This window comes from Alcaligenes sp., assembly GCF_050255915.1.
In the GTDB taxonomy this organism is placed as follows: Bacteria; Pseudomonadota; Gammaproteobacteria; order Burkholderiales; family Burkholderiaceae_B; genus Alcaligenes; species Alcaligenes aquatilis.
The window spans coordinates 1-42770 of the sequence record NZ_JBFWIQ010000020.1 but is presented as its reverse complement, the minus strand read 5'-3'; the positions used below and the strand labels follow the sequence as shown (position 1 = coordinate 42770).

Here is a 42770-nt window from a genome sequence, read left to right as displayed (position 1 = left end):
CAGCATCACCACCCCCCCCTCCACCGGTCAGGCCACCGACCAGATTTGTGACGGGAGCCAGCAAACCGCCGTTGGCAGCATCACCACCACCCAGTCCTCCGGTCAGGCCACCGACCAGATTCGTGACGGGAGCCAGCAAACCGCCGTTGGCAGCGTCACCACCGCCCAAGCCTCCTGTCAGGCCGCCGAGCAAGCCGGTAACTGGTGAGAGCAAGCCACCTTCGCCGTTACCTGTCAGGCCACCAGTCAGGGAGGCGACGGCTTGTGTGGCGTGGTTCAAGGTATTGCCCAGCGGGTTTGTATTGCTGTCAGTTTGGTGAACCAGTCCACCGACCGAGGCAACGGCCTGGCCCAAGTGTCCAACGACACCGCCCAGACCCAGCGGGGCGGCGCCATCGATCTGAGTACCCACATTGCCCAGGGCACTACCTACGCCGCCCAATAGGGCGTTGATGGGCTGGCCAACACCTAGGCCATCGCCCACTTGTTGAGTGATATTGGTCACCGTGGCACCTACAGGAGCGACCACGGTATCCAGGGTTTCACCGACATTGCCCAGGATGGGGTTCAAGCCAACAGGCAAGATGTTGTCGACAGTCTGGCCTACGTTGGCAAGGGAAGGTTCAAGAATGGGGGCGGCATCGGTACCGTCCAGCAAACCGCCCAAACCGAGTTGGCCGGTGATGGGATGCAACAAGCTGCCTTCGCCCAAGAGGGAGTCGGTCAGTGCCGCCACGCCACCTGTGGCGTGGCCCAGCACGGCGGTCAATGGATTAGGGTTGTTGGCGTCAGCATGCAGCAAACCGCCTGCACTGCCCACCGCGTTGCCCAATCCCGTTAAGAGACCGCCTACGCCTTGGCCTAGATTCAGGGGCAGGCCACTATTGCCCAGTTGCTCGCCCAGATTGGTCACAACACCACCTACTTGCTGTGTTAGACCATTGATGGGCTGGCCCAAGCCGGTTGCGCCGCCAATTTGTTGAGTCAGACCCGTGGCTGTGTCCACGACAGGAGCAACCACGGTGTCCAGTGTTTTGCCCAGTTTGCCACCGGTATCTTGTAGACCGACTGGCAGGACATTGTCGACGGCTTCGCCGACATTATTCAGCGTAGTTTCAAGGGGGCCTGGAGTGTGAGGGTTTCCGCCGTTATCACCACCGCCGTTGTCGCCGCCGCCGTTATCACCGCCGCCGTTATCGCCACCGCCGTTATCGCCACCGCCGTTATCGCCTCCGCCGTTATCGCCTCCGACGTTTTCGCCCCCGCCGTTGTCGCCGCCGACGTTTTCACCACCGCCGTTGTCGCCGCCGCCGTTGTCGCCGCCGCCGTTTTCGCCGCCGCCGTTGTCGCCGCCGCCGTTGTCGCCGCCGCCGTTATCGCCACCGCCGTTATCACCACCGCCGTTGTCGCCGCCGCCGTTGTCGCCGCCGCCGTTATCGCCACCGCCGTTATCACCACCGCCGTTGTCGCCGCCGCCGTTGTCGCCGCCGCCGTTGTCGCCGCCGCCGTTATCACCGCCGCCGTTATCGCCACCGCCGTTATCGCCGCCGTTACCTGGTCCGCCCGTGCCTGGGCCAGGGTTGGTGGGGGTTTCTCCACCACCACCACCACTGCCGCCTCCCAATAAGCTGCCGCAGGCGGTCAAGGTCAATGTGCTGGCCATTAAGGTGGCCAGGAGTGTCAGGCGTAGGCCTGGTTTCTTGCTGTCTGTATTTTTATGCATTGCTTGCTCCAATAAATGATCGGGGTACTTGCTTGCTTCCTGATTCTTGTATAAGCAATTTGCATGCCAATTAATTGGGTTTGCGATAGGCCGCATGTGCTCTTGGTTTGGCGCAAAGTAAGCAAAAAAAAGAGGGCTATTTGTTACGGGTTTTGGGCTTTGGGCGGAACGTGTTACGTAACAAAAAAAGAACCGCTGACAAGCAGCGGTTCGGTAGAGGGAGGGCAGGGTGCTCAGGAGGTTCGTGGCACCAGGGCCTTGGCATCCAGCCAGGCTTTGGTGTTCTGCCTGAAGGTGCTCATGCTATCGACCAGAAAGTCGTACATGGCAATTAGCTGGGCCGGGTTTTGATTCGCTGCGGTGTTGATGGCCTGATTAATGGCACGCTCTTTCACAGCCAGAACCTCGCGACACTTTTCCATCACCGGGTGCAAGGCAATTACGCGCTTGTCCAAGGGGTGACGGCCCCGTGTGATGTAACCCCGATGTTCAAGGCGGTTGATAAGGGCGCTGACACCGCTGGCACTCAAGTCCATCAGGTGTGCTAACTGACCAGTGGGCAAGGCATCGAATTCCATGATGTATTCCAAGGCCTTGAAATCGTTCAGAGGCATGTTTGCCTCTTCGGCCAAGCTGGCTTTCAGAGCTTCTGCGTAGATGGTGAACTGACGACCCAGCATCTTGCCCAGATCCATCAGCATCTTTTCTGAAAGCATGCTGTGTTCATCGTTGTGCGAGGACCAGTTGGAGCGGGCCCCGGCACTTTGTGCGCCAGGGTGACGGCTCACCGGCAAACTGACCGGGTTCATGACTTTATTCATCATTGACGGCCACCTCCCAGCAGGCCACCGAGCAAGCCGGTTACGGGCGCCAGCAAGCCGCCATTGGCTTGCCCACCGCCGCTTGTGTCTGCATTTGCCTGCACGTTGACGCCGCCGGTCAATCCACCCACCAGGCCGCCGACCAAACCGGTAACCGGTGCCAGTAAGCCGCCACCTGCCTGGCCTTCTACGGCGGCGCCACCACCAATCGAAACACTGCCTGTGATACCGCCCAGAAGGCCGGTTACAGGGGCTAGCAAGCCACCGTTGGATGCGTCACCACCAGTCAAGCCACCCGTTAAACCGCCAACCAGGTTAGTGACGGGGGCCAATAGTCCGCCGTTGGCGACCTCACCACCGCCCAAGCCTCCGGTCAAGCCACCGACCAGGTTGGTAACTGGGGCCAGTAGCCCACCGTTCGCGCCGTCGCCGCCGCCCAAGCCGCCAGTGAGTCCACTGACCAAACCAGTAACCGGGGCCAGCAGTCCACCGTTGGCAGCATCACCGCCGCCCAAACCGCCGGTCAAACCACCGACCAGGTTAGTGACGGGAGCCAGCAAACCGCCGTTCGCTCCATCTCCGCCACCAAGGCCACCTAGCAGCCCGGTTACAGGTGCCAGCAGGCCACCCCCTTCACCGCCTGTGATGCCGCCTAAGCCACCTGTCAGGGAAGCGACGGCTTGGGTGGCGTGATTCAAGGTGTTGCCCAAGGGATTGCTGTTTGCATCTGTCGCGTGCAACAACCCGCCTGCCGAGGCGACAGCCTGTCCCAGATGTCCTACGACACCGCCCAGTCCAAGAGGCGCTGCATTGTCCAACTGGCTACCCACGTTCCCCAAGGCACTACCGACACCCCCGAGCAACGCATTGATGGGTTGGCCTACTCCTAGGCCATCACCCACTTGCTGAGTCACATTGGTGACGGTGGCAACGACCGGTGCCACCGTGTTATCCAAGGCGCCACCCACATCACCCAGAATCGGGTTCAGGCCCAGCGGCAGAATGTTGTCCACGGTTTGCCCGACATTGCCCAGTGCAGGTTGCAGGATGGGTTCGCCGCTGCCCGCCAACAAGATTCCGTCCAGGCCCAGTTGTGAGGTCAATGGGTGCAGCAGGCTGCCTTCACCCAGCAAGGAGCCGGTCAGCACTTCTACGCCTTTGGTGGCGTGGTGCAGGGTGTTGCCCAGCGGGTTGGGGTTGTTGGGATCGTTAACCAGCAAGCCGCCGACCGAACCGACGGCTTGACCCAGATGGGATAGCAGGCCGCCAGCGCCTTCACCCAGATTCAAGGGCAGGCCTGTCTGACCTAATTGCTCGCCCAGATTGGTCACAACGCCACCGACTTGATTTGTCAGACCGTTGACCGGTTGGCCCAGTCCAGTCACGCCGCCGACGGTGCGTGTGGTGTCGGTCACGATGTCGGTGACGGGTTTGAGTGCGCTATCGAGCGTTTTGCCCAGTTGATTGCCCGTTTTGCTCAGGTTCAAGGGCACTACGTTGTCCACTGCCTGGCCCAGATTGCCCAGCGCATTTTGTGTCAGGCTAGTGTCCTTGCCGCCGTTATCGCCGCCACCATTGTCCCCACCGCCGTTATCTCCACCGCCGTTATCTCCACCGCCGTTGTCTCCGCCGCCATGGTCGCCATCGCCGGGGTTGGGCAGGTTGGGATCAACAACAGGTGGGCGAACCGATACATCCAGACCATCGCGTACCCCACCGCGCGAGGAGCAACCGGCCAGAACGGCGGCGCTGATGACTAAGGTAGCGACAACGGCGCGTTGCAGCTTGCGTTGGGTCGAGGCGTTTCTTGCTGAATTCCTTGCTTTCATGTCTGACTCCGATCTGAAGTGTGAGCACGCCCTCAAGGGGCTCTTGATAGACATTAAGCAAGTATCGTGCCAGATTTTCTTGGTAATGCTTTGTTTTAATTTTGTTGTTTTTAATCAAATGGTTGGGTTGGTTTTTTGTTTTCTTTTGAAATCATGCTGCCAGGTTTCAAGGCTCACTTAAGCTTGTTGAAGGCTGTTTTTGTGGAGTGTTCCGTTCCTGTTACGTAACGTTTTTCGTAACACCTGAGCTTGAAATTCGTTGGAATGCAAAACAAAAAAGGCCATCTTGTGATGGCCTTGGGGGAACTGTGCAACAGGTGCCGTGTTTAAAACCCGTCGTAAAAGAACAGGAAGTTAGTGTTTAAACGTAGCTTGCGTTCATCGGAGTTAACCGGCAAATCTCCCAGTGGTTTGGCGACATTGATGTCAAACAAATAATGCTTGTTGTTCGATAGCCGGACCCCAATCGCAGCAGATCGCAGGTTGCGGTTGTTGTAGCTGTTGAGTCGGTCCAGGTTGTACCAGGCACGCGCCCAGTCATAGGCGATATACGGCTGAATGTTGTTGAGCCAGGTGGAAGAGTTTGTGAAGCGTCGGTTGATCTCCAGCGTAGCGCCCACGCCTTTGTCGCCCGCCAGTTCGCCTTGTGGGTAACCATAGCCATGCCGCCAGGCGCCAAAAGAAATCTGTTCGGAGTTCGGTAAGACGTTCGAGCTGTACTGGCCGCTGGCTGAAAAACTCATGCCGAACTGGCCTGGCAAAGCCAGGTTCTGTTTGAAAGAGGCTGTCCAGCGGGTGAAGTCCAAATCCAGATCCGATTCGGCATCACGCTGCAAATAGGTGTTCAGGGATTTGCGGGCGCCCATGGCATCCAGGCCTTTATATACCCCGAAATTGACCTCGCGAGATTGGCGTGGCGAGGCATCGGTATAGCGCAATTCGGCCTTCAGAGCGCGTACGTCCGTGGTGTTTTCAATCCAGACATTATCCAGCGTTTTGTGGGTGTAATCGTCCAGGGAGCGGCTGGCATAAAAGCCCGCTGTGCCTTTAAGGCTGCGCTGATTGTTCAAAATAAAGGGATAACTGATCGCCGCCCCGATGCGTTCGTTGATGACCTTACGGTTCCAGCCCTGGCTTTCCAGCACTTCGTCGCGCGGCTCGGAGCGGTAGTGATAACCGTCAATTTCCAGGTTCAAGCCGTTGCCGGTCAGGGGAATGGCCAGGTTACCGCTGACATATTTGACGTCTTCGGAGTGGGTAGGAATGGCGGCGGTCAGTTTTAGCTCTTCGCCCAAGGGAGTCAGGCTATTGGTGCTCAGTTGTACCAGAGCCTGCTTGCTGGAGCCCATTTCCGCGACACTGGCATTGGCTCTGAAGGATTTGTGCTGGGCATTGATGAGCAGTTCAGAGGCGCCATCGGTGCGTACGGGCATGTCCAGCTTGGGATCGATTTTCAGGCCAGGGACGGTACGCAGCAGATTCATGGTGCGCTCCAGCGTGCGCTGGGTCAGCGGCTTTTCATCCACCATGGCCTGGGCAATGCGTTCGATGCGTGCCTGGCTGCGTCCTGGATCGCCCTCAATACGAATACTGCCCACATGGCCCTCCACCACCGTGACCTTGATATGTCCTTGCGAGAAGTCCTGCTGCTGCAAGATGGCAAAGGACAGCGGGTAGCCTTGTTGTTGATACAGGGCGGTGATCTTGTTCACCTCATTGATCAACTGGGCAATGCTGAGTGTTTTGCCGGCCAGGGGTTCCAAAATAGTGGTGATCTGCTCAAAAGGAATGCTGCGACTGCCGCTGACATCAAAGCTTCGCACCACCACTTGCAGTTGCAGTTGTTGTTGCAACTGACTTTGGGCTGCTGCGGGCGGGATATGTAAAGAGGGCGCGCGGGTGCTGGGTGTAGGCGCATTAATAGGCGGCAAAGAGTCAACCGGGTTCCCCCGCAAGGGGGCGTTTGCCCAGCTTTCTGAACCTGTTGTGGCCAGACCCATGCATAAACCCAAGCTGATGATGATACCGGGGTTTTTTTTTCTGGGCAGGGCCAGCGACAAGTGGTGCTTGAGATTCATGTTCATTAATGAGTATTCGCTAGAAATCGGGCGCTTTTTTCTACTGTGCCGTAGTTTATCTTCGCTGTCACTTTTTGGTGTTTGAAAGCGGGGAATTCCTTCTTGACGCTTTAAAAAGCGTTAACTATTACATTTTGAAACGTAAAAAAAATAGGCATGATTTAGCTTGTTAGCGAACAGTCCTTTATCACTGTATTCATGCTTACTTAAGGGGGTTCTGGTTTTCCCTTGTGGGTAGCGACGAATCGAAAAAAAACCGCTTTCTTTCAAGTAATTAAAGCTGTATTCCTGGTGTTCTACAACAATGGGTTTCCGTTTGTTCTGTTTCATTTTGAAATGATAAAAACGGTAACATTAACAAGATTCGACACAAAACAGGTAAGTAAAAGTTTCAAATTAGCTGTTTTTTAGCCTTTTTTCATGGGAATTTGGCTGTTGTAAATACACAATCATGCGTTTTTCGTATCTTTAGGCTAGAATTCGTTTGTGTATTTAACGGTTGTTACACGTAAACCCTAGTAAAAACATAGACATACCTGGGCTTAAGATGATTTCATCTGAAAAATACAAAAATTGATAACAGTTAGCGGTGAAAGTTGCCAAATTTGGCAAAGTGTTGTGCCCCGAGGGGCCTCTAGCCCTCGCCATTGAGGGTGGTTTTTTCTTTTTAAATGGGGACGGTCATGAAGACTCAACTTCAGCAATTCTGGAACGATGAAGACGGTGCAACGGCTATTGAATATGGCCTGATCGCGGGGCTGGTTGCAGTAGCGATCATTGGGGTTTTGGGGCTCCTGGGTGATGGTTTGAAGGGGTTGTTTACCAGGGTAACTAATGAATTGAAGACTGCTTCTGAGGTAAGCGAGTAGGTTCTTTGTTTGAGCATCAGCCAATTAAATTCTGGCTGTGCCTTTTAGCTTGAATGGCTGATGCTTATGTCCGTTTTAATTAATCTTTCTTTTATTTTTATTCTGTTTTTCTTTTCCGTTCAGATTATTTATAACGATCTGAGATTACGGAAAATCCCTAATGCCTTATTAGTTTTTTATGGTTTAGCGGTTCTGCTGCATAAGCTTGTTGTCAGCCTGTCTTATGGCCTTCCTTTGGGATGGGTGGCGGGCTGGGGGGACTCCTTGATCGGTTTTGCAGCCGCCCTGATCGTGTTTTATCCAGTCTGGTTATTACGTTTGATGGGGGCAGCCGATGTAAAGCTGATGGCGGTGCTGGGCCTGGCCTTGGGGTGGAAAGAAGCCGGCATGGTGGTGTTGTTTGGCACGGTATTGGCCGGTTTGCATGCCTTGGTACTGGTGCTGATTCCATCGTTGGAACGTAAGTACGGATTTGCTTTGCCGGGCGTCCGGGTCAAGGCACGTAGTGTGCCCTTGGGGGCCTGGTTATGCCTTGCAACAATGGGGTGGGTATGGATTCACAATCAATAAAGCCCCCACGAGAGGGCCAATTCGCAAAACGGCGTGGTGTCGATAAAAAGTATCAACAAGGAGCCTACGCGCTGGAGTTTGCATTGGTTTTTCCCCTGCTGTTTCTCTTTATGTATGGCTTGCTGACGTTCGGTTTGATCATGACCGCCCAGCAGTCTTTGAATTTTGCGGCTGAATCCGGCGCCCGTGCTGCCCTGATTGAGCCAGGGGCTGGACCGGGTGGCCCTGTGCTTAGCCCGGATCGTTTGCAGGCACGCGCGGATCGCGCCAAGGCAGTGGCTGCCGATCAGGTGCAGTGGTTAAGCAGTTGGGTGGGCAGTGAGCATGTACGCATCACCACGGATTTGCATAGTGAAGAGCTGCGTGTTGGCATTGTGTACGACTATCTTCAAGCCCCGCTGATTCCCCGTTTCGCTCCCGATACCTTGTTTGCCTTGGTGGTGCCCGAACAATTAAAGGGCAATGCGCAAATTAATTTGCTGGTCGCTGGCGAAGTGGGCGCAATGGGGGGCACGCCATGACTCGGTTAGCCCAGTCCTTGCCTGCCACGCAGCGCCAGCAAGGCATTGCAGCTATCGAATTTGCCTTGATGGTGGGGGTTCTATTGCTGATCTTCAGCGGCATCATCACGTTTAGCTCTTTGTTTTTGGCCAAGCAGAAAATGAGCCATCTGGTCGGTGACCTTTCCCGGCAAGTGACGATGCACGTCAAAACCGTGGATGAAATCGCCCCTTTTGTGAATCAGGAGCTGGCTGAAAACTATGGTAAGGGCCAAGCCAAGAGCGATGCGTTTTTGCATTGGTTTGGCGATCTTAGTGCGGATGTTCAGTCCCAGGCCTGCACCTCGGAGCCGCAGTACGACTGCGCCCAGCTCTCCTTGAAGCTGGATATTGAACCTGGAATCCTTTCTCAAACCCTGGATCTGCTCAGACCTGAAGAAGATCAGGCAGATCCATTGCGCAGCTTAAGCGCCAAGACATTACTCGTACTACGGAGACCACATTAATGAGCGGCATTATGAAGGGGGCAGCAGTCCTTTTATTGCTGATCGCAGCCGTGCTGGTTGCGTTTGCCTTGTACCTGGGTATGAAGCCCAAACCCGAGGTCATCCAGCCAGTAGTCAGCACGCAAAACACAGAGCCTGCGGCCAGCTTGCAGGCGGTGGTTCTGGTCAAACGAGATGTGAAAGCCGGGGAAACCTTGCAGGCCGATGCCCTGGAGCTGGCGCAGTGGCCTGCCGCTCCCGCTCAGTCTTTCAATAACTTGGAGGCCTTGACCGGCAAAACCTTGCGTTTTGATTTGGGCCAGGGCCAGCCGGTGCTCAGTAGCTTCATCGCCAAAAGCCTGGCCAGTTATCTGGAGGATGGCGAGCGTGCCGTTACCATCCCCATTGATGTCATTACCGGCGCCAGCCATAGGGTGGAGCCGGGCGATCTGGTTGATATTTTCATCACCTTCAATAGTGGTAACGAGGTCAACGACACGCAAGCCCGTTTGTTGATGCCGCGTGTGCGCGTGCTGGCCTACGGCGGTGTCTCGCTGTCCGGGCCGGATCCGGTGCAAGCCAATACCAACAATCGTGCCGAGACTCAAGCCCGCCATGCCATGTTGGCGGTCCCTGTGGAGTCGGTCAATGAGCTTTTGCTGGCCAGCCGCAGCGGTGGCCTGCAACTGGTCTTGCGTGCGCCCCAGGACGAAAACCTGCCTGATGCTTCTTTATTCCCCGAATTTGCGGGCTTGATTCCAGCGCGTGCGGGGCTGGACGCGGATCAACGCGACGCCTTGAAATTGCCGGAAAACCGTGCGATGGCCGGTTTGGGCTTGCGCGAGTTTGCCATCAGCCAGACTGAAAAAGAGCAGGTGCAGGCACGAGCCCAAGCCAATGGTGAACCGTATGCGGCGCCGCCGCGCCGCACGGAAGTCATCCGCGGGGGCCGTTTAGAGGTCATTCAGTATTAAGCAATACACATCTTGTTGTGGGGACGGGTCAGCCAAGCTGTGGGGGCTGACGGGAAGCGACGCAAGGCAGCATGGATTAAACACATGAGACAGAAAATCAAAAAAGCGGGTCTGGGTTTGGGGTGCTGGTACGCGCTCTGCTTGTTGGGTCTGGCACCGATTCCAGCCATGGCACAAACGACGCAGACCAGCGCCAGCCAGAAGGTGATTCGCCTGGTCGCTAACGATCAGGATGTTTTGCGCTTGTCGCAAGTGCCGCAGCGTGTGGCGATCAGCGATGAAAGTGTGGCGGATGTGCAGATCCTGTCTGCGTCGGCCGGACAGCGGGGCGAGGTTCTGCTGATTGGCAAGCGTGCAGGCACAGCGGATTTGCGTGTCTGGATGCCGGGTCGCACCAACCCGGATCGCTGGACCATTGAAGTGACCAGCCAGGTGCAGCAGCAACTGGCGCAATCGGGCAGCCCTCTGTCGGCACAGATCTCCAGTGCCGGTCAGCAGTCCTTGATTACGGGGAGTAGTCCGTCTTTGCTGGATCATCAAAATGCCATGGCCGCAGCACGTTCTGGCTCCGGCCCGGATGCGGATGTGCTGGACCTGTCCGAGGTCAGCACCAGTGGCATGGTGCAGGTAGAAGTCAAAGTGGTGGAGGTTTCCCGTGAAGTGATGAAGGACATCGGCCTGAGTGCCAATGCCATTGGCGGTAAACCCTGGTCGGGCGGAGTGAACTTGCTGCCTCAGGCTTTAAGCGGCGGTTTGAGTCTGGCGTATAACTCGCGCAACTTTAGTGCGGCCTTGAATCTGCTGGAGCAAAATGGCTTGGCCCGTGTGCTGGCCGAGCCGACTTTGGTCGCCATGTCCGGCCATAGCGCCAGCTTTCTGTCCGGTGGCGAAATCCCTATCCCCAGCTCGGGCGGTTTGGGAACGACCACGGTGGAATACAAGCCTTTCGGGATTGGTTTGACGGTGACGCCAACCGTGCTGTCTGCCGAACGTATTGCCTTGAAGGTTGCCCCGGAAGCCAGTGATCTGGATTACTCACGTGTGGTGGAAATGCCCGGTGGCGGCGTGATGCCTTCACTGCGCACCCGCCGTGCCGATACCACGATCGAGCTGGGTGATGGCCAGAGCTACATCATCAGTGGCCTGGTGTCGCGCCAAACCGCAGCCGCCGTCAAAAAGATCCCCTTCCTGGGTGATCTGCCGATTCTGGGCAGTTTTTTCCGCAACGTGCAGTACAGCCAGAAAGAGCTGGAACTGGTCATTGTCGTCACTCCTCGCCTGATCAAACCTATCCAGAAAGGCGCCACGATTGCCTTGCCGGGGGGACGTCAGGAAAAGCTGGATGACGCACCCAATGCCTGGGGCTACTTCTTGCTGGGCCGTCATGGTTACGAGCAGATGCCGGGGTTTTCGCGCTAAGCGCGTGGAGTGGTGACGTGCAACGATACCGGGAATATCTCTTGTGTACAGAGCACCCCGAGCTGGCTGTGATGATCAACACGGCAGCCGCCGGGCTGCTGACGGTAAGGGCGATTGAGCCTACGCCCGAGAGTTTGCGCCGGGAGCTGGCCAAGCAAGCGGAACCCTTGGTGTTTTTTGACTTTGTTCATGGACAGCATGGGGAAGAGAACGGACAGATAGTGACCTTGGTGCGCAGTTTGGCTCGGCTCGATGCCAGTGTGCAGCGTGTGGCGGTGGGACGGGCCTCGGTGCCGCAGGGGCCTGTGAATGCCTTGCGTGCGGGTGCCAATGAGTTCCTGAACCTGGATACGACTGAAGACCTGCATCATCAGTTGCAGGTGCTGATAGAAAAACTGGGGCAGGCCCAGCATAGCCCTTTGCTGGACAAGCCTTTTCGCAGTGTCTTGTTGATGGGCGCGCGTATTGGCGTCGGTTGCAGCACCGCCGCCAGCAGTCTGGCCTGGCTCTTGCAGCAAGAGATGAATCGCGTGGGCAAGGAAGTTCGCGGTGTGTCTTCGGCCAAGCCTTTACCGATTGAGCTGGTGCCGCTGACCGAGCGGGTGGGTTTGCTGGATCTGGGAGCGCCTACCGGAGACTGTGCGTTGTACATGGGCTTGGGGTCGGATTTTGACTTTATTCAGGCCGCCTCGCAGCGTCATCGCATGGACGACACCATGCTGCACTCGGCGCTGGCGCAGCACAGTAGCGGTTTGAACCTGCTGTCTTTGCCCGCCGATGTGAACACCTTGAATCAGATCAGTCTGGAGGATTCGCTGGGCCTGTGCAGTTATTTGCGTGAACGCATGGGCTGTCTGGTCATTGATGCCGGTGGCTTTCCTAATCCGCGTTTTCTGGTGGAACTGGAGTCGCTGGTGGACGAGGTGCTGGTGGTAACCGACCAAAGTATGGGAGCGCTGGTATCCCTGGCGGAATTCATGGCTGTGCGTGCGCAGTTCGATGCGCTGGCCAATGTGCGTCTGGTGGTGAATCAGTTTGATCCGGCTTACGGCTTTTCGGGGCAAGCCATTGCAGAGCGCTTTGGCCTGGAACTGGCAGCCGTTCTACCGGATCGGCGTCTTGGGCATATGCGCAGCGCCGGGTTGGGCAAGATTTTGGTGCAAGTGGATGAGAAGGACCCGTATACCCGTGCCTTGCAAAGTCTGGCATCGGGGCTGACGGGACGCAGGCAGGGGCTGTCACAAAACAAGGTCAGTTCGGTTTTGGGACGGTTGAAATTCAGGTTCGGGGGCTGAACAGGCCCAAGCATGGAAAAGTAAAGCATGAACAATACTTCATTGCTCGGTGGTCGTCCCGACCTGATTCAGGTTCGGGAACAGGCCCATGAACATTTGCTGGCTCGCATCGAGGAGTTGGGAGCCGAGTTTGGCCGCTGGACACGGCAGGCCATTCAGGATTTTGTGGGTATCGAATTAGCCAGCTTTGTGCGTTTGAAGCGGGTGCCTGTCAACGAACAGGAAGTGCGCGAGATCGTGCAGGCGCTGACTCGTGAACTGGCGGGTTTGGGGCCTTTGGAGGATCTGCTGGAAGATCCTGGGGTCGAAGATATTCTGATCAACGGCTACGACAAGCTGTTTGTGTCGCGTGGTGGCGTTCTGGGGCGTGAACCCAGCGGCTTTACCGACGATCAGCATGTGCTGCGCATTGTGCGTCGTATTTTGGCTCCGCTGGGACGCAGGTTGGACGAGTCGGTTCCGATGGTCGATGCCCGTTTGCCCGATGGTGGTCGCCTGAACGTGGTCATTCACCCCTTGGCGGTGGATGGCCCCATGGTCTCCATCCGCAAGTTCCGCAAGGACCCCTTAAAACCCGAAGACCTGATGCGTTTGGGTGCATTTGACGAGCCGGTGGACCGCCTGCTGCAAGCCGCGGTGAGATCGCGTTGCAATATTCTGATCTCTGGCGGGACCAGCTCGGGCAAGACGTCCTTGCTCAATGCTTTGGCTTTTTACATCCCCAAAACCGAGCGCGTCGTAACGGTAGAAGATACCGCCGAACTGGCTTTGAACCACCCCCACGTGGTGCGTCTGGAAGCGCGTCAGGCCGGGTATGACGGCAGTGGTGAAATCTCGATCCGCGAACTCTTGCGCAACAGCTTGCGTATGCGCCCAGACCGCGTGGTCGTGGGTGAGGTGCGGGGTGCCGAGGTCATCGACATGCTGCAAGCCATGAATACCGGCCACGAAGGCTCCATGGCCACTATCCACGCCAACTCGCCACGCGAATGTGTGTATCGCGTGGAAATGCTGGCCGGTTTTGCGGGTTTTCAGGGTAGTGAAGACAGCTTGCGCAGGCAGATTGCCAGTGCGCTGGACTTCATTATTCAGATTGGTCGTTTGCCCAATGGCAAGCGCCGGGTGCTGTCCATTACCGAAATCACCGGCATGGGCGATGGCGTGATTGCCATGCAGGAGCTGTATCGCCACGAATCCTATGTGCTGGACGACGGCACCGAACAGGATCGCTGGGCCAGCCTGGGCATTCATCCGCATACCCGCAAGTTGATGCAGTACCGCGATCAACTGGCTAACGAACAGGTTCAGGCCCAGGAAAACACGCCTAAAGAGGGTGGTGGTTTCTGGGATTGGAGACGCTAAATGATGGCTTTGTATATCGCACTGGCGGCTGTGATTCTGATGCTGGGCGCTGTGCTGCTCTGGGCCAAAGGCGCGCAGCGTCAGCAGGCCCAGCGTTCAGCGCAGGTGCTGGAACAGCAGTTGGCCTTGCGTCCGGCGGTACAGAGCAGCGTAAGAGCCCAGCCCAGTCCCCAGGACGCCTGGCTGGGGGCACCCAAGGGGTGGCGGGAGTTCATGCTGCGTACCGGCATTCAGCCATCGCAGCGTTTTTATCTGACTCTTTTGCTGGGCATTGTGGTGCCGCCTGCCGTATTGCTGGCCTTGGTCGGCCCCGTGGCGGGGGTCGCCATGCTCATCGCGACGGTGTTGGGAGCCTATACCTTTTTGTGGTTCCGCAGCGATAAGCGTCACCGCAAAATCGTGTCGCAAATTCCTGACTTTCTGGATCTGATGGTGCGACTGATCACCATTGGCAACAGCATGGGCGCTGCCTTTTTGAATGCTGCGGACAACACGCCGCAACCGTTGGGACAGGTGTTGCAGGACGCGAACTCCCTGCATCGTTCGGGGCAGGATCTGGATGTGGCCTTGCGTGCAGTGTCGCGTCAGCATGGATTGCACGAGCTGTTTCTGGTGGCTGCCGTGATCAGCGTGGCCATGCGTTTTGGTGGCCGCAGTGATCAGACCATGGAACGTATGGCGGGCTTCATGCGTGACCGGGAAAACGCGCGCAGCGAGCTGGTGGCTTTGTCGGCGGAAGTGCGTCTGTCCGCCTGGATTCTGGCTTTATTGCCGATCCTGATCGGTGTCTACATTCTGATTTTCAATAACGAGCTGTTTCTGACCATGTGGAACGATCCGGTGGGTTTCCGCATGCTGCTGTTCGCAGCAGTCCTGCAGTGTGTGGGTTGTTATTGGCTGTATTGGATGGCACGCAATGTCTAGGAGCAAGACATGATGGCCTTGGAAGCACAAACCGTTCTGGTCTGGGGAGCCGTGGCTTGCGCTCTGGCTGGCCTGATTCTGTTTGCCTTGTGGTTTCACAACCATTGGCAGCAGCGTCAGCAAGCCATGCGCTTGAGCCAGGTTGTTGATGAACGCCTGAAGGGTGCACCACATACGTCGCAAGCGCCCAGCCAGTCTCGTCAGACGGTGGAACAGATCAAGATCCAGGCAGGCAGTCTGGGGGAGCGCTGGCTGAAAGGGCGCTTCGGGTCCAGTCTGCTTAGCGAAGAAGATCGCGTGCTCATCATGAATGCCGGCTTCAAGCATATTGATGTGGCGCGGCAGTATTTCGTCTTGAGTCGAGTGGGGCTGAGCCTTCTCCTGATTGTTGTGTTCAGCTTGCTGCCCATGACTCGCAGGCTGAATGAATATGTGCCGTTTGTGTCCGTATTCATTGGCTTTGCCCTGGGCTGGATGCTGCCCAAATGGTGGCTGGCACGCCGAGTCTCGCAGCGTCGTCTGCGTATCGCTGCCGAGCTGCCCCTGTTTGTGGACCTGCTGCGTTTGCTGCAAGGCGTGGGTCTGTCCATGGACCAGACCTTGCACACTATTGAGCGCGAGTTTCACGACGTGATTCCCGTCATGGGTTCCGAGCTGACGATTGCAGTCGAGCAATATGCCCGTGGCCGTACTCGTGAACAGTCCCTGGAGCGCATTGCCAGCGGCTTTACCAACGAGGATCTGGCCGTGATTTGCCGTCTGATTGTGCAAGTGGATCAGCACGGGGGCGCCATGCAAGAACCCTTGCACCGCTTCGGTGTGCGTCTGCGAGAGCAGCGCCGTCTGGAACTGAAAGCCAAGGTGGGCAAATTGACTGTGAAGATGACGGGCGTCATGGTGCTGACCTTGTTGCCTGCCTTGTTGATCATTACTGCAGGGTCAGGTTTTCTGGCCTTGTTCCGTGGCTTGAGCCAAGTGGCCGGAGGATGACTTTGATGAAAACGTCGAGATGGATTCGTCCCGTGATGCGCTGGGCCGCACTGGGTTTGAGCAGCACCTTGCTGGTGGCGTGTTCCACCACGGATTCGGCTTACGAGCTGGTGCGTCAGCAACAGGAGCAGGAAGCCTTTTTGCAGAGTAAGGAAATCGAGCATTGGGAAAAACGCAAACCCACTGACAAGCAGATGGCGGTACGCATGCTGCAAGAGACGCAAAAGCAGGGACGTTACTTTGCGTCCCTGGCCTATGCCGAGGCCATGGAAAAAGAGTACGGAGCGGATCCCGAAGTCATGGTGTTGCGGGCTGAAGCGCAGCGTCAAACCGGGCAGCTGGAACAAGCTGCCCAGACCTTCAAGGCTTTGCTGAATACGCCAGTCGCCGGCCAGGCCTATCAGGGCTTGGGCTTGATTGCAGGGTCGCAACAGCACTTTGATCAGGCCGCTCATTTTCTGAAGCAGGCGGCGCAGCAAGATCCGACCAATGCAATTGTGCAAAGTGATCTGGCCTATGCCTACTTGCGCTCGGGTCGCCCTCAGGAGGCACGTCTGGCCTTGGGCAAGGCGGCAGAACTGGCTCCGGACAACCCCAAGATCTTGAGCAATATGGCCTTGTATTTGCTGGTCAGCCAGGAAACGCAACGGGCTGGCTTTGTGATGCAGCAAGCGGGTATGGACGCCGCAACCCAGCAAGCCATTGTGCAGATGGCAGAACAAATTGGACAGGATCTGGAGCAATTGCACGCCCGTCAGCAAATGCAGAAACAACAAGAGCTGCGCATGGCAGCGGCTGCAAAGGATGAGCAGGCCAGAGCTCAGGCGGTGGCATTGAGTCCGGCAAGCCCGGCGCCAATGGGGCAAGTGGTCTTGAATCGATCCGCTCAGGCTCAAAATCCGGCGGTGGCTCGTCCAGCAGCAGTCGTAGTGTCGTCTACGCAAGCGGGCTTGAATCGTCCCTTGCTGGAAAGTCTGGGCCCTGTGTCCTCGTCAATGAATTGATTGCCGTTTTTTCAAGGATATCGCAATGAACCGATCCCGCATTTTGGCCTGCTGCACCTTGTTGATGGCCAGTAGTGCCTGGGCGCAGACACAAGCTCCGCTGACTGGAACCATGGTTTCAGGCACCAGCACCTACCCGGTCAGCACCAGCCCGGCAGCAGCCAGCAATCAGGGTGTGCATACACCGGCCGCTCCGGCGGCGGAAACAGCGCCCGCTGAACGTCAGCCTTACGAGAAGTACCGCTTGAGTGATGAGGAAGTCCACCCTTGGCCTGAAGTGGAAGGCCTGCCTGTGCATGTGCAGAACGAGCGTCGCCATATCCCACCACGCATCGAGGTGGGCCCTGATACCCGCAGCCTACTTAGCATGCAGGCCGACCCGGACCGGGAAGGCAAGGCCTTGCCCGTGCACGGAGCCGCAGCCAATCTGGTGTGGGAGCGTTACTTGAACAGCTTCAAGCATCCCATTCCTGAGTACATGAAAGAACGCATCAAAACAAACAGTAGTGATTAAGCCTATAGGGCTGGAGCAGGCCAGGAGAGCGAGATGAAATGGGGAATAACTCGAACCCAAAACGAGCAGGCACACAAGCAGCAAGGTTCCATTATTGTGCCTGCGGCTGCAGCTTTGCTGGTGGGGCTGGTGCTGCTGGGGGCGGCGCACCTGGGACATAACTTCCATGTGAAGCGGGGGCTGCAAAACGCGGCTGACCTGGCTGCCTTGGCGGGGGCGCAGGCCCTGGGTTCTGGGGATGCACTGGGCTGTCAGCAAGGTGAGAACATGGCCAGGTTCAGCCTGCGTAGCCAGCCCGATTCGCCTGCGGCGGGTTTGACGGGCGATGGCGCCAAAGTCCTTTGTGGTCAATGGAACAGCAACCAAAGTGACCCGACCCAGCGCTTCGTGCCCGCCTTGCCCGCTGACTCGGTGCGCGTCCACTTGAGTTATCAACCCCCTTCCTTGTTTCCCTTTTTCACCTCCTCGGTGATCGAAGCGGTTGCCACTGCCAAGAACAGCGAGCCGGTTGCGACCTTTTCCGTGGGCAGCCGATTGCTGTCCTTAAAACGCAATGGTCTGGTCTATAACCTGCTGCGCGGCGTAGGTTTGCGTCCGGATCAATTGACGGTGCTGGACTCAGCTGGTCTGGTCAATGCCAAGATTACGCCTTCCGGTTTGTTGAAAGCCCTGGGATTGCCTGCCACTGTCATTGCCGGTGTCGGAACGCCGCAGGAGTTGGCGCAACTGGAACAACTGACCTTGGCTGATTTGCTAAGTGCCAGTCTGGATTTGCTGGATCAGCAAAAAACACTGGGTCTGGATGTTGGCGCCTTACAGGACTATATTCGCTTGCTGCTGGATGTCGGCCCCCTGGATTTGCCGATCAAGCTGCTGGGGGATGGCGGTATCTTGGCCCTGATCAATGGTGTGGATCCTCTGTCGGCCTTGAATGTGAATCTGGATGTGCTGCAATTGGTCAACACCGGTTTGGTGGTGGCTAATGGTCAGAATCTGATCGATCTGAACCTGACGGCGCTGCCAGCCGGTTTGACCGATATGTTCAATAATGCCCTGGATTTGCGAGTACGGATCGTAGAGCCGCCTAGTATTGCCATGGGCGGGGTAGGCACTAAAGCGAATTCGGCAGGTGTACGTGTTTATCTGAATCTGGATACCTCCAAGATTCCGCTGGCAGGCCCGATTTTGAAAATCCTGGGGACGGAAGTCAGCCTGCCGGTCATTATCGAATTGTCCCAGGCCTCTGGCGAACTGGTGAATATCTGCCGCGCTCCGATTGCCGAGAATCAGGCCACCATTGCGGTCAGTTCCTCCTTGGTGAACGTGTGTCTGGGCAAATTTCCGCATTCGGATTTCTTCTCGACCAGCAACAGTTGTAAGGATGAGTCCTTTGGGGATATTCAGCGTCACCGCATCATTAACGTGCTGGGTATTTTGCCCTTGACGGCCAAAGTGACCTTACCCCTGATTGATACCAAAGATCCGGTTCACGTGACGCTGACGGCACCTCCGGGCGAGCCTTCGGAAGCGACTGTCAATGCCACTCAACTGGACCTGTCCCGTAGTGTGCGTCTGCTCTCTGATGCCGTTCTTTCCGGCATTCTTGGTGATTTGTTGAACACCCCATGGAGCGGTGCATCCGGCAAGCGTCAGATGGCAGAAAGTCTGGTGGGGGATGGGGCAGGTCGATCAGTGTCGGCTGTTGTGAACGAGATGAACTGGTCCAAGGAGCGCATGGAGCAATTGTCTCGAACCATGAGCCAGAACGGCTTAATTGGTGTGCTGGGCGGAACTCTGGGCTTTGTCGATAATTTGCTGACCACCTTGCTGGGTGCGCCCTTGAGTGATCTGGCCTGCGTGATCGGTGGTATTGGTGGTCAGCAAGCGATGCGCGAGTGCCGGACAGGTGCGGTCGAGGTATTGGTCTTTAAAGACTCCAACCTGGTCGGTGCCGTATTAAGTCTGGTCGTCGCTTTGTTGGACCCTGTGTTGCAAGGTTTGAGTGCGCTGCTGGAGGGGTTGCTAAAGCTGTTGGGCCTGAGTCTGGTCGAGGCTGATGTGAAACTTCACGATGTGCAGTGTGGTACTGCCTATCTGGTGCAATAGGGCGGGAGGCGAACACAGCAATGAGTGTCAGCTTTATGGGTAATGAACCTGTTTTATACGTCTGGGAGGGCAGCTCCGATCTGGTGACGCGCGCTGAGCGTGCCATGGAGCCCAGTTCGGTAGCGGTCATGCGCGTAGAGCCTTCCTTGGTGCTGGACGCCGAGCGTCATCCCACGCGTCATGCGGTTGCTCTGGTGTCTGTCAGTGTGATGGCCCAGGGGCGTTTTGAGCAGCACCAATGGCTGGTTGAGCATGCCATTCCGGTGATCTGGGTCGCTTCGGAGAACCGGGGCTATGACCCCCGTTTTTACCCGTCGGCGTACTCCTATACTTTGCCGCTTTCTTTCAGTCAGGCCGAGTTGCGTACTCTGGTTGCCAAGTTGGCCGGCTTGACCGCACAGGTCGAGCGTGACGGGCAGGGTGGCCCTCAGCCATTAGTTGCCGTCTCGCCTGTGATGCGAGCCTTGATTGCTGAGGCGGATATGTACGCCGATAGCGGGGCCAGTGTGCTGATTCATGGCGAAACAGGCGTGGGTAAAGAGCGTATTGCCCAACTGTTGCACGAGCGCTCCTCACGTGCCCAAGGCCCTTTCGTTCCGGTGAACTGCGGGGCAGTGCCCGAGGGTTTGTTCGAGGCTCATTTCTTCGGCCATGCGAAAGGGGCCTTTACGGGCGCAATTGGCGCTCATAAAGGCTATTTCGAGCAGGCAGATCAAGGCACCCTGTTCCTGGACGAAATCGGGGATTTGCCCTTGCATCAACAGGTCAAACTACTGCGCGTTCTGGAGCAGCGCTGCGTGACGCGCCTGGGGTCGACGCAACAGATCCCGGTCGATTTTCGTATGGTCGCAGCCACCAATAAAAACCTCTTGGGTTTGGTGCAGCAGGGTCAGTTTCGCGCTGATCTGTATTACCGTCTGGCCGTGGTTGAGCTGCTGATTCCGAACCTGGAGCAGCGCGGCTCTCAGGAAAAGATCGCTATTTTCTGCGCCTTGCTGGAACAGGCGCTGGAGTGTGACGTTGAAGATATTCCGCAATGGGTGCTGGATGCCGTAGGCAACATGCGCTTTAACGGTAATGTGCGGGAACTGGCTAATCTGGTTGAACGTGTTGCTGTCATGAGTAAACAGTTCGGTGCCTGGGAGTCGGTACAACTGCGACAAGTGCTGGAACGCTTTAACGCCCCGGTGATGGCTCCGGCCATGGCTTTGCCTGAAGGGGCGCCTATTTTGGAGCGGCCCGAGCCGGTCATCAGTCTGAGTGCGCAGGAGCAGGAGGAGCGCGCTCGCATTATCAATGTTCTGGATACGCAGAACTGGCGACGCCAGGATACGGCTGCTGTATTAGGAATTTCTCGCAAAGTCTTGTGGGAAAAGATGCGCAAATTCAACATAAAGGCACAAGATGCGACAACGCGCGTTTAGAATACGGGCTGATTCTGTGTATCAAGCTAAACACAAAAAAATGGATTATCAAGGGATGGGTATGGTGAACCTTAGTCAGAAGACGGCGGCGTTGCTGTCCTTGGGAGGACTTTTTTTATTGTCAGGGTGCAGCTCGATGTCTTTGGTGCAGGAGCCAGAGCGGCCTGTAGTGGCGCAAACTCAAGAGCAAGATGTCCAGGAAGTGGCGCCTGTCGCTTCGCCGGAAGTGGCCCCTACACCGGCACCCGCTCCGGCTCCGGCCTATCAGAACACCACAGTGGCCCAGTTGCAGCAGTTGATTCAGGCGCGTGCCGTCCAAGAGCTGCGTACCGCCTATAACGGTCGTTTTGGTGCCAGCTTGCTGTTCTCTGCCGAGAGCATGACGTATTACGTGGCCCTGTTTCAGCAGCGTGAATTCTGGCGTGTGTTCAAGACCACCGACGAATCCCTGGCCGAGCGTATGTACACCCAGTACCGTCAGGACACGGTAGACTATGCCGCCGCTGATCTGGAGCGCATCAAGCTGCAGGCCGAAGTGGCTGATGCTGAAAAGAAATTGAATGAAAGCGCGGACCAGTTGACTGTTTTGCAAAACGATCTGGCTTTGCAGCGTCAGCAAGAAGCTTTGGCCATCGCCCAGCGTGAAGAGTCCCGCCGTGAAGCTCAGGCTCTGGCCGAGCAGGAACGTGAAGCCCGTGAGCAGCTGCGTGAATTGCAGCGTCAGATCAATGAGTTGGAGAAGCAGCGCGCTGGGATGTTGCAGCGTCAGAAAGGGCGTTGATGGCTTGAAAAGCGTGATGAAAAACCCGCAGCAGTTTTGTAACTGTGCGGGTTTTTTTATGTCTGAAGGGAAAGCGCCCTTGGCTGACCTTATGCCCTTGTCTTTGGCGCCTCGGGTGTTGATTTCCTGTCCGTCGTCGAACAGAAGGTGGTTGTTTAGCGCGACAAGTAACGCATCGCCTCTTCCAGCCCTGCGCTGGTAACGGGGTACATATGGTCGGACATCAGGTTCTGAATGATGGCGATGGATTGTCGATACGGCCAATAAGCCTGCGGTTCCGGGTTGAGCCAGGCGATACGTGGCCAGTGATCGTTCAGCCTTTGCAGCCAGGCTGCGCCGGTTTCCTTGTTGTAGTGCTCAACAGAACCACCTGGAGCCATGATCTCGTAAGGACTCATGGTGGCATCGCCTACGATAATGATGCGCCAGTCCTCGTTGTACTTGCGCAGCAAATCCCAGGTATCCAGCCTCTCGCTTTGACGGCGAGCATTGTTCCGCCAGACTGATTCATACACGCAGTTATGGAAGTAATACGCTTCCAGGTGCTTGAATTCAGAGCGTGCAGCCGAGAACAGGGATTCTACCTGGGCGATGTGGTCATCCATGCTGCCGCCAATATCCAGTAGCATCAGCACATTGACCCGGTTTTGTCGCTCGGCCTGCATGTGTAGATCCAGCATGCCGGCATTGCGAGCTGTCTCGCGTATGGTGCTGTCCAGATCCAGCTCGGTGGGGGCGCCCTGGCGGGCAAAGCGGCGCAGGCGTCGCAACGCCATTTTGAAGTTGCGTGTGCCCAGCTCTTGCTGGTCGTCGTAATCCACGAACTCGCGCTTTTCCCAGACCTTGATGGCGGTACGGTTTCCTGCAGAGGGGCCGCCGATACGGATCCCTTCGGGGTGATAGCCACCATGTCCAAACGGTGAGGAGCCACCCGTGCCAATCCATTTGCTGCCGCCCGCATGTCGCCCTTGCTGTTCGTTCAGACGTTCCTTGAACATCTCCAGCAGTTTTTCCAGCCCATGCTTTTCCAATGCAGCTTTCTGTTCAGGCGTCAGGTTGCGGGTCAGTGTTTTGCGTAGCCAGTCCTCGGGCAAGGTCTTGTCCTTGGCCAGCGCCTCCAACTGTGGCTGATAGAACTCACCAAAGGCCAAATCAAAGCGGTCGTAAAGGGTTTCGTCCTTGATCAGCACCAGTCTGGACAGATGGTAAAAATCGTCCAGCGTGGGGGGCATGATCCCTTTGCACAATGCGTCCAGCAGCGTCAGGTGTTCCTGAATGGAAACCGGCAGGCCGCGCTCGCGCAGGTGGTAGAAGAAATCAAGCAACATGGCCGTGCTGCCTTAGTTTGTCCAGCAAGTGGGCGCGGACATCCGGCCACTCGCCTGCCATCAGGCTGTAGAACAGGGTGTCGCGTATCGTGCCGTCGCGGCGCATAGCATGGTGGCGAACTCGTCCGTCGAAACGAGCTCCCAGGCGGGTGATGGCTTGCTGGGATTGGAAGTTCAGGTGGTCGGTACGCCAGCCTACGACGCCAGCTCCCAAGGTCTCGAAAGCATGTTGCAGCAAGAGCAGCTTGGTCGCGGTATTGACGTGGCTGCGCTGGGCGCTGCGAGCATACCAGGTGTAGCCGATTTCCAGGCGGCCCACTGGCGCAATAATGTCGTGATAACGCGTGGTGCCGACAGCTCGGTCTGTGCTCAGGTCCCATACCAGAAAGGGCAGCATATGGCCCTGTTCCAGACCGTCCAGAGCTTTATTGACATAGTCCTGGGTCTGGCCGGGGGCGGGGACGCTGGTCACACGCACATTCCAAAGTTCGCCATCGGCCGCAGCCGCTTCCAGCAATTTCACATGCGCCAGTTGCAAAGGCTCCAGACGCACGCCCCATCCTTGCAGCGTCAAGGGAGCCAGTGGCTGGGAAAAAGCGCTTGTTTGCATATCAGCTCCGGCGCTGGCTGCGTTGGCTCATGGCGGCCAGACGCTGCATCAAGGACAAGTCTTGTTCGTTTTTCAGCAAGGCACCGGCCATGGGGGGCAGGCCTTCATCCAGCTCATGCAGGGCATCGGCCGGAATGTCGTTAGCCAGTAGCAGACGCAGCCAGTCCAGAAATTCCGAGGTGGAGGGTTTTTTCTTCAAGCCAGGGACATCGCGCAGGGCAAAGAAGGTATCCAGGGCGCTGGACAGGATGTCGCTGCGCAGGTTGGGATAGTGCACGGCCACAATCTGTTCCATGGTCTCGCGCTCCGGGAAGCGGATGTAATGAAAGAAACAGCGGCGCAGGAAGGCGTCAGGCAGATCTTTTTCGTTATTGGACGTGATGATGATCAATGGGCGGTGGCGCGCCTTGACGGTCTGGCGAGTCTCATAGACATGAAACTCCATGCGGTCCAGTTCCTGCAGCAAGTCATTGGGGAACTCGATATCGGCCTTGTCGATTTCGTCGATCAGAACGACGGTGGGCTCCTCGGACTCGAAGGCTTGCCACAAGGTGCCTTGCACAATGTAGTTGCCGATATCGTGGACTTTCTCATCGCCCAATTGGGAGTCGCGCAGACGCGAGACCGCGTCATATTCATACAGACCCTGATGCGCTTTGGTGGTGGACTTGATATGCCATTGCAGCAGGGGACGTCCCAGGGCACGGGCCACTTCCAGGGCGAGCAGTGTCTTGCCGGTACCCGGCTCGCCTTTGATCAGCAAAGGACGTTGTAGCGTCAAAGCGGCGTTGACGGCCAGCTTCAAATCATCGGTGGCAACGTACTGGTCGGTGCCTTCAAAACGGGTCGTAGTAGTCATAAATCGGCTCAAACTTGTACTTAAAATGTTGATCTGTCAAGAATAGAAACTCGGGTATAAATACTAGTATCAGTCATCCTTGGCAATTATCATACAATCGTCTCAGTACTCGTCGGTCAGCATCACAGAGCCAGGTGTCGCGTTGATTCACCTTTTGCTGCAATAGACGCAGAGCCTGACCCGGACCGTTTTCAACTCCACGACAAAGCGAATAGCGATGATGAAGTTGCAAATGAAGCGGTGTGTCTCTTTCTTTCTTCTGGCCTCCAGCTCCTGTCTGCCCTGGGCAGCCCAGGCGCAGGATTCCGAGCCGATCAAGGCCAATCCCGAGGCGGCGCGCGACAAGATCTCCATGTGTATAGGCTGTCATGGCTTGCCCGGTTACAAGGCCAGCTTTCCCGAGGTCTATCACGTTCCCATGATTGCCGGGCAGGGTGCTGCGTATATAGAAGCGGCGCTCAAGGAGTATGCCAGCGGTGCTCGAACCTTCCCCACCATGCAAGCCATTGCGCTGAGCTTGTCCGAACAGGACATGGCGGACATTGCCGCGTATTACGCGGGCAACAAACCTTAAGGACGGGGAGGTACGTATGAGAAAAACAGTCTTACTGGTGGCAATGGGGCTGATGGCCGCAGGGGGCGGTCAGGCAATGGCTGCTGACGATTTGGTCAATGCAGGCGGACAAGCCTGGAAGAACCTGAATTGTGCCTCCTGTCATGGCGAGGATGCGAAAACGCCCTTGAATCCGGAGTATCCCATTCTGGCTGGCCAGCATGCGGATTATTTACGTCAGGCCTTGATGGCGTACAAGCGTGGGCAGGCCGGAGCGCCGGCAACGTCCAATATTCGCAAGAACGCGATCATGGGAGCGATGGCCAACACCATGAGCCAAGCGGATATTGACAGTATTTCCGTGTGGCTGTCGCGTCAGCCCGGCCCGTTAAGCCATAGGAAGTAAAGCTGCTTGCGGCGTTAGTCACGCGTGCTGTGGCGCAAAATCAATTCGATATAGCGCTCATTGTTTAGCGGCGTGCCCAGACGTTGTGCTTCCCAGATCACCTCGCCCAGTGCCTCCATGATGATGTGCGCTGCGGCATGCTGATCGTGCTTGGTCAATAAGCGCTGATACGCTGCCTTGATGCCCGGAGGCTGGTCAATCGACAGTTGCTCATTGATGGCCAGGTGCATGGACAGGTGCAAGAAAGGGTTGCTGCGTCCTTGCTCCACGGAATAGTCCTGACTGACGGCATCGGCGTTACGTAAATCGTCGTGGTACTCGGGGTGCTGCTGTACCAGATCCACTGCCATGGTCTCTAGAGCGGTCAGCAGATGACCACTTTGGTGTTTGTCCCAAGCTTCAATGAAAAATTGGCGAACCTGCTCGCGAGAGGGGTTGAACATGGTGGAGTCGAGAAAAAAATGGTCAGAAAATGCGAATCTTTGGCGCGCATTTTACGGGAAACGGTGAGAATGACTGGCTGGTACAAGCCACCATCGGGGCCGTGTAGAATAGATAAGTTGTCAAGAATGCAAGCATTTTTGACAAGCTTTGAGTTTACAGGTGCCTGAATACGCGCGAATTAAGTTAAACTCTTATATAAGACTTCGGAAACGCAAAAGCGTTCCGTGTTTAGCTATCCCTAATATTGGAGCACAACTGGAGCATCCATGTCCTATCAGCATATCAAGATCCCCGCGTCGGGGCAGAAAATTACAGTTAACGCGGATTTTTCCCTGAATGTTCCCGATCAACCCATTATTCCCTACATCGAGGGTGATGGTACGGGCGTGGATATTTCGCCAGTCATGATCAAAGTGGTCGATGCTGCGGTTGCCAAAGCATATGGCGGCAAGCGCAAGATCGAATGGATGGAAGTGTTCGCCGGTGAAAAATCCACCAAGGTGTACGGTTCCGACGTGTGGCTGCCAGAAGAAACACTGGATGCCGTTAAAGACTACGTCGTGTCCATCAAAGGTCCTCTGACCACTCCCGTTGGCGGTGGCATCCGTTCCCTGAACGTGGCCCTGCGTCAGCAACTGGACCTGTACGTCTGCCTGCGCCCTGTGCGCTACTTCAAGGGTGTTCCTTCGCCTGTGCGTGAGCCAGAAAAGACCGAAATGGTTATTTTCCGCGAGAACTCCGAAGACATTTACGCCGGTATCGAATTTGCTGCTGAGTCCGAAAGCGCCAAGAAGCTGATCGACTTCCTGCAAAATACCCTGGGCGTGAACAAGATCCGTTTCCCCAATACTTCCGGTATTGGTGTCAAGCCTGTTTCCCGCGAAGGTACCGAGCGCCTGGTGCGCAAGGCCATCCAGTACGCCATCGACAACGATCGCTCTTCCGTGACCATCGTTCACAAGGGCAACATCATGAAGTTCACCGAAGGTGGCTTCCGTGATTGGGCATACGAACTGGCTCAAAAAGAATTTGGCGCTGAATTGATCGACGGCGGCCCATGGTGCAAATTCAAGAATCCCAAGACCGGTCGCGAGATCATCGTCAAGGATTCGATTGCTGACGCCTTCTTGCAACAGATCCTGCTGCGTCCTGCCGAGTACGACGTTATCGCCACACTGAACCTGAACGGCGATTACATCTCCGACGCTCTGGCTGCTCAAGTGGGTGGTATTGGTATCGCTCCCGGCGCCAATCTGTCCGACTCCGTGGCCATGTTCGAAGCTACCCACGGTACTGCTCCCAAGTACGCTGGCAAAGACTACGTGAACCCAGGTTCGCTGATTTTGTCCGCTGAAATGATGCTGCGTCACATGGGCTGGACCGAAGCTGCTGATCTGATCATCTCCAGCATGGAAAAATCCATCACCTCGCGTAAAGTGACTTATGACTTTGCCCGTCTGATGGAAGGCGCTACTCAAGTGTCCTGCTCCGGTTTTGGCGATGTCATGATCGACAACATGTAATCAGTTCCAGACTGATTCATTGAAGTCCGGAAAAGCCCTGTTCTCATAGAGAGGCAGGGCTTTTTCATATCCGGATGACTCCGGATTGATCGCGTTAGAACAAGTTGTTTTGGGGCCATCGTTTGGGGCCTTGGATGGTATTATGGCCCCAAAATTTTTAATGATGGCCCCATGCCCCGCACTTTCTCTTATTCCTTGCGCGTCGCTGCGATTGAAGCAGCCAAACCTAAAGACAAGATCTACGCCTTGACGGATGGTGGAGGGCTGCATATTGATGTCTTGCCCACCGGCACCAAGGTCTGGCGCTATAAGTATCGGTTTGCGGGACGGCGCGACAAGATCACGATTGGCAGGTATCCGGCAATCTCGTTGAAGCAGGCACGAATGATTCATGAAGCTCTTCAGGAAGCGGTTCAGAGAGGGGAGGATCCAAAAACAATCCAGCTTGAGGGTTTCACCGGAACGCGTGTCAAACCGACGGGTCCGACATTTGAAACCTATGCGCGTCAGTGGGTGGAGGATACGCTTTACTATCGTTCGGCAACGTACCGGGCGCAGCAGCTGCGGTGGCTTGAATCTTACGTATTCCCAGTGATTGGCGGTCAGCCGTTAACGTCTGTAGCGCCAGGCGACGTGCTGGGTATCCTGGATTCCCTGCGCGGTACGCCCACGACTGCTGAGGGGGTGAGATCCTTGATTCAGCGGGTCTACAACTATGCGATTCGCAACCTGCAAGCAGATTCCAATCCGGCGCTGATGGTGCGTGGCGCGGTGTCTGTTCCCAAGAAAACGCATCACCGGCATTTGCTGGAACCTGAACTTGCCAACTTCTGGCGTCTGATCCCTCGTCAGGGGGCACATTTCACCACCCAGGCAGCAACTCAATTGCTTGTCTACACCATGGTTCGCAAGAGTGAGCTGATTCGTAGCCGTTGGAATGAGTACGATCTGGATTCCGGCCTCTGGGACATACCGGCGGAACGCATGAAGATGCGCAAGCGCCACCGGGTATACCTGTCGCGCCAGGCCGTTGATTTGTTGAAGCGCTTGAAAACGATGACGGGCCATCAGGATTACGTATTCCCGTCTATCTATGCTGGGACCGGCCGCATGGCGCCGATGGGCGAAGCCAGTCTGAACCATTTTTTCAAACGGATGGATTTCGGTGTTCCTGATTTTTCGCCACACGGCATCCGGGGGACAACTGCCACACTGTTGCGTGAACATGGGATTCGTTCTGAGGTGGTGGAATTGCTTTTATCCCACGCTCCAAGGGGGCAGGTCGAAACCGCCTACAATCATGCGGAACTGGCAGGGGAGCGCAAGGAGGCATTGCAGTTCTTAGCGGATTATCTGGACAAGCTGATTCAGAGCCCCGAATGATTCTTGGCGAGGGCCTGAATGTCTGAAAGGCGCCAAACTACCGTCCGCCCGCCGATACGAGTTCCGGGGGGTACGATCCCCAGCTTGACCCACTCATACCAAGTAGATCGGCTAATAGGGAGGATGCCTGGTCGGCCGGTTTTTGGGTCCCGGCAGATTTCGGGAACGCGCACCAGTGTGTCTGCTGCATAGCCAAAGCCTGGTGGTGGAATAGATTGAGAATTTGTCATGGTCAATCCGTAGGTAAGGGTTGATGCTTTTGACGAGTTGTATATCGTTGTCTAACTGATAATCGCCCTGTTGCGCTCTATGAGTGCATAGAGGCTGGCAGCAGTAATGCCGCTGGAGCGTTTGCCTATTTTGACGAGTTCCAACTCACCCTCATTCACCAGGCGATAGATGGTTGACCTCGAAACGCCGAGCTTGGCCTCAGCAATAGGGATGCGGTACAGCAGGGCTTGTTCCTGCGTGTTGGGGGGATATGGTCGGGCTGCTGAGTGGCCAAGAGTCTGCGCTGCGGCCTGTTGTTCCTTCATTTCTTCCTCCGTTAACCTTGGAAAGCACCCTGGGGTTGAATTCTCAGGATGCTTTCCAAAGCCGGCGCTGCTTGCGCCGTCGTGAGCAGCCCGCCAAGATGCCGCGATGGGGGCTGGTTGCTTTGATCATTCCCGGCAGCGCCCGACGCTGGCTCCGCTGCTGCGGTTCGTCGGGATGCAGGTAACTGCAGTCTTTGCTGCTGTCATTGACGAATTACGCGCCATCCGTCAAATGTGGCCTGCCTTCGGCAGCACCGGCGTCCGTTGATACGGAACGTCATCCACGCCTCCGGTTAACGCCAGTCGCTACCGGCCCGGACGAGGGATGATTTTTCACCTGCTTTGCTCCTACCCAGGTGCATGTCGCCCCGCATGATGCTGACGACACGGGTAGCCGTGCACTCGCACCGCTCGGAGTCGAGCAGGGCACGGTATTTATCGGTGTTGTGTTGTTAAAGAGCAGGCTTGGTGCAATCATTACGCATCTACTTGCTTGCGTCAATACAAAAGTAATACTAAAAAGTCATATGATGGATGCGAAATGATCACTTATTCTTTGAGGTTGGGTCGAATTGACACACAGGGAACCGTCTTGATTCACCGATTCATGATCAATTTCTTGTTGGATAATTGTGGTTTTTATGCTGGCGACAGGGCGGAAAAAGCAGAGATCGCGTTTCTAATCAATCGGTGCTCTCTGGATGGCTGTCGTTCTTCGCCTGCTTGGTCAGCTTCATCTGGATGTAGTCGCTGATGTCTTCCAGTACCTGTCTCGGCAGCGCCGACACGGTGTCTCTAGGAATTTCAGGCCAAGGCCACTCGGCCTCGAACATTTCACCTTCGCCTGTGACAAGCCATTCCGCACGTACACGGAGGGCTGCTGCAATCCAGACTATGTGACGAGAGGATTCGCTGCGCCCATTTTCTATGTGCGCAATCGCTCCTTGGCTCAAAGGGGTCTGAACCAAATTAGCCAAGGCTTCTTGGGTCAAGCCTCGTTCGGTGCGTGCGATGCGCAGGCGCTCGCCGATGCTGCTCATGGTGTACAGGTATGAATGTTGTTAGTAGTTTGATACATTATGACAGAAACTTGGCGCAAGACATGACGGTAAATAAAAATATATAACTATTGAAAATTGGGGTTAGAGTGCCGATTGGCCACTACTATGGGTCATTGTGACACTGAATGGCACAGTATGAGGGTCAAAGATTGTAAGGTAAGGCCCGCGACTTTGTGCGCCAACTTGGTAAGTCGAAGGTATCGAGTTCTTTACAGCCGAATATACGTCACCTCAAACGCCTTGCACGCCCGGTGCTGCTGCAAGCGATTCGAAAATGAGAATGCGTCATTCATTTCATAGTGCTGGAAGATGTCCAGGCCGCGGTCAAGTGATATCTTCCAGCCGTGGTCGGTGATGATGTGCCGGGCGTGTAGAGTTCCGGCGGTGTCGAAGGTCCAGGTGAAGTCGATTCCTGCGGCAGCGGCACCGGCTTGGATCTTCTCGAAGTTTTCTTTCTGCTGCTCGCCCTTGAACTCGTCTTCGACGGTCACTAGATGCACCGACACCTCTTCGTCGGGGGCTTTGAATTTGACCACGGTTTCCAGCAGTTCCATCAAATTCCGGATCTGGAAGAACAAACGGATGTAGGGGTCGGTGATCGTCATGGTGGTGACGCCTTTGATGTAGGGGCCGATCAGCTTGTCGTAGGAAATGCCTTTCTGGTTTTCCTCAAAGCTTAGATGCTGTTCTTTGAGTTCTGGCACCGTTGCGGCGATATTCTGTGCCGCCCCTACATGAGCGCCACCGTCAGAGGGGGCGGCGGGTGTGGCTTCACTTGCTGAAGCATCAACAACTGCAACAATGTCACTTGTTTCCGCATCCTCAGCGCCATCATCATTCTTGCGATAAAGCGATGGATACTCCCGTTCTTCCAAGGTCGTGACGTCATGTTCTTTGCCCGACGTATCGGTGTACATGAAGCGCACGGGCGGATAGGTGGGGTCGATCCGCATGGTGTGGTCTTTGACCCGTTTGCGGCCTTCGAGGGCCAGGCGCAAAATCTCTTCTATTTCTGCAGGCGTGGCCTCTCCGTGCGGGTAAAGAATCTTCATCAGTCCGGAGAAGGTCTTATGGATGCCGTCGCGGTCACGGGTGGAGATGTCGGACGATAGGGTGAAGTGCTCTTGGTAGCGATGCGATTCATCCTTGTTGCGCTGGTCGCGCAGGATTTCTGCCAGGTAATCCACCACGAAACCGTAGCCGCTTGAGAACATTTCGCTGCGGATGACATCCACCTCCCAGCCGGGGATGTAGAAGTGGATGCGATCCAGAAACGCTGAGTCGCAGAATTTCTCTGGAAGATCGCAGAACAAATGCGAGTGGCGCAGCATCCAGGGCACGGTGTGCTGGGTGTTGCCGACGAAGGCCATGGACGCCTCTGCACCCAGGGTTTCGACCCCGCGCGAGAACGACTTATTCGCCATGTAGTTCTTCATGATGTCGACCAGGGCTTTGTCGACACGCTTTTGCTTACCGGCAAATTCGTCGAAAGCGACGCAATCCCAGTAGCCTACCAGGCCCAGCTTGCCGGTAGAGTTGTTCACAAACAGCTTGGGCACGGTGACTTCGCCACCCGAGATCAACATGCCGTGGGGCGAAAATTCTGAATAAATATGCGATTTGCCCGTGCCTTTGGGGCCAAGCTCCATCACGTTGTAGTTGCGTTCGCAAAATGGAATCAAGCGCACGAGCTGGGTCAGTTTGCTGCGGCGGCTGAAAAGTTCGGGGTTGAAGCCGATACTTTGTATCAACAGATCTATCCATTCATCGGTGCTGAACTGTCGCCGGGCCTGTGTGTAGCCCTCAAAATCAAAGTGCGACAGCTGAATAGGCTTGAGTGATGAAAGCAGCCAGGGGCTGGTGTTCTTGTCTTCTGTGGCCAGGTACTCAAGGTCGGCTATGCACCAGACGCCACCCACCAACAGCTTGGGGTGGGTTTTGATGGTACTGGGGTTGACCAGCACTTTCTTGATACCCAGGTTGGAGAACTCGGCTTCGTAGACGTCATCTTTATCATTCAGTGAAACGCCGATCTTGTCGATGACCTTGTACCGACCTTTTTCGCGGATGTTCGAGCGCACCAGCCCGGCTTCGTTGCGATGCACGTAATGCTGGGCAAGAATCTGCTTGACGGTTTCGATGCCGGTCTGGATGCTGGCTTCGTCGCTAGTGGCGCAGTATTGCCCCAGCAGGTATTCAAGAACATACGACGGCACGATGGCATTGCCCTTGACCGCTTTGACGAGGTCCTTGCGCACGACCAGGCCAAGGAAGTGTTCGTTGATTTTCGTATCCAGTGCGTTCATCGTATGCCTTTACTTCAAAAATCGAAATCGCTGGTGAATGCGCGCCGAATCGTATAGCGCAGCGATTTGTATATCGTGGTGTGCGTGGTGCCAGCGTATTGCTCGTTCAGCCGCAAGTTCACTTCCTGGCCGTTGGCCTGGTCAGCCTGACGAGTCAGCACAAAGCGCACAGGAATCTCGCGCTCGCGCGGGTTGTCGGATTCCAGATCAAAGCGTAGTTCGTGGCTATCGGAAATCAGCTCACCTTCATCGGTATAGATGCCCGCTTGCAGCACACGCGGTTGCGTTTTGTCGGTAACCGGTGTGGACTGGAAGAAAGTGACAGCCAGTTGCCCGGAGGTAATGACAGAACTCGCGCCACGCAGGATATCGACTTCCACCAAGGCGGTGTCGCTTTGGCGCTTTTTGTTAATCTTGAGCACCGGAATCACGACTTCCTGCAGCGTCGCACCACCGTGGACAAAACGGCTGCCCGAACCCTGCAAGCGCAGCCGATTGATCGACTTGGGAACTTGTACCGTGATTTCACCCTGCAGGCCAAGCTGCGATGGGACAAAAGTGTGCACGCTGGGGTGGGCGTCCAGCCCCTTGCCGAGCAAGAAACGCCGGTTGCGGAACAGCACTTTGTCGCTGGCTACGTTGGCGGCGAGAAAGTCGCTCTCGGCCAGTTCGCGGTTTTGGTAGATGAAACCGTGGTCGGCAGTCACCAGGATGTTGCTGGCGTTCGCTGCGGTCAGCTTCTTTACCAACTGAATGATGTCACTCAGGGTGTCTTCGGCGGCATCAAACGCCAGGCCCTCCGACTGCAGCTTGTCGCCGGTGTGGTCTATGCGGTTGTGATACAGATACAGCACGCGGTTGGCTTTCAGCACGTCACGGCTTTCATCGCGGTTCAACGCCATGAAGTCTTCTGCCTTCATGGCCTGCCCAAGGCCGCCGAGTGCTTGTTCCAGAATCTTGTTGCGGTTAACCGTGCCTTGTGTGCTGATGCCATCAACCAGCACGCCAGCCTGCTCGTTATCGATTATCTCCAGCGTCTTGTGCGGGAGCAAGGCGGCCATACCTAACTGGGTGTAGCTGGGCAGCATGGCCAGGGCGGGCTGTAGTTCAGCACCATAGCGGTCTTCACGCCGAATCAGGCTTAATAGTTCTTCGCCGATTTCATAACGCATGGCGTCGGACACAATCACGCACACGCGCGTGTCCTTATCCAGGAAGGGCTGCACCCAGTGCTTGAAGAAGTCATCCTGGCGGCGTACCGGCAGGGCTTCCCAGTGCTTGGCGCCATCTACACAGGCTTGAAAGCGGTCGCCCAAGGTCAGCAGGAAATTGTTGGTGTAGAGGTTTTCAATCCGTTCGGCTAACGGCCCCATCAACGATGTCTGGCCTGACTTGCGTACGTTATAGATGAATTTGCGGTACTGGCGATCCAATACGTACCAGGTGCGGCTATAACGCTGTACGCCGTCGGCGATGCTGGACATTTCCAGCCGTGCGTCAGCCAATGTCTGGGTGAATTGTGCCGCAATATCCAGCGCTTCATAGAGGTGTTGGAATTCACCATACCAATGGCTTTGGCGACGTTGGCGTACCCATTGTGAAACGTCGCCCGCCGCAACGGTCTGCCCAGCCACTTCGCGCACCAGGTCACTGATGATCTTCTGGTCGATAAGACGGAAGTAATCCAGCTCCATCAACGCGCGGTAGTCGCGTGTGCCAAGATCCTGCTCGATGTCCAGTACCTGAGCGCATTCATTGGAGAGCGTTTCAAAGGCCAGGCCAAAGGGGCGGCTGTTCTTCCAGCGTTTCAGGAACACCAAGGCGTCGCCATTCAACTTGATGGTGCCGTCTGTACCCATGGCGTAGCAGGATTTGAACAGCTCAATGGCAAAATCGCGCAGGCTTGGGTTTTCGGAGTGGTAGGCGAAATGGCGGCTGGTCTGCTCCCACAGAAAGGCATCGAGCTTGCAGCGCGTGATCAGCCTGAATTTGTCGTCGCTGCCATCAGCCAGCTCCTGCAACAGCTGTTCCAACACCGCATCAAGGCGCGCATCACTGTCGGCGCAGACGGCCAGCATCTTGCTGCGGATCTGATTCGCTGTATCTTGCTTGTGCAGGATTTTTTTAAGCGCTTCCCGACGCTTGGCTGCCTGAAAGAACTCGTTGTGTTCTTGTACCAAGGCCATGAATTCCGGATCTGGGCTGAGTTCCATCTCAGACAGCCAGATGGCGTTCTGGTCAGTGCGGAATTCCGCATGGGCCAGCATGACGTCCAACAGCCAGTTATCCAGTTCGGCAGGTGGGGGGCCTTCATGAAAAAGCAGAAACTTTTCTTCGGGGGATATACGCAGAATCCGGTGCTTGACGCCAAACTCGTTATTGGCAAGCTCAATCGGTGTGACATCGGGCAGCGTCAGTGACTCAAAGTCGGCCCGAAACTCACGGTTGGCGTCATACCAGAACACAATCCGGTGCTTGGCGAACAGGTTGTTCAGCGCTTGGGTGATTCTTGGGTTGCTCATGCTGACTCTAGCCTTCTTCCTGCCTCGGGCATCCATAAACACATATCAATCATCCTTGGCTTCCAGGCCCGGGATTTTCTTCAAGGCAGCGCCGAACTTCGGATAGTTGGCTTTAACACCATCATCCAGGTCAATCTCGATCTGCTCGGTGGCCAGCGGATAGAGCGTGTCGCGCTCGTAGGCGTCTACTTCGGCAATCATTTTGCTGATCTTCTCAATTTCCTTGAGAGCCTTGGTTTTGTCGCTCTGGCTGGTGGAGGCGCTGATGCCCAGGGCTTCCTGGTGGTTCTTGCGTGCCAGCAATTTGGCACGGAACTCCCGCAGATAGTCGTTCAGCACCACGCTGACAGTATCCGGGCGGTAGCGGTGCATGTAGATCAAGGCATTGAAGCTGCCCTTGGGGCTGGAGAAGAGCCAGTAAATGGGCCGTTTCTTATAGCGCTTCAGATGGTCGGTATAGAACTCGCTCAGGAAGTAATCGCGCAGGCTGTAGTTGCGCTTGCCTTTGATGTTCAAGGCTTCTTCGATAAAGCGCAGGTTTTCCTCATAGTGCTCGTCGCCAAACGTCACCCGCAGGACACGACGGAAGCGTTCTGTGATGTCGTCGGCAAACCAGTCGCCGTCCAGCATGGGGATGACATTGTCTTTGTCGGGGGTGAAGGTCGGCTCGGGCACTTGCGCCAAGTAGTCAGCCAGTGTTTCGCCCTGGTTAGCCAGGATCAGGCCGGGCTTGTCCAGGCTGTAGCGGCCAAACATGCAGCCGACCGCGTAGGAAATAAATTCCCGCATAGTATCGGCCAGCAGCAGCGCTTCCAGTTCCTCTTCTGTTTTGTCTCCGCCGTAGCGATAGTGAGGATTGCAGGTGAGGGTGATTTCTTTTAGTGGAACTTCGGGTGTGAGTTCGTCTTGCAGGCCATAGGCTTCGATGAAGATGCGATTGTTTTCTTCTTCCAGCCGCTGCGTCTCTAGCGTTACTTCCCGCCAATGAGCATGGAGCTTTTGATAATTGGCTTTCAAGGTTGGCTGACACCATTCGTAGTCCGGATTCAGTAACGGTAACGTGGTGAAATCCCATGAAACCTCAAGGCTGTCCCAATCATTTTGTGTTATTTTCACAGCCCGCTCTATCAATTGTTCGTTTTGTGCGTCGACAATAGGGAGCTTGCCGAGATCACCGATCGTGGTAACGAACGTAGGATTAAGAGCTGACAATATTCCCTTGGCAGCTTTTGAGTTCAGAATACCTAGAATGTTATATAGGTAGCTTTCTGAAAATAAGCATGACCCTCGACCATCAAATATGGAACCGTGCGGTGTATAACGAAATGAAGAGGGACCGGCAGTAACGTCCGCCCAAGTAATATTTTCTTTGAAAAAATAGTTTTCGTTTAAGATTCTCGCACCGCTATTAGAGCCATCTATATAGCCGGCTTTGATGTCTTGACCAAAGAATTGGTAATTTATCAAAAGATCCCTATTGCCATACCATTTACGAAAGGCGCCTCCTTTGTTGTACGGAAACCATTTTTTCTTTGATTCAATGCATTCCTTTTTACTGCCCGCATTAAAGTGGCATTTTGATATATCTACTTCGAACCAGTATTTAAGAAAACGGGCATTGTTTCCTGTTGACATTCCATGTTTAGGTGGCGCAACCTCACCGAGATTTTTATTGGTTTTAAATAAATCCAGAATTTGAGGTGATAACCAGTAAGAAATTGGTTGTCCTGGGATTTCAAGCAAAGTGTTTTGTTGTATGTAGTACCATCCATACGTTTCATCAAGGAAAAGCCGTTCAATAGTGTCTACTGTTCGAACCTGAACATGTTCTTCAAAAAGTTTGCGGTAGGTTCCAGTTGTATTAGACGCTGGTGGACTATTCTTTACGCAGAATGCGACAGTGCCAAAATCGGACCCAAAGATACCTCTGCCTAGGTGAACAAGTGAAAGAATCGAGTTCCCAGTGAGCAATGAGTATCTTAATCTTTCATATGAACTCAAAAACATCCAAGTAGAAAAATTGATTAATGACCAGTATCCATTTTTTATGGTAAGGGATTGATTTCTTTCCATAAATGAAGTCATTAGGTCTGAACAGCTATTCGGATAAAACTGCTTTAACCAAGCTCCCAACCTTCCATTCATTCCTTTGCTGCCCATATACGGGGGATTAGCAATTACTACATGATATTTGGGACTCAGGTAGTCAGCCTGCCGCAGGGCTTGCAGCGCCTTCTGATGGGTCATGCTGATAAACAACTGTCCGGAGACGTTCTGTGACTCCAGAATCCTCAGCATGCCGTCTACATCGGTAACATCCGGACGGATAAGGGAGCCGAAGTTGTCGGCCTCTTCGAACTGGCGCAAGGTGGTTTGCAGCGGCGCGGTGAACAGGTCACGCCCTACAAAGTCCATGTAGCTCTTCAGTTCGCCCTCGTCGAAATGGACGTTCTCCAACACGCAGATGTTGGGGCGTATGCCTTTGTTGAAGAAGCGGCGCTGGCGTTCGCGGGCTTTCATTGTCAGGGCAAAGGCGGCGAGTTCGCCGGCGCGTTCGTCTAGCTCGATGCCGTAGAGGTTATTCGTGAGGATCTTCTCCGGGATCTCGGCGGAATCGTAGCCTTCCTCCTCGTAGATCATGTAGAGCAGGTCAAAGGCATAAGTGAGCATGTGGCCGGAGCCGCAGGCCGGGTCGCAGATCTTAATTTCTTCCGGGTTTTTGATCCGAAGGAAATCCGTCTCGGCCTGTTTGGGCTTGATGTAGTAGTCCATCTTCTCGACCAGCTTTGAGCTAGGGCGATTGAGCAGCCACAAACGGCCGAGGGAGTTTTCTACCAGGTAACGGACGATCCAGTGCGGGGTAAAGAGTTGGGTGGCGGCGGGGATGTTCTCAGGGGTGATTTTTTTGTTTTTCTTCAGGCCATCGAAAATATGGTCTTTCTTTTCAGAAATGTAGAACTGATACAGCCAGCCGATGACTTCCACGCTTTCGCAGGCGTCAGGCGTCATGGCCTCGCGGGTGTAGGCCAGGATGGAATTCTCTGAAAGCAAGTCGTCCGGTAACAGCAGTTCGGTGTAATCGTCGATAGGCTGGAACAAGAAGGGCATGTTCCTATGCCAATCGCGGCAAGCGGCCACCACCAGCAGGCGGTAGGCTTCGCCTTGGGGGTCGCGGCTGGGGGAACGGCCCGACAACAAGGCCTGGATTTCCTGGCGCACACTGGCGGGTACCATGTCTTCGTCAATATGGCCCATTTTGGCTTCGGCCAGAATCTCCGGCTGAAACTGGCCTTCGGTGGGCGACACAATGCCAACCCGCGTATAGCGGTTCACATCCATAAAGCGTAGGGCGCAGAAGCGGTTGAACCAGATGTAGGCCACCCGTTCTATGACGTGTTCGCGGCTGTTGTCGGCGATAGCCTTTTCGAGTGCCCTGACGGCTTCTGCACTTTCTCGACGGGCCAGGCTGTCTGCGGCCAATACGGTGTCCAGCTTCAGCCCGACTTGTTCCATCAAACTGGTACGTGCGAACTGCGCAAATTTCTTGAGTTTTGAGGTGTCCATCCTGCTTGGCCTTTAAATCTGTACTTTGTGACCCTGTTGAACCTCTGCGAGCAGGGTTTTGCGCAAGGCGTCCAGGTAATCGTTGATATCGGTTTCGGTGGCCAGCCAGGCCTTGGGGTAGTCAGGCTTCAGGCTGCGGGCCGGTACGATTTTTGGGGCGGGCGGGGGCGGCGGTGCAGGTGGCTGTGGGTCGTCGGGTGTCGCGTCGTTGCCATTATTGGTATTGCCAGCGGGCGCAGGCTCGGGTGTCCGGGCTTGTTGTGCCAGGGTGACGGTTCTTGCCAGCAGCGTGGCGTAACCCTGTTCCTCGAAAGTGTGCAGGCGGTCGTTAAGGGCTGCGATCAGGGATTCCTGACGGACGTACTGATGCAATTCCTGGAAGGGAAGGTCAAGCTCGGCTTGTCGCTGAGCGGGTAATGCCTGGTAGTCGTCCATACCCTGCAGGCGGGTTTGCAAGCTGTTCAGCTTGGCCAGCGCCTGTTGGGTGGCGTGCTGTACGGCTGCGGTGACTTCAGCCCGTAGGGCATCCACCAGCGCCTTGAGCTGCTGCATGCGGTTGCTGCGGTAGCACTTTGGGTCAGCCAGAATGGCCTGGATTTGTTTTTGCGTATCGCTTTGCAGGTAGTGAAAGTTGCTTTCCTGGGTTTTCAGCAGCGTGCTGGCTTCCAGGTAGATGTCTTTCTGCGACCCGCCCATAAAGGTGAGTATGGGGTCGAGGACGTCTTCCTTCTGACTCAGCAGTTTGTCTTCTTCCTTGCGCAGCTCGGTCAGCCACCATGTGTAGGGCTTGGCGGCCAACTCCAGCAAGGTCTTATGCACAGGCTGCAGATTTTCCAGGAAAGGGAAGCGATCTACTTGGCTGAACAAGGGTTTGATTTCACCCGCCAGACGCTGGGCGTTGGCCGATGCTTCCCGACCCAGCGCTTTGGCTTCGCTGCTGCGGGGCGGGCCGAAGAACTCTTCATGGAATTCTTTCAGGGCCCGCACTTGTGAAGCACTGAATTCGATTTGCGGCTCCAGCACCAGTTGCCCATGGATGCTGGTGTTGCGCAGGGCTTGCTCCAGGGCGTCAATTTCTAGCAGGTTGCCGTCGGTGCGCGCTTCCAGCTTGCCGCGCGCCCAAAGGTTGGCCGTCAGGCACAGAATGGCGGCGTAATACCAGCCGTAAGGCTTGCGCTCAAATCGTTCCAGCACGCTTTTGAGCGTGGTGCGAACGCCTTCACGCTGATTGCCGTGAATAAAGGCCAGAATTTCTTGCTCGGATTCAGGCAAGGTGGCGGCGTCATTACCCACTATGCCGTCAGTGGTCAGGTCCAGGCAGCGGCGGATATCGTTTTCGGTGTAATTGACCCCGCGCAGCATCGACAGATTGGGGTAGACCCGTGTCACCAGCTCATGGAAACCACGGGTAATACGGGTGACGGGCTCATCGGAGGTGACTTCTACGTCGGCACCGGCAATCATCAGCCTCGCAGAGCCGATCAGCTCATGGATGAGCAGGCGGATACGGTCTTCACGTTGCTGGTTCTGGTGGCCCTTGTCGTACAAAATACGCTTGGTGGTTTCATTCTGGGTGATGGAAATATTCTGGCGGATGTAGCGTTCCGTCTTCTTGTACATCAGCAGTTCGCGCATTAACTGCTCGTCGGGTTGCATGATGACAAACAGCGCTTCCATTTGGTAGGCCGAGGCAGTGCGCAGCATTTGCTCACTTTCCACATGCTCATGGAAGGGGCTGATCACATGGATGCTTAGTTCGTGGTCGCGGCCATGCAAGCGGTCATCCAGCCGTCGGGCAAAGGAATAGTCTTGCCCCTGGTTCGCAGCAGTGCCGATATTCACGCGGATCTTGCGCTGCCCCAGCACTTGGTCAAACACCACCTTCTGAAGCTCTTCTGCAACGTCGGTAGTATCGACATCGGTATTCTTGATTTCCTGTTCGATGTCTTTTTCTTCATCGCTCAGAAACTCGTATAGCTCGCCGTTACGCTGGATGTAGGTCTGGTTTTCCAGCAGGTTCAGGGCTTCTTCCACGCGGCGGCGCAAGGCGGGCAGGTCTTGCTCAAAGCCTTCCAGCATCAGTACGCACAGGTTGCGCAGCGAAGGCTTGAACTCCTTCACATATTTCACCAGGAACAGGGCCTTGAGCAGCCGCACTGCGAACTCATCGCCAAGGTGCTGTTCGGCTTGCAGGATGGCGCGCTGGATATTGGACTTGAGCGCAGTGCGGATGCCTTCAAACATCCGGTCAAATGTCGCTAACTGGCCGACATCGTGGTCGCGGATCTGTATGACCACTTGTTGGAAGACGCCCAGCATGGAGCGTTCACCCACGGAGCTGTGCTTGCCTTCAAAGGCGTTCTGCTTCGACAGGTTCTGGATGGATGCCTGGAACAGCGAGAACTGATAGGGAATGAAGGGGTAGCTGTTGACGAAGTGATCTTGGTCGCGGAAGTTCTGATAGTGCTGGCTGCCATCGGCAAAATCGAACAGGGTTTTGAAGTTGTTCGACTGTGCATGGTAAATCTGCGCCAGCTGCTGGGCGCCGTCTTCCGTTTTGGCCAACAGGCGCTTCTGGATGACTTCGGCCACGTCCTGGGATGTCAACTTCATGCGATTGGCAAAGCGCGCCTGAATCTTGGTGAAGTCGTTTTCCTGGCGCTTGCTCATCTCGCCCAGCACCGTGCTCATGTCCTCTTGCGCGGTAACGATGATCCAGGCACGGCCCCGGCATTTAGTGGCCAGGCTTTCTGCAATGGTTTGCAGATTGGTCATCAGCTTGGTGTTTTCGGCGATGTACTGGCCGACTTCATCCACAAAGAAGTTCAGGCGGAAATCCGGCCCTTGCTGGTCAACCCAGTGGCGTACTTGTTCGGCGAAGTCTTCGATGGACACCCGATACTGAGCGCGGTATTTGTCCAGAATCCCCAGGGCTTGGTCGGCTTCGCTGTGTGTGGCCTGAGCGTAGGCCTGGGCAATGTTGCGGCTTTCGAGCAGGGCCTGTTCGCGGCCTTTCTGCCAAGGCTTGCCCGCTACCGTTTCATAGGCCTGCTTGAAGGCATCGTACTGGCCACGACTATCCAGATCGCGTTCAAACTGGGCGATATGGCCTTGATTGCCGTAATAGCCGCACATTTCATCAAAGACCTTCACGAACACTGACAGCAGGGCGTCGATTTCAGTCTTGCTGATGATGGCGGCTTTCTGGTCGATGTTGAACAGAATGCTTTTCGATGGAACGGCCGCAGCCTTCTTCAGGTCGGCGCGTAGCATTTCGTTGTTGCCACACTTGGGCAAGAACAAGTCCAAGGTGTTGGCGCCATCAATTGCGCGGTTCTCCAACAGCAGGGCCAGCATTTTCAGCAAGTGCGACTTACCTGAGCCGAAGAAGCCCGAAATCCACACGCCGTTGGCATGGGTGTAGTTGTTGTAAGCGGCCAGGAACTCATCCAGGCGCTTTTCGACTTCGTTGGTAAGGACGTACTCCTCGATTTCGAGGCGCAGGCTGGCTTCGTCGTCGGCCTTGATCACCCCTTCGATGGGGCGGTCAACCGGTTTGCTGAAAATAGACTTCAAATGCATGCCGCTTTCCTCGTTCATGCTTCGCAGTGATAGATATTGAATGCCCGGTAATACTTGTCGTCATGCAGGCGCCCGAACAGATCCAGCGAGGCGCCGGAGAGCTGAGACTGGGTATACAACCCCGGGAAAAACATGACAGTGGGCTTCTCTTTGGCCGTACTTTGCAGGTTGTTCAACACGTTGTGCGAACGGATATAGGGGAAGACTTCGCCTACCCCGGATATAAACAAGATGTCGAATGTGTGTGCGGCCAGCCGCTCGGCAATGGCAGGCACCAGATGACTTTCCGGGTCCAGCACGCCTTGTAGCAATTCCTTGAGTTCATCCTTGCTGACCGTAGGCTCAACGTCGAGCACCTGATCCCAGATGCCACGCGCTTGTAAGAGCTCAATGGCCAGGTCGTAAAGATTGATCTCCAGTACCTG

35 protein-coding genes are annotated in these 42770 nt (G+C 55.6%); 19 read left to right on the top strand and 16 right to left on the bottom strand.

Going from position 1 to position 42770, the window contains the following annotated elements:
• The 4 genes from AB7E06_RS18455 to AB7E06_RS18440 all read right to left on the bottom strand — a co-directional run.
• The coding region (locus AB7E06_RS18455) for a collagen-like triple helix repeat-containing protein (RefSeq protein WP_427958017.1) at nucleotides 1-1723 on the bottom strand (1723 nt) is incomplete at its 3' end.
• A gap of 233 nt (nucleotides 1724-1956) precedes the next feature.
• Nucleotides 1957-2547, bottom strand: coding sequence for a MarR family winged helix-turn-helix transcriptional regulator (locus tag AB7E06_RS18450; RefSeq protein WP_230017640.1), 591 nt, complete (start codon nucleotides 2545-2547; stop codon nucleotides 1957-1959).
• Nucleotides 2544-4373, bottom strand: a complete 1830-nt coding sequence (locus AB7E06_RS18445; RefSeq protein ID WP_427958015.1) for a collagen-like triple helix repeat-containing protein — start codon at nucleotides 4371-4373, stop codon at nucleotides 2544-2546. The genes AB7E06_RS18450 and AB7E06_RS18445 overlap by 4 nt, the downstream gene beginning before the upstream one ends.
• 326 nt (nucleotides 4374-4699) lie before the next feature.
• Nucleotides 4700-6451: a ShlB/FhaC/HecB family hemolysin secretion/activation protein gene (locus tag AB7E06_RS18440; RefSeq protein WP_427958013.1), complete on the bottom strand. Its 1752-nt coding sequence runs from the start codon at nucleotides 6449-6451 to the stop codon at nucleotides 4700-4702.
• Between the two features lie 683 nt (nucleotides 6452-7134).
• Between AB7E06_RS18440 and AB7E06_RS18435 the strand changes: the two genes are divergently transcribed.
• The 15 genes from AB7E06_RS18435 to AB7E06_RS18365 all read left to right on the top strand — a co-directional run bounded on the left by AB7E06_RS18435 (nucleotide 7135) and on the right by AB7E06_RS18365 (nucleotide 21668).
• Nucleotides 7135-7320, top strand: coding sequence for a Flp family type IVb pilin (locus AB7E06_RS18435; RefSeq protein WP_427958011.1), 186 nt, complete (start codon nucleotides 7135-7137; stop codon nucleotides 7318-7320).
• Between the two features lie 66 nt (nucleotides 7321-7386).
• Nucleotides 7387-7890, top strand: a complete 504-nt coding sequence (locus tag AB7E06_RS18430; protein WP_230017646.1) for an A24 family peptidase — start codon at nucleotides 7387-7389, stop codon at nucleotides 7888-7890.
• Nucleotides 7872-8411, top strand: a complete 540-nt coding sequence (locus tag AB7E06_RS18425; protein ID WP_427958009.1) for a TadE/TadG family type IV pilus assembly protein — start codon at nucleotides 7872-7874, stop codon at nucleotides 8409-8411. The genes AB7E06_RS18430 and AB7E06_RS18425 overlap by 19 nt, the downstream gene beginning before the upstream one ends.
• Entirely contained in the window at nucleotides 8408-8896 is a 489-nt protein-coding gene (locus AB7E06_RS18420) for a TadE/TadG family type IV pilus assembly protein (RefSeq protein ID WP_249459868.1), read from the top strand. Before AB7E06_RS18425 ends, AB7E06_RS18420 begins: the two co-directional genes overlap by 4 nt.
• Entirely contained in the window at nucleotides 8896-9849 is a 954-nt protein-coding gene (cpaB, locus tag AB7E06_RS18415; protein WP_427958007.1) for a Flp pilus assembly protein CpaB, read from the top strand. Before AB7E06_RS18420 ends, cpaB begins: the two co-directional genes overlap by 1 nt.
• An 84-nt stretch (nucleotides 9850-9933) precedes the next feature.
• A complete protein-coding gene (locus tag AB7E06_RS18410) occupies nucleotides 9934-11268 on the top strand; it encodes a type II and III secretion system protein family protein (protein ID WP_108727801.1) in 1335 nt (444 codons plus the stop codon).
• Nucleotides 11269-11285: 17 nt separating this feature from the next.
• Complete coding sequence (locus tag AB7E06_RS18405; protein ID WP_427958005.1) at nucleotides 11286-12563, top strand: AAA family ATPase; 1278 nt, start codon at nucleotides 11286-11288, stop codon at nucleotides 12561-12563.
• A gap of 27 nt (nucleotides 12564-12590) precedes the next feature.
• On the top strand, nucleotides 12591-13925 hold the full coding sequence (locus tag AB7E06_RS18400) for a CpaF family protein (RefSeq protein WP_427958003.1): 1335 nt from the start codon (nucleotides 12591-12593) through the stop codon (nucleotides 13923-13925).
• Complete coding sequence (locus AB7E06_RS18395) at nucleotides 13926-14849, top strand: type II secretion system F family protein (RefSeq protein WP_042488381.1); 924 nt, start codon at nucleotides 13926-13928, stop codon at nucleotides 14847-14849.
• 9 nt (nucleotides 14850-14858) lie between these two features.
• Nucleotides 14859-15839: a type II secretion system F family protein gene (locus AB7E06_RS18390; RefSeq protein ID WP_125303489.1), complete on the top strand. Its 981-nt coding sequence runs from the start codon at nucleotides 14859-14861 to the stop codon at nucleotides 15837-15839.
• Nucleotides 15840-15844: 5 nt separating this feature from the next.
• Nucleotides 15845-16843 (top strand): tetratricopeptide repeat protein, encoded by a 999-nt coding sequence (locus tag AB7E06_RS18385; protein ID WP_052363026.1) that lies wholly within the window; start codon nucleotides 15845-15847, stop codon nucleotides 16841-16843.
• A 25-nt stretch (nucleotides 16844-16868) separates the two neighbouring features.
• Nucleotides 16869-17357: a DUF3613 domain-containing protein gene (locus tag AB7E06_RS18380; RefSeq protein ID WP_427958001.1), complete on the top strand. Its 489-nt coding sequence runs from the start codon at nucleotides 16869-16871 to the stop codon at nucleotides 17355-17357.
• 33 nt (nucleotides 17358-17390) lie between these two features.
• Entirely contained in the window at nucleotides 17391-19463 is a 2073-nt protein-coding gene (locus tag AB7E06_RS18375; RefSeq protein WP_427957999.1) for a pilus assembly protein TadG-related protein, read from the top strand.
• 20 nt (nucleotides 19464-19483) lie between these two features.
• Entirely contained in the window at nucleotides 19484-20887 is a 1404-nt protein-coding gene (locus AB7E06_RS18370; RefSeq protein ID WP_321278174.1) for a sigma-54 dependent transcriptional regulator, read from the top strand.
• A gap of 136 nt (nucleotides 20888-21023) precedes the next feature.
• Nucleotides 21024-21668, top strand: a complete 645-nt coding sequence (locus tag AB7E06_RS18365) for a DUF2968 domain-containing protein (protein ID WP_108727797.1) — start codon at nucleotides 21024-21026, stop codon at nucleotides 21666-21668.
• Between the two features lie 155 nt (nucleotides 21669-21823).
• On the opposite strand, the gene AB7E06_RS18360 is transcribed toward AB7E06_RS18365, so the two are convergent.
• Genes AB7E06_RS18360 through AB7E06_RS18350 form a run of 3 tightly spaced genes read right to left on the bottom strand, consistent with a single transcriptional unit; the run spans nucleotide 21824 to nucleotide 24465 of the window.
• The gene (locus AB7E06_RS18360) at nucleotides 21824-22996 is read right to left on the bottom strand and encodes a vWA domain-containing protein (RefSeq protein ID WP_094197390.1); all 1173 of its coding nucleotides are present in this window, start codon (nucleotides 22994-22996) and stop codon (nucleotides 21824-21826) included.
• Complete coding sequence (locus tag AB7E06_RS18355; protein ID WP_108727796.1) at nucleotides 22986-23606, bottom strand: GNAT family N-acetyltransferase; 621 nt, start codon at nucleotides 23604-23606, stop codon at nucleotides 22986-22988. The genes AB7E06_RS18360 and AB7E06_RS18355 overlap by 11 nt, the downstream gene beginning before the upstream one ends.
• A gap of 1 nt (nucleotide 23607) precedes the next feature.
• Nucleotides 23608-24465: an AAA family ATPase gene (locus tag AB7E06_RS18350; RefSeq protein ID WP_094197388.1), complete on the bottom strand. Its 858-nt coding sequence runs from the start codon at nucleotides 24463-24465 to the stop codon at nucleotides 23608-23610.
• 217 nt (nucleotides 24466-24682) lie between these two features.
• Here AB7E06_RS18350 and AB7E06_RS18345 point away from each other — a divergent pair, with 217 nt between their 5' ends.
• Together AB7E06_RS18345 and AB7E06_RS18340 are read left to right on the top strand one after the other, a co-directional pair.
• Nucleotides 24683-25039 carry a c-type cytochrome gene (locus tag AB7E06_RS18345; protein ID WP_108727795.1) on the top strand — a complete coding sequence of 119 codons (357 nt, stop codon included), beginning with the start codon at nucleotides 24683-24685 and terminating at the stop codon, nucleotides 25037-25039.
• Nucleotides 25040-25055: 16 nt separating this feature from the next.
• Nucleotides 25056-25424, top strand: coding sequence for a c-type cytochrome (locus AB7E06_RS18340; RefSeq protein WP_249459858.1), 369 nt, complete (start codon nucleotides 25056-25058; stop codon nucleotides 25422-25424).
• A gap of 14 nt (nucleotides 25425-25438) precedes the next feature.
• Here the strand turns inward: AB7E06_RS18340 and AB7E06_RS18335 are convergent, their stop codons facing one another.
• Nucleotides 25439-25867, bottom strand: coding sequence for a DUF1841 family protein (locus AB7E06_RS18335; RefSeq protein WP_094197385.1), 429 nt, complete (start codon nucleotides 25865-25867; stop codon nucleotides 25439-25441).
• A gap of 267 nt (nucleotides 25868-26134) precedes the next feature.
• Here AB7E06_RS18335 and icd point away from each other — a divergent pair, with 267 nt between their 5' ends.
• Both icd and AB7E06_RS18325 read left to right on the top strand, forming a co-directional pair.
• Entirely contained in the window at nucleotides 26135-27391 is a 1257-nt protein-coding gene (icd, locus tag AB7E06_RS18330; RefSeq protein ID WP_427957994.1) for an NADP-dependent isocitrate dehydrogenase, read from the top strand.
• Nucleotides 27392-27562: 171 nt separating this feature from the next.
• Nucleotides 27563-28774, top strand: a complete 1212-nt coding sequence (locus tag AB7E06_RS18325; RefSeq protein ID WP_427957993.1) for a tyrosine-type recombinase/integrase — start codon at nucleotides 27563-27565, stop codon at nucleotides 28772-28774.
• Here AB7E06_RS18325 and AB7E06_RS18320 read toward each other — a convergent pair.
• The 8 genes from AB7E06_RS18320 to AB7E06_RS18285 all read right to left on the bottom strand — a co-directional run.
• A complete protein-coding gene (locus AB7E06_RS18320; protein WP_427957992.1) occupies nucleotides 28759-29004 on the bottom strand; it encodes a helix-turn-helix transcriptional regulator in 246 nt (81 codons plus the stop codon). The genes AB7E06_RS18325 and AB7E06_RS18320 overlap by 16 nt on opposite strands.
• 51 nt (nucleotides 29005-29055) lie before the next feature.
• Nucleotides 29056-29310: a helix-turn-helix transcriptional regulator gene (locus tag AB7E06_RS18315; protein WP_427957990.1), complete on the bottom strand. Its 255-nt coding sequence runs from the start codon at nucleotides 29308-29310 to the stop codon at nucleotides 29056-29058.
• A gap of 683 nt (nucleotides 29311-29993) precedes the next feature.
• Entirely contained in the window at nucleotides 29994-30350 is a 357-nt protein-coding gene (locus AB7E06_RS18310) for a helix-turn-helix domain-containing protein (RefSeq protein WP_427957989.1), read from the bottom strand.
• A 230-nt stretch (nucleotides 30351-30580) separates the two neighbouring features.
• Entirely contained in the window at nucleotides 30581-32677 is a 2097-nt protein-coding gene (gene brxL / locus AB7E06_RS18305; protein ID WP_427957987.1) for a BREX system Lon protease-like protein BrxL, read from the bottom strand.
• 14 nt (nucleotides 32678-32691) lie between these two features.
• Entirely contained in the window at nucleotides 32692-35199 is a 2508-nt protein-coding gene (gene pglZ / locus AB7E06_RS18300) for a BREX-1 system phosphatase PglZ type A (RefSeq protein WP_427957985.1), read from the bottom strand.
• Between the two features lie 45 nt (nucleotides 35200-35244).
• Nucleotides 35245-38763, bottom strand: a complete 3519-nt coding sequence (gene pglX / locus AB7E06_RS18295) for a BREX-1 system adenine-specific DNA-methyltransferase PglX (protein ID WP_427957983.1) — start codon at nucleotides 38761-38763, stop codon at nucleotides 35245-35247.
• Between the two features lie 12 nt (nucleotides 38764-38775).
• The gene (gene brxC, locus AB7E06_RS18290) at nucleotides 38776-42345 is read right to left on the bottom strand and encodes a BREX system P-loop protein BrxC (protein ID WP_427957981.1); all 3570 of its coding nucleotides are present in this window, start codon (nucleotides 42343-42345) and stop codon (nucleotides 38776-38778) included.
• Between the two features lie 14 nt (nucleotides 42346-42359).
• Nucleotides 42360-42770: DUF1788 domain-containing protein (locus tag AB7E06_RS18285; protein ID WP_427957979.1), on the bottom strand; the 411-nt coding region annotated here is incomplete at its 5' end.

Bases quoted from the DNA above. Each gene is read 5' to 3' on its own strand.
- AB7E06_RS18450 (WP_230017640.1), bottom strand. From the start codon at position 2,547: ATGATGAATAAAGTCATGAACCCGGTCAGTTTGCCGGTGAGCCGTCAC.
- AB7E06_RS18445 (WP_427958015.1), bottom strand. From the start codon at position 4,373: ATGAAAGCAAGGAATTCAGCAAGAAACGCCTCGACCCAACGCAAGCTG.
- AB7E06_RS18440 (WP_427958013.1), bottom strand. From the start codon at position 6,451: ATGAATCTCAAGCACCACTTGTCGCTGGCCCTGCCCAGAAAAAAAAAC.
- AB7E06_RS18435 (WP_427958011.1), top strand. From the start codon at position 7,135: ATGAAGACTCAACTTCAGCAATTCTGGAACGATGAAGACGGTGCAACG.
- AB7E06_RS18430 (WP_230017646.1), top strand. From the start codon at position 7,387: ATGTCCGTTTTAATTAATCTTTCTTTTATTTTTATTCTGTTTTTCTTT.
- AB7E06_RS18425 (WP_427958009.1), top strand. From the start codon at position 7,872: ATGGATTCACAATCAATAAAGCCCCCACGAGAGGGCCAATTCGCAAAA.
- AB7E06_RS18420 (WP_249459868.1), top strand. From the start codon at position 8,408: ATGACTCGGTTAGCCCAGTCCTTGCCTGCCACGCAGCGCCAGCAAGGC.
- cpaB (WP_427958007.1), top strand. From the start codon at position 8,896: ATGAGCGGCATTATGAAGGGGGCAGCAGTCCTTTTATTGCTGATCGCA.
- AB7E06_RS18410 (WP_108727801.1), top strand. From the start codon at position 9,934: ATGAGACAGAAAATCAAAAAAGCGGGTCTGGGTTTGGGGTGCTGGTAC.
- AB7E06_RS18400 (WP_427958003.1), top strand. From the start codon at position 12,591: ATGAACAATACTTCATTGCTCGGTGGTCGTCCCGACCTGATTCAGGTT.
- AB7E06_RS18395 (WP_042488381.1), top strand. From the start codon at position 13,926: ATGATGGCTTTGTATATCGCACTGGCGGCTGTGATTCTGATGCTGGGC.
- AB7E06_RS18390 (WP_125303489.1), top strand. From the start codon at position 14,859: ATGATGGCCTTGGAAGCACAAACCGTTCTGGTCTGGGGAGCCGTGGCT.
- AB7E06_RS18385 (WP_052363026.1), top strand. From the start codon at position 15,845: ATGAAAACGTCGAGATGGATTCGTCCCGTGATGCGCTGGGCCGCACTG.
- AB7E06_RS18380 (WP_427958001.1), top strand. From the start codon at position 16,869: ATGAACCGATCCCGCATTTTGGCCTGCTGCACCTTGTTGATGGCCAGT.
- AB7E06_RS18375 (WP_427957999.1), top strand. From the start codon at position 17,391: ATGAAATGGGGAATAACTCGAACCCAAAACGAGCAGGCACACAAGCAG.
- AB7E06_RS18370 (WP_321278174.1), top strand. From the start codon at position 19,484: ATGAGTGTCAGCTTTATGGGTAATGAACCTGTTTTATACGTCTGGGAG.
- AB7E06_RS18365 (WP_108727797.1), top strand. From the start codon at position 21,024: ATGTCTTTGGTGCAGGAGCCAGAGCGGCCTGTAGTGGCGCAAACTCAA.
- AB7E06_RS18360 (WP_094197390.1), bottom strand. From the start codon at position 22,996: ATGTTGCTTGATTTCTTCTACCACCTGCGCGAGCGCGGCCTGCCGGTT.
- AB7E06_RS18355 (WP_108727796.1), bottom strand. From the start codon at position 23,606: ATGCAAACAAGCGCTTTTTCCCAGCCACTGGCTCCCTTGACGCTGCAA.
- AB7E06_RS18350 (WP_094197388.1), bottom strand. From the start codon at position 24,465: ATGACTACTACGACCCGTTTTGAAGGCACCGACCAGTACGTTGCCACC.
- AB7E06_RS18345 (WP_108727795.1), top strand. From the start codon at position 24,683: ATGATGAAGTTGCAAATGAAGCGGTGTGTCTCTTTCTTTCTTCTGGCC.
- AB7E06_RS18340 (WP_249459858.1), top strand. From the start codon at position 25,056: ATGAGAAAAACAGTCTTACTGGTGGCAATGGGGCTGATGGCCGCAGGG.
- AB7E06_RS18335 (WP_094197385.1), bottom strand. From the start codon at position 25,867: ATGTTCAACCCCTCTCGCGAGCAGGTTCGCCAATTTTTCATTGAAGCT.
- icd (WP_427957994.1), top strand. From the start codon at position 26,135: ATGTCCTATCAGCATATCAAGATCCCCGCGTCGGGGCAGAAAATTACA.
- AB7E06_RS18325 (WP_427957993.1), top strand. From the start codon at position 27,563: ATGCCCCGCACTTTCTCTTATTCCTTGCGCGTCGCTGCGATTGAAGCA.
- AB7E06_RS18320 (WP_427957992.1), bottom strand. From the start codon at position 29,004: ATGACAAATTCTCAATCTATTCCACCACCAGGCTTTGGCTATGCAGCA.
- AB7E06_RS18315 (WP_427957990.1), bottom strand. From the start codon at position 29,310: ATGAAGGAACAACAGGCCGCAGCGCAGACTCTTGGCCACTCAGCAGCC.
- AB7E06_RS18310 (WP_427957989.1), bottom strand. From the start codon at position 30,350: ATGAGCAGCATCGGCGAGCGCCTGCGCATCGCACGCACCGAACGAGGC.
- brxL (WP_427957987.1), bottom strand. From the start codon at position 32,677: ATGAACGCACTGGATACGAAAATCAACGAACACTTCCTTGGCCTGGTC.
- pglZ (WP_427957985.1), bottom strand. From the start codon at position 35,199: ATGAGCAACCCAAGAATCACCCAAGCGCTGAACAACCTGTTCGCCAAG.
- pglX (WP_427957983.1), bottom strand. From the start codon at position 38,763: ATGGACACCTCAAAACTCAAGAAATTTGCGCAGTTCGCACGTACCAGT.
- brxC (WP_427957981.1), bottom strand. From the start codon at position 42,345: ATGCATTTGAAGTCTATTTTCAGCAAACCGGTTGACCGCCCCATCGAA.